Genomic DNA, 55,697 nt, shown 5'->3' with positions numbered 1-55,697 from the left:
ACCGGCGTCGCGGTGGTCGACCTGAGCACCGGCATGTACGCCACCTCCGCGGTGCTGGCCGCGCTGTATCAGCGCCAGGCAAGCGGCACGGGCGCGCACCTGGACATCGCGCTGCTCGACGTCGCCGTGGCGATGAATGCCAACCAGGCCGCCAACTACCTGGTCTCGGGCCAGAATCCGCAGCGCAGCGGCAACGCCCACCCCAACTGCGCGCCGTATGAAGTGTTCCGCTGCGCCGACGGCCACCTGATCCTGGCGATCGGCAACGACAGCCAGTTCGCCCGCTTCTGCGCCGTGGCCGGCATCGCGGCGCTGGCGCAGGACCCGCGCTACGCCACCAATTCGGCGCGCATCGAACACCTCGACGCCTTGCGCGCGCGGCTGACCGAACTCTTTCCCACCCGCACCCGCGCCGCCTGGACCGAGGCCTTCGATGCGGCCGGCGTGCCGTGGGGACCGATCCACACCATGGACGAAGTCTTCGCCCATCCGCAGGTACGGCACCGCCGGCTGATGCAGGTGGCCGAGCACCCCGTGATGGGCCGCGTGCCGATGGTGCGCAACCCGATGCTGGCCGGGCACGAGAGCCCGCCGGCGCCGCCGCCGCTGCTGGGCGAACACAGCCCCCAGCGCTGACCGTCCCGCCACGATATCTATAACCACTGACCCGGAGACATCCCGATGAAGCCCGCCCTTTTCGCCATGGCCCTGCTCGGCTTTGCCAGCAGCGCGCACGCCGCCTATCCCGAGCGGCCGATCAAGCTGATCGTGCCCTACGCCGCCGGCGGCACCACCGACATCATTGCCCGCATCGTCGGCACCCGCCTGGGCCCGGTGCTGGGCCAGCCGGTGGTGATCGAGAACCGCCCGGGCGCCGGCGGCGCGGTCGGCAGCGCCTACGCGGCCAAGCAGCCGCCCGACGGCTACACGCTGGTGATGGAGGTGGAAAGCTCGCACGCGGTCAACCCCAACGTCTACCTGAAGACCGCCTATGACCCGGTCAAGGACTTCGCGCCGATCAGCAACCTGGCCGACGTGCCCAACGTGCTGGTGGTCAATCCGGCTTTCCCGGCCACGGACCTGGCGTCGTTCATCAAGCAGCTCAAGGCCAGTCCCGGCAAGTATTCGTTCGGCTCGTCCGGCAACGGCGGCCTCAGCCACATGAACGGCGAGCTCTTCATGAACGCCACCGGCACGCGCATGCTGCACGTGCCGTACAAGGGCCTGGGCCCCGCGCTCAACGATGCGGTGGCCGGGCAGATCCAGGTGGTGTTCGACAATATCCCGTCGTCGTCCGGGCTGATCCAGGGCGGCCGCCTCAAGCCGCTGGCGGTGGCCGCGAAGCAGCGCCTGAAGGTGCTGCCCAACGTCCCCACCTATGCCGAGGCCGGCCTGCCGGCGATGAACAACCCGTCGTGGTTCGGGCTGGGCGCGCCCGCGGGCACGCCCGCCGCCATCCTCGACCAGCTCAACGACGCCGTGCGCCAGGTGCTGGCCGAGCCGGAGGTCGTCGCCGCCATCGAGAAACAGGGCGCGATCCCGGCACCGACCTCGCGCAAGGCCTTTGGCGACCTGATCCGTGGGCAGAACGCGCACTGGAAGCAGGTGGTCGAGGCCATCCACTTCACCAAGCTCCAGTAACACACGAGGACCGACATGAGCGCACTTCAGCAGGAACCGCACGCCGGCGTCGAGATCGACGCGCGCGGCATTGCCACCGTCACCATCCGCGAGGCGGGCTCGCTCAATATCCTGAGCACACCGGTGATCGCCTCGCTCACGCGCGCGATCGAAGCGCTGGCCGCCCAGGACGCGCTGCGCGTGCTGGTGCTGCGCGGCACCGGCGACAAGGGCTTTATCGGCGGTGCCGATATCAAGGAAATGGCCGCGCTCGACCGCGCCAGCGCCGAGGCCTTCATCAGCGGCCTGCGCCGGCTGTGCGATGCCGTGCGCCACCTGCCGGTGCCGGTGATCGCGCGCATGCCGGGCTGGTGCCTGGGCGGCGGGCTGGAACTTGCGCTGGCGTGCGACCTGCGCATCGCCGCCGACACCGCGCAGCTGGGCATGCCGGAAGTGAAGGTCGGCATCCCGTCGGTGATCCACGCCGCGCTGATGCCGCGCCTGATCGGCAATGCGCGCACCGCCTGGATGCTGCTGACGGGCGAGATCTCCGACGCGGCCGAGGCGTTGCAGTGGGGGCTGGTCAGCCGCGTGGTGCCGCTGGCCGAGCTTGATCTGGAAGTCGAGCGCGTGGCCGCGCTGCTGGCGGGCTTTGGCCCGGTCGCGGTGCGCCAGCAGAAGCGCCTGCTGCGCGAGTGGGAAGACGCGCCGCTGGAGGTCTCGATCGGCAACAGCGTGACCGAGTTCGGCAGCGCCTTCGACACCGGCGAGCCGCAGCAGCACATGGCCACTTTCCTGAACCGCAAGCGCTGAAGCGGACAGGCGCTACCGCGCCGTGGCGGCCACGGCGCCGCCTTCGCGCGTGGCCACCACGCGCGGATCGTTGAGCAGGAACTGCGCGAAGGCCTCGGCAAACGCGGGCAGCTTGCCGTCGGCGCGCACGATCAGGTTCAGTTCGCGCAAGGCCCACGGCTCGGCCAGCCGCACCCCGGCCACGCGCGCTTCGCGCAGCGCCTGCGCCGCCACGCTGCGCGGCACCAGCGCCACGCCGACGCCGGCTTCGGCCAGCGACAGCACCGCATCGAAGCTGTGCGCATGCAGGCGCACGTTGGGGCCCTTGCCCGCGCGCTGCGCCATCTCCCGCAGAAACAGGAAGTTGCTGCTGGTGCGGCTCATGCAGACAAAGTCGAACGCCAGCGCCGCGCCAAAGCGCACCTCGGGCTCGCGCGCGAGCGGGTGGTCCGACGCCATCACCAGGATCAATTCGTCGCGCGCGTAGCGCACCGAGCGCACGCCGGCTGCATCGTCGCCGGTATGGAAATCTCCCGCCAGGATGCCGACATCGGCCTCATGCGCCGCTACCGCGGCCAGGATAGCCTGGCTGGCGCGCTCCTCCAGGTCGATGTTCACATCCGGGTTGGCCAGCAGAAAGCGGCTCACGCTGGGAATGATGAAGCCGTTGAGCGAGCTGCTGTTGGCCAGCAGCCGGATATTGCCCTTCAGCCCGGCGGAGAAGCGCCCGACCTCGCCATGCATGCGCTCAACGCCCAGCAGCAGTTCGCGCACATGGACCAGCAGGGTTTCGCCGGCCGGCGTCAGCTCCATGCCGCGCGCGCTGCGCACGAACAACGGCGTGCCCATGGCGTGCTCGAGATTCTTCAGCCGGTAGCTCGCCGCCGACGCGGTGATGTGGGTGGCCGATGCGCCGCCCGACAGGCTTTGCGCATCGGCAATGGCCTGGAACAGGCGCAGGTCGGTCAGTTCGTAACGCAAGGCAACTCCGTTTGGGCCGCGGCAGTCGAAACGGTTGGCGATGGGCGGCGGTATAGCGGGCCATTCTAGTGCACCGCCCCGGCCGCCCTCCCGCGCCCCTCGCGTATTCGATGTGGACGTCGTCCATTTTCTTTGCTAAGGTATTGTGGACGGCGTACACAAAGCGTGTGCGTCATTGCCGAGATCCCCGCGGCCCTACAGTCCCACAGGCCGCCCCTTCACAGGAGGTGTCATGCAAGTCCAGCCCTATCTGTTTTTCGAAGGCCGTTGCGATGAAGCGGTCGAGTTCTACAAGCAGACCCTTGGCGCCAAGGTCAACGCCCGCATGACCTTCGCCGACAACCCCGACGCCGGCAAGGGTGGCGAAGGCTGCCAGCCCGGCGCGGGCGCGCAGGACAAGGTCATGCACCTGGAATTCCAGGTCGGCGACAGCATCATCCTGGCCTCCGACGGGCAGTGCTCGAACCAGCCCGCCTTCCAGGGCTTCGGCCTGGCGATCACCTTTCCCGACAAGGCCGGGGTCGAGAAGGCCTTCAACGGCCTGAAGGAAGGCGGCCAGGTGCTGATGCCGCTGGACAAGACCTTCTTCGCCGAGCAGTTCGGCATGGTGGCCGACCGTTTCGGCATCATGTGGATGCTGCTGACCGCGCCCAAGTAAGCCAGGGACGCAGTTTTCCGGCCGGCGGCGCGCCCACTGGGCGATTGGGGCCCAGCGATGGGTTTACAATGCGCGCCGCCCGCCGGAGAAACCTAGCCATGGAAGATCGCATCAACGAACTCGAAATCAAGCTCGCCTTCCAGGAAGACCTGCTCGATACCCTGAACAGCACCGTGGCACGCCAGCAGCAGCAGATCGACCTGCTGCAGGAGCAGTTCCGCGCGCTGTACCAGCAGGTGCGCAGCGCCGCCACCACCGCGGCCGAAGCCGACCCCCTGCAGGAAATCCCGCCGCACTACTGAACCGGCACCCCGGCCGATGTGACGGAACGCGACCCCCGGCCACGCGGTCTGACAGGCTGATCCCACTTACCGCGCCACCCCATGGCGCGCCCGATCCGCCACATGCGCCTGACGCCTTCCCTGCTCCTTGCCGCCGCCTGCATCGCCGGCTCCGCTCCCGCCCTGGCCGGCTACAACATCTGGACCGGCGAATATTCCCTGACCCGCCAGGAACTGCAGACCGAACTGGACAAGCGCTTTCCCGCGACGCTGCGCTACGCCGAAGTCGTCAGCGTCCAGCTCAGCCATCCGCGGCTGGTGCTGGATGAAGCCAGCAACCGCATCACCACCCATGTCGACGCACGCCTGACCAATGCCCTGCTGCCGTCGCCTCCCGTCGACGGCAAGCTCGCCCTGAACAGCGGCGTCCGCTATGACCCGGCCAGGCGCGCGGTGCTGCTCGACAACCCCACCGTGCAACAGGTCGAAGTCGCCGGCATGGGACCCTATCGCGAACAGCTCAACGCCATCGGCGCCGTGGTCGCGCAGCAGCTGCTGAAAGACTATCCGATCTATACCTTCAAGCCGGAGGAGCTGCGCGTGGGCGGCAAGGACGTGGAACCGGGGGCGATCACGGTGGGCAAGGATGAGGTGCGGGTCGAGGTGAAGCAGCGGTAGGCGCGGCCTTCGGACAGCGCCCGCCCCGCTGCCCCGCTACGGCGTCCCGCCGCCGCATCACCCCCTGGTGCCCCGGAACACCAACCCCAACCCCGCCAGCACCGCCCCCATCCCCGCCAGCGCGAGCGCCGTCATGCGGTTCCCCAGCAGCAGGTAATCGAGCGCCGCGGTGCCTGCCGGCACCAGGTAGAACAGGCTGGTCACGTTGACCAGGTTGCCGGCGTGGATCAGGCGGTAGAACAGCAGCGTCGCGCCGATCGAAATTCCCAACGCCAGCCACAGCAGCGGCGCGGCGAACGCCAGCGACGCTTCGAAGGCGAAGGGCTGGAACGGCAGGCACAGCAGGCAGGCTACGAGGCTTACGCCGTACTGCAGCGGCAGCACTTCGGCGGGTGCGCGCGGGCTGCGCTTCTGCAGGATGGCGCCGACCGTCATGCTGGCCAGCGAAGCCAGCGCGCACAGTACGCCCGCAGGCGACAGCCGGGCCAGCAGCAGGCTGTCGGCGACGACCATGGCCAGCCCGGCGAACGCCAGCGCCAGGCCGCCGAGGCGCGCGGCGCTGGCGCGGCGCTCAGTCAGCAGCAGCGTCAGCATCGGCTGCGCGCCCAGCACCGTGGCCAGCACGCCGGGCGTCATGCCGTGGTCCAGCGCCAGAAAGTAAAAGACCGCGTAGCCGCCGATCAGCAGCAGTCCCGCGCCGGCCGTGTGCAGCCGCTCGCCGCGCGGGGGCAGCAGGCGCCTGCGCGCCAGGCCGAGCGCGCCCAGCACGGCGCAGACCAGCGCGAAGCGCAAGGTCAGCAGGGCGAACGGGGTGGCGTGGTCGAGCGCCAGCCGTGCGGCGATGGCGCCGCTGCTCCATAGCAGCACGAACAGCGGCGTGGCCCAAAGGGCGGAGGAGGTGGTGCGCGTGGCGAGCGTGTCGTGCGCGGCATGGTGCGCGGCGTAGCGCGCCGCGCAATCTTCTTGGTTGGTCATGGCTTGTCATCTGTCGTCAGCTTGGCGGGCTCCGGCGACGCGCATCGGCATGCGGCCACGTCACGGCGGCAGCGCGCACGGGCGTGCGGCTGCCGTGCGCGCGGGCGCACGAAGGCGGGATTACCGGAGACGAGAAGGGCTGGGGCGCGTGCCCGTCAGCCGCGCGGCGGCGGCGGGTGTGCACCGCCCGGGAACGGCGGCGGCGCGACAGATGTGAACGCAGGCTGGCGACGCGGGCACGGCAACGCGCGGCCCGGAGGCGCGGCGATGACGGGGCGTTGGCGGTCTGCGGTCATGGTGGAAAGCGGAAGCCTTGAAGAAAGATCGACCGGCGTCGATCAGAGTGGTGTGGCGATGCTATGCCTGCATGGCGCTCGCGTCAACGGGATCCTGCGGCGCCCTGCTCCAGCCGCGACACCAGGGCCTGCAGCGCCGGCGCGCAGCCGGCCTCGACCTTCAGCGCCAGCATGGCGTCGGCACGCGTGGTGCCCAGGTTGAGCGCGGCCACCGGCTTGTCCATCTGGCCGGCCCAGACGCAGAAGCGGTAGCCGGAATAGACCATCAGCGACGATCCCACTACCAGCATCGCATCCGCGGCCGCCAGCGCCGCGCGCGCCGCGTCGACGCGCGCGCGCGGCACGGATTCGCCGAAGAACACCACATCCGGCTTGAGGATGCCGCCGCAGTGGCCGCAATCGGGCACCTGGAACTGCGCGAACAGCGGCGATTCGAAATGCACGTCGCCATCGGCGGCGGGCGGCGCGATCACGTCGCGCAGCGCGGCGTTGCGGGACACCAGCCAGTCCTGCAGGCCGGCGCGGTCGTGGCTGGCGCCGCAGTCCAGGCAGATGGCGCTGGCCAGGCTGCCGTGCAGTTCGATCACGCCCTGGCTGCCGGCGCGCTGGTGCAGGCCGTCGACATTCTGCGTGACCAGCGCCGTCATCCGGCCCTGCTCACCGAGCCGCGCCAGCGCGTGGTGGGCATCGTTGGGCCGCGCCTGCCCCGCCAGCGGCCAGCCGAGCATGCTGCGCGCCCAGTAGCGCTGGCGCCCGGCGTGCGAGCCGAGAAAGGCCTGCAGCGTGATAGGAGGCGAGCGTTGCCACTGGCCACGCGCGTCGCGGTAGCCGGGAATGCCGGAATCGGTGCTGATGCCGGCGCCGGTCAGCACGAACAGGCGCGGGTGGCGCTGCACGAAATCGAACAGCGCCGCCCCGGCTGCCGGCGATGGCTGCGATGGCTGCAATGGCTGCATCGTCAGGGCGCTCAATGCGCCGGATCCTCGGCATGCCGGGCGGCCTGGCGCGCTTCCCACGCCCGCAGCGCCTCGCGGTAGCGGTCCATCTCCTGGTAGTAGTAATCGAAGATGCAGGGATCGCAGCCCGAGCCGCAGCACTCGCCGTCGGCGGGCCGCTCCGGCGGCTCCGGGCGGGGATCGTCAGGGGTAAGCGTGGAACCAGCGAGGGGGACTACAGGGGGCACTTGAGACACTTGCGGATGGGGCGCGCGGCGCCATGGCAGACCAGCCCCCAGTATATTCCGGCACGCCCGCCGCTGCCCCGCGGCCCTGGCAGCGCCGAAAGCCGATCTGAACGCTTCCGAACCGCGTGTTGAATTGTTTCGGGGGGCGGTGCGCACAGGGGCCTGCACGCCACGTTTTGCCGGAAGATAGCCGGACTTGCCGCCCCGGCAACCGGCCACGCAGCGGACTGCGACCCCGATCGAGCCATGAAGGCAGCCCCACACCGACGCCTGCGCCACGCCAGCACGAAGCGCCTGCTCGCCGCCATCGCGCTGGCTGCCGGCGCGGCGACGGCCACGGCGGCCACGGCGGCCACGGCGGCCACGGCGGCCACGGCGGCCACGACGGCCGCGGAGCGCCCGGCACCCGGCCAGGACGCCGGCGCCGCCACTACCCCCGCAGGTCCCGCAGGCCCCGCCCAGGCCCAGCCTGCCGCGGCGGGCCGCCCGCGCATCTGCCTGGTGCTGTCGGGTGGAGGCGCGCGCGGCGCCGCGCATATCGGCGTGCTCAAGGTGCTGGAGGCGATGCGCATCCCGGTCGATTGCATCGCCGGCACCAGCATGGGCTCGCTGGTCGGCGGCGCCTACGCCACCGGAATGGGTCCGGCGGAGATGGAACGGCTGGTCGCGGGCCTGAGCACCGACAAGCTCTTCAAGGAACGGCCGCCGCGCCAGGACCTGACCATCCGCCGCAAGCAGGACGACTACACCAACCTCCTCACGCCCGAGATCGGCGTGCAGGCGAGCGGCCTGCTGCTGCCCAAGGGCGCGGTTTCCGGCGTGCAGCTCGAGACGGTGCTGCGTCAGCTGGCCAGGACGCCGGGCTTCCGCGATTTCGACCGATTGCCGATCCCCTACCGCGCCGTGGCGACGGACCTGGTGGCGGGCACGCCGGTGGTGTTCAGCCAGGGCGAGCTGGCCAACGTGATGCGTGCCAGCATGTCGGTGCCGGGCGCGGTGGCGCCAGCGGAATACGAGGGCCGGCTGCTGGTCGACGGCGGGCTGACCGACAACCTGCCGGTCGGCGTGGCGCGCAGCATGGGCGCCGATATCGTCATCGCGGTGAACCTGGGCACGCCGCTGATGAAGCGCGAGGCGCTGACCTCGGTCATCGGCGTGACCGGCCAGATGCTCAACATCCTGACCGAGCAGAACGTGCGCGCGTCGCTGGCCGCGCTGCGGCCCACCGACGTGCTGATCGAGCCCGCGCTGGGCGACTTCTCCGCAACCGACTTCGACCACCTGCCGACCACCATCCCGATCGGCGAGGCCGCCGCGCGCAAGGTCGCCGACCGCCTCGCGCCGCTGGCGTTGCCGCCGGCGCAGTATGCCGAGCTGCGCGCGGCCCAGCAGGCGGTGCAGCCGCCCGACCCCCGCCCCGTCGACGAGATCCGGCTGGCGCCGCTGCATCGCGTCAATCCGGACTATGCCACCGCGGTGATGCAGACCCGGCCGGGCGAGCCGATCGACCAGACCGCGCTGGACCAGGACATGCGCCGCCTGTTCGGCACCGGCGACTTCGAACACGTCAACTACGGCATCCTGGAAGAGCCGGGCCGGCGCGTGCTGACGGTCAATGCGGTGGAAAAATCGTGGGGCCCCGACTACCTGCGTTTCGGGCTGGGCCTGAGTTCGGATTTCCGCGGCGACGCGTACTTCAACCTGGTCGGCAGCTACCGGCGCACCTGGCTCAATGCGCTGGGGGCGGAATGGCGCACCGACGTGCAGGTGGGGCAGACCTCGGCGCTGAGCAGCGAGTTCTACCAGCCGCTGGATACGCGCCAGTTCTTCTTCATCGCGCCGCGCATCGAGCTGGAGCGGCGCCCGGTCAATGTGTTCCAGGGCAGCACGCGCATCGCCACCTACGACGTGCGCCGCTTTGACCTCGCCCTCGACGTCGGCAGCCAGTTCACCAAGTACGGCGAGTTGCGGGTCGGAGTGCAGACCGGCTCGGAGCATGCCACCCTCAGCACCGGCCCGGCGTCGCTGTCGCCGGGTCCAGGCAGTATCCGGCGCGGGGCCATCACCGGCCGGCTCTTCTTCGACCAGCTCGACAGCGTGGACTTCCCGCGCTTCGGCTATGCGGGCGGGCTGCGGATCTACGCCTCGCAACCCGGGCTCGGCGCTGACCGCGCCTATGTCAAGGCGCAGGCCGACGGCACCTATGCCCACTCGTTCGGCGACCACACCCTGTCGTTCGGCTTCAAGGTCGGCGGCAATCCCGGCGGCAAACCGCTGCCGAACTACGACCTGTTCCAGTGGGGCGGCTTCCTGCAGCAGTCCGGCTACGCCACCGGGCAGCTGATGGGCGGCAACCTGCAGTTCGCGCGGCTGGTGTACTACAACAAGCTGGCGCGGCAAACCCTGCTGCAAGGGGTCTACGCCGGCTTCTCGCTGGAGGCGGGCCGCGTGGGCAACCCGCTGGTGCCGGGCAGCCCCACCGGGCTGCTCAAGTCCGGCTCGCTGTTCCTGGCGCTCGACAGCCCGCTCGGGCCGCTGTACCTGGCCTATGGCCGCGCGGCGGCCGGCGTGTTCAGCTTCTACCTGTACCTGGGCAAACCGTTCTGACGCGGCGCGGCAATGTGCGTCTGCCGTACCCCACCAAAGTTGTATGTAATGTCTTAATTCAAATGTCTATACTTTTTCCTGTCACCAAGACCCCCTCTTGAATGACACCTTCCCCGGTCGCCGCTTCCCCAGCGGCGACTTTTTTATGGGCGCCTGGCCGACGATGGCGTGCCTATAATCCCTGCCTTGGGCTGCACTTGCGGCCGCCTCCGCGCCAGCTTCCGCGCGCACTCTTCATGCAGATCGACTTCCAGCATTTCACGCCGTGGCTTTCGCTCGCCGGCGGGCTTGTCATCGGCCTCGCGGCGGCGCTGATGATCCTCGGCCTGGGCCGCATCGCCGGCATCAGCGGCATCGTCGGCGGCCTGCTGCGGTTGCCGCAAGGCGACACCGCATGGCGCGCCGCCTTTGTCATCGGGCTGCTGCTGTCGCCATGGCTGGCCACCGCGTTCGATGCCATGCCCGCGGCACGCATCGACGCGGGCTGGACCGAGGTGCTGGTGGCGGGGCTGCTGGTCGGCGTGGGCACGCGCTACGCCGGCGGCTGCACCAGCGGCCACGGCGTATGCGGTTTGTCGCGCGGTTCGGTGCGTTCGCTCGCGGCCACCGTGACCTTCATGGCGGCCGGCTTCGTGACGGTGCTGGTGCAGCGCCACGTGCTGGGAGGCTGAACCATGGGCACGCTGCTGGCGTTGCTGGCCGGACTGGTGTTCGGCATTGGCCTGATCCTCTCCGGCATGGCCAACCCGGCCAAGGTGCTGGGCTTTCTCGACCTCGCGGGAACGTGGGACCCGTCGCTTGCCTTCGTCATGGCAGGGGCGATCCTGGTCGGCGTGGCGGCATTTGCGCTGGCACGCCGGCGCCGGCGCTCGTGGCTGGGGCTGGCCGCGGTCACGCCGCGCCTGTTGCTGGGCAGCGCCGCCTTCGGCATCGGCTGGGGCCTGGCCGGCTTTTGCCCTGGCCCGGCACTGGTCGCCTTGGGTGCGGGCTATGCCAAGGCTTGGGGCTTTGTGGCCGCGATGCTGGCGGGCATGGCGCTGTTCGAAGTGGCTGAAGCTCTGGCCAGGCGCCGCCGATGACGCAGCGCAGCATGCAAGCAGTACTGGCCCGCAGCGCCTGAGCGGTTTAACATTGCGCGATTATCGAACGACCGTAGACCACCCCCAGCCTCCCATGGATGTCCTCCGCCCCATCGGTCTTGGCCATGCCCAGGCCGACACCGTCCGCGTTGCCCGGCCCCAGGCCGACCTGCTCGCCAGCTTTGCCGGCGATCCCAATTTCATGCTGTCGCTGGCGCGCGGGCTGACCGTGCTGGAAGCGTTTTCCGAGCGCAAGCGCCCGCTGACGATCTCGCAGGTGGCACAGCGGACCCAGCTCTCGCGCGCGTCGGTGCGGCGCTGCCTGTACACGCTGGAGCAGCTGGGCTATGTCAGCCAGCAGGACGGGCAGTTCGCGCTGCGCCCGCGCGTGCTGCACCTGGGGCACGCGTATTTCTCGTCGACCTCGCTGGTGTCGCTGGCGCAGCCGATCCTGGACAACCTGAGCGCGCGCATCCACGAGACCTGCACGCTGGCGATCCTGGACGGCACCGACATCCTGTACCTGGTGCGCTCCGAAGTGCAGCGCGTGCTGAACTATTCGCTCGGCATGGGCAGCCGCCTGCCGGCCTACTGCACCTCCAACGGCCGGCTGCTGCTGGCGCACCAGCCCGCCACGGTGCTGGACGGCTTCTTCGAGCATGCGGAGCTGCGCCCGCGCACGCTGCAGACCAAGGTTTCGCGGCAGGAACTGGAAGCCTGCTTCGAGCGCGCCCGCGAAGTGGACTATGTGATCGTCGACGAAGAGCTGGAGCCGGGCCTGCGCGCCATGGCGGTGCCGGTGCGCTCGGCCTCGGGCATCGTGCTGGCGGGGCTGAGCGTGAGCGTGCGCGCCGCGCGCGTCTCCGAAGCGGACATGATCACGCGGCTGCTGGCGCCGATGCGCGAGGCCGCCGCCGCGATCGGACGGATGGTCGGGTCCTGATCCTGCCGCTAGCCGGCCGTCGGCCTTACCGGCCCGCGTGCCCGCGCAGCCGCGCGGGACTGAGCATGGCGGCGGTCACGCCGTGGTCGGCGATATGCGCCGGCAGCGGCCGGCCCTGCGCCAGCGCGGCGCAGGCCTCTCCCATCGCCGCCGAGGTCTGGATGCCATAGCCGCCTTGCGCCGCCACCCAGAAAAATCCTTCCGCCTCGGGATCGAACCCGCCCACCAGGTCGCCGTCGGCAACAAACGAGCGCAGTCCGGCCCAGGTCCGCGCGGGGCGGCGGATCGTCAGCGTGGTAGCGGCCTCGATCTGGTGGATGCCCATGGCGATATCCAGTTCCTCGGGCTGCACGTCGTGCGGCGGCACCGGGTCGGCGTTGGCCGGCGAACCGAGCAGCATGCCGGCATCGGGCTTGACGTACCAGGTCTCGTCGAAGCCGTAGAACATCGGCCAGCGCGCGACCTCGATCCCGTCCGGCGGGGCAAAGACAAAGGCCGAACGCCGGCACGGCTGCAGCCCCACCGGCGCCACGCCCGCGCGCGCCGCGACCACGTCGCACCACGCGCCCGCCGCGTTGACCAGTACCGGCGCGCGGTAGATGTCGGGCCCGGCATGGACGTGCCACAGGCCGTCGCGCCGCTCGATCGCCCCGGCCTCGGCGCCGCAGGCGATCACGCCGCCGTGATGGCGCACGCCGCGCAGGTAGCCCTGGTGCAACGCATGCACGTCCATGTCGGCGGCATCGGGCTCCAGCACCGCGCCCAGCACCAGTTCCGGCCGCAGCACCGGCACCAGCGCGCATGCGCCGGCCCGGTCCAGCCGCTGCGCCCGTGCGCCCATCGCGGCCAGCACCTGCCAGTGCGCGTCGAGCTGATCCTGCTCGCCCGGGCGCGCCAGCATCATGGCGCCGCGCGGCGACAGCACGGGATGGTCGGCAAACCCCGCGGGCGGGGCATCGAGGAAGGCGCGGCTGGCCATGGTCAGGCCGCGCACCTGCGGCGTGCCGTAGCTTTCCAGGTAGAGCGCGGCCGAGCGGCCGGTGGCGTGGTAGCCCGGCTGCGCCTCGCGCTCGAGCACGATCACGCTGCCCGCGCGCGCCAGCCAGTACGCCACCGAGGCTCCGGCGATGCCGGCGCCGATGACGAGGTAGTCAGCCGAAAACTGCTTGCCACCGGCCGGAGCCGGATCGCTGTGGACCATTGCCGTGCGCCTCCCGTGTCATGCGAACTGGCGGGCAATTTAGCGTAAACCGGGCGGCGAGCGGCGGGGTGCGCGCCGATCCGAGGCGGCGTCAGCCGCGGTGCGCCAGTTCGAGCGCGAACACCAGCCGCTGCAGGAAGTTCTCCATGCGCCCGTCCGGATTGACGAAGGCGCAGCCGAAGTGGTGGATGGCGCTGTCGTCGTGGCCCACCAGCCAGTGGCCGACCACCTGCATGTCCACCTCCAGCTTGCCCAGGTCGCGGAAGTCCAGCCGGCACTTCGCCACCGTGGTGCCGACCGGCAGGTGGTCGGCGGTGACGGTCTTTGAGCGCAGGCCCACGCCGGACAGCGACAGGTCGGCGATATCGAGGCCCAGCACGGTCTTGTCCGGCATCGGCATCTCGCAGCGGTAGCCCTTGGTCACCAGCGTGCGCGCGCGGAAATGGCGGCGACGCTGGAAGTGATAGAGCTTTTCCGGAAACTCGACGACGAAGGCGGGACCGTCTTCATAGCGCGTGGCCGCCGGCTGGCCGACCACGAAGTTGACCGGCACGCCGCGCAGCAGCCCGGAGAACGCGTTCTCTTCGGAGGTCATCAGCGACATCCGTTCGGGCTCGGCATTGCACCAGTCAAAGACGAAGGTGCGGTTGACCGGGTCGACATGCAGGATCGAGGTAACGAACTGGTGCGCGCTGCGGGTGCGCACGCTCAACATGCACTTCTGCCACGCCAGGTCGCGCAGCACCGTGCCGATCTGCGAGTTGTGGGTCAGGCGATAGCGGTCGTCCGCCGGCTCGGCTTCGGTGTCGTGATCGGCGGGCCCGGGGGCGTCGTGCTGGTTCATAGGTTCACGCAACATCTGGAGGGGCTGAGAGCGACGGCCTGTCGCAGCCGCGGACCAGCCGGAGCCCGTCGGCGGCACCGGCCTGCCGGCCGCGCGCCGCATGTTAAGCGCCTGCACCATTGGCCGGCAAGACCGATGATCTCACTTCGGCAAATCTGTGGCAGAACTTGAGCACAGACTTCCGGGGGGTAGCGCTGGCGTGGCTTTCAGGCCGTGGCCTGCGCGCACTCGCGCAGCCATGCGAGCAGCGCCAGCCGGCGCGTGTCGTGCTCGAACGGCGCGGGCGACAGCAGGTGATAGGCTGAGCCGTCGGCCGCAAAGCCGAACGGCGCGGCCAGCCGGCCGTCGGCGATCTCGTCGGCGGCCATCAGCTGCGACGCCATGGCCCAGCCCAGTCCCGCCGCCGCGGCCTGCAGGCTCAGATAGAAGTGCTCGTACCAGGCGTCGCCGTCCAGGCGCAAACGGCCCGCGTCATCGGGGCACGCCGCCTGCCAGCGCTGCCAGGCCTCGGGCCGCGTGCGCGTATGCAACCGCACCGGCGCCACCGCTGCACCCTCGGCGGCCTGAGGCCGGCACACCGGGCCCACGCGTTCCTGCACCACCTCGCGCGCATGCCAGCGCGCATCGAAGGCAAAGTCATTGCGCCGCAGCGCCAGGTCGGCGCCGCTGCGCGCAAAGTCGATCGGTCCGCCCGCCGCCATCAGGTGCAGCGCAATGTCGGGATGGCGCGCGGCAAAGCGCGGCAGCCGCGGGATCAGCCAGCGCATGGCGATGGTCGGCTCGCACGACAGCACCAGGGCCCGCCCCGCCGGCTGTGTGCGGATGCGCGCGGCCGCGGCGGCCAGTCCCTCCATCGACTGCGTCGCCGCCGCAAACAGCGAGCGCCCCGCCTCGGTCAGGAAAACGCCGCGGTTGCGCCGCTCGAACAGCGCCACGCCGAGCGTGTCTTCCAGCTGGCGGATCTGCCGGCTGACCGCGCCGTGGGTCAGGTGCAGCTCCTCCGCCGCGCGGGCAAAGCTCTCATGGCGCGCCGCGGCCTCGAAGAATCGGATCCATCCCAGCCAGTGCATCGGTCAGTTTTTCTCATGGAATCGCGCGAGTATATATCGGTTGTGGGGGCGCTTTGCGGCACGCAGAATTGGGTACGCTTTGATCCCCACGAACGGGGATCGGCCAGAAAACTCAACATAATCTGACGCAACATGCCCCCTCTCGCCGAAACCCTGGCGGTCGCCGCGGTGACCATGCTGGCCGTGATCAGCCCCGGCCCGGACTTCGCCATGGTCACCCGCAACAGCTACCTGTACGGCCGCCGCGCCGGCCTGCTCAGTGCGCTCGGCATCGCCCTGGGCGTGCAGGTGCATGTGCTCTATACGATGTTCGGGGTGTCTCTGCTGATGGCACACGCGCATGGCGTGCTGACGGTAGTGAAGGCGCTGGGCGCGGCCTACCTGGTCTGGATCGGCCTGCAGACGCTGCGCAAGCGCGACACGCTGGCGGTAGACCTGGACGGCGGCCGCGCGCTGGCCCCGCTGGCAGCGCTGCGCATGGGCTTGCTGACCAATGCGTTGAACCCGAAGACCACGCTGTTTGTCGTCAGCACTTACACGCAGGTGGTGAACGCCCACACTCCGGTTCCGGTGCAGTGGGTCTATGGCGGGTTCATGTCGGTGGCGCACCTGGCGTGGTTCAGCGTGGTGGCGTGGGTGTTCACCGCGCCGGCGCTGCGCGCGGCCATGCTGCGCCGCCAGCGACTGCTCGACCGCGCCATCGGCTCGGCCCTGTGCGGACTGGGCGTGGCGCTGGGCTTCAGCAACCTGGCGTAGGGCCCGGCGCCGCCAGCTGCCAGGCTTGGCGCAGCAGGTGTTGCGGGCCCTGCGGACCGAGCTGGCTTTCGAACAACACCAGCCGTGCGACGCGCCAGGGCGCGCTGGCCAGCGTGCGGTGGGCATCGAGCCAGGCCCGCAGCGCGCTCTCGGGCACGGTCGGCTTGCAGCGGGCCAGGGTCACGTGAGGATGGAAGCGCCGCCGCTCCGGCGGGAAGCCGGCGGCGTGCGCCAGTGCCTGCCCCACCTCGGCGTACAAGGCGCGCAGCGCGTCCAGTCCGGGGCCGGGCGCGAGGCCGGCCCACAGCACCGAGCCCGGGCCGCTGCGGAAGCGTCCGGTGCCATACGCCTGCAGCGTGAACGCGGGGGTGCGCAGCATCGCGAGCGCGGCACCGAGCTTTTCGACGGCCTGTGCCGCCTCGCCCAGGCCTTCGCCGAGGAAGTGCAGGGTCAGGTGGACCTGCGCGGGCGTCGCGGCGCGTACGCCAGGCGCGGCTGGCAGCGCCGACAACAGCCCCACCGCCTGTGCGGGCGGCACTTCCACCGCGATGAACAGGCGTGCCATCGCCGCGCGGCCGGTCTCAGCCCGTGGCGGCGCCGATGCCCTCGCGCCGCAGCAGGGCGCGCTTGCGCTCGATGCCGCCGGCATAGCCGGTCAGCGCGCCGGCGCTGCCCAGCACGCGATGGCAGGGCACGATCACCGACAGCGGGTTGCGGCCGACCGCGCCGCCTACCGCGCGCGCATGCGTGGGCGGCAGCCCGAGCGTGCGCGCCAGTTCGCCGTACGAAGCGGTGGCGCCGCACGGAATTTCCAGCAGCGCCTGCCACACCCGCTGCTGGAACGGGCTGCCGGCAAAGCGCACCGGCACGGTAAAGGTGTCGCGGCGGCCGGCGAAATACTCGGCCAGCTCGGCGGCGGCGCGGTCCAGCACCGCGGCGTCGGCGGCAGGCACGTCACGGCTGTCGGCAATGCCGGCGGGATGGTACTTCTGCCCCGCGAAGAAGAGGCCGGTCAGGTGCCCGTCGCGCGCGCGCAGCAGCACGGTGCCCAGCGGGCTGTCGATATGGCGATAGCTGGTCATGGGGAGGTCTCCGGTTGCGCCGCGGCCGGCGGCGTGTCCTTCATCGCTTCGTAGCGATGCCACAGGTGGATCGCGGCGTAGGCCCGCCACGGCGCCCATTGCACGGTGCGTTCGTGCATGGCGCGCACGGTGCTGACGCCCAGCACCTTGCGCAGCGCATAGTCGGTGCCAGGGAAGGCATCCGGCCACCCCAGCGCGCGCATGGCGACATATTGCGCGGTCCAGTCGCCGATGCCGTCGATCTCGCGCAGCGCCGCCACCGCCTGCTCCGGCGCCGCATGCGGGTCGAGCACCAGCGTGCCGTCGGCCACGCGGCGGGACAGCGCCTGCAGCGTGCGAGCCTTGCCTGGCGACACGCCGGCCTCGCGCAGCGCAGCCTCGGGCAATGCCGCCAGCGCGGCCGCGCTCGGGAAGGTATGGCGCAGGCCGTCGGGCGGTGCGCCGTCCAGCGCCTGCCCCGCGCGCTGCGCCAGCGCGGCCAGGATGCGCCGCGCCTGCACCACCGAAATCACCTGCCCGACCACGGCGCGCACCGCGATCTCGAAGCCATCGACGCAGCCCGGCAGGCGCACGCCGGGCATCGCCTCGGCCAGTTCGCCCAGATGGCGGTCCACCACGTCGGGGCGGCAGCCCAGGTCGCACAGCCGGCGCACCTTGCCCAGCGCTTGCGGAATCACGTGCGCCAGCGACGCCGACAGCGTCACGCGCAGCACCAGCCGGCGCGGCACATGCTCGATGCGCACCCAGCCGAGGTGGGCGCTGCCGCCGGCTTCGACGCGCAGGGTGCGCAGGTAGGCGCCGTCCCGGATGGCCTCGATGCCGTCGACCGCGCGCGTGCCGAGAAAGCGCAGCCATGCGTCCCACGCGAACGGCGGGCGGTAGCCCAGCTCGAACACCAGCCGGTCGGCCACACCCTCGGCGGCACGCCGGCGCAACGCCAGCGGCGTCAGGCCGTAGCGGGTCTTCAGCACATCGTTGAAGCGGCGCACGCTGCCGAAGCCTGCCGCCAGCGCCACGTCCGTCACCGGCAGCGCGGTGTCGGCCAGCAACCGCTTGGCCAGCAGCAGCCGCTGGGTCTGCGCGTACTCCAGCACCGACACGCCGAACTGCGCGTCGAACAGCCGCCGCAGGTGGCGCTCGGTCACGCCGATGCGCGCCGCCAGCGCGGCCACGCTGCCGTCGGCCATAAAGCCTTCGTCGATCAGCGTGGCGGCGGCCTGCGCCAGCCGGCCGGAAATATCGGCCAGGCCATGCCCCGGCGCCAGTTCCGGGCGGCAGCGCAGGCACGGGCGGAAGCCATGCTTCTCCGCCGCGGCGGCGCTTTCATAGAACGAGCAGTTCTCGCGCTTGGGGGTGCGTACCGCGCACACGGGGCGGCAATACACGCCGGTCGACGACACGCCCACGAAGAAGCGTCCGTCGAAGCGGCGGTCGTGCGAGGCCACGGCCTTGTAGCAGGTATCGGGATCGAGGTTCATGACGGCATGCTACCGCCAGATGCCGGCGCGCATCCGCTGGTTTCGGACATTTCCCTCTGGCGCGCGGGGATGGGTTGGGGCACAGTTGGCCTGCCCTTACTCTTCCCGTCGGAGACTTCATGCGCCGCACCGCCCTGCACCTGTCACTGCTTGCCACGCTGGCCTGCCCCATGGCGCTGGCGCAGCCCTCGGCAGCGCCCGTGCAGGCGACACAGGTGGCGTCGGTCGAAGGCATTACCGAACACCGCCTGCCCAACGGCCTGCGCATCGTGCTGGCACCCGATGCCGCCAAGCCCACCACCACCGTCAACATCACCTACCTGGTCGGCAGCCGCCACGAAAACTACGGCGAAACCGGCATGGCGCACCTGCTCGAGCACCTGCTGTTCAAGGGCACGCCGTCGCTGCCGGGCAAGACCATCCCGGGCGAGTTCGCCCGGCGCGGCATGAGCGTGAACGGCACCACCGCGCAGGACCGCACCAACTACTTCGAGACCTTCACCGCCAGCGACGACAACCTCGACTGGGCGCTGCGCATGGAGGCCGACCGCATGGTCAACAGCGTGATCGCGCGCGCCGACCTCGACAGCGAGATGACGGTGGTGCGCAACGAGATGGAAATGGGCGAGAACAGCCCCGGGCGCATGCTGATGCAGCAGACCATGGCCGCCGCCTACCGCTGGCACAACTACGGCAAGGCCCCGATCGGCGCGCGCAGCGACGTCGAGAACGTCAGCCTCGACAACCTGCGCGCGTTCTACCGCCGCTATTACCAGCCCGACAACGCGGTGCTGGTGGTGGCGGGCAAGTTCGATCCCGCCGCCACGCTGGCGCGCATCGCGCGCTATTTCGGGCCGATTCCGCGCCCGCAGCGCGTGCTGCCGCCCGAGCCCACCGTCGAGCCCGCACAGGAAGGTGCGCGCGAGCTGGTGGTGATGCGCCCGGGCGACACCCGCCTGGTGGCCGCGCAATACCATGTCAGCCCCGGCGCGCACCCCGACACCACCGCGCTGGCGCTGTTGACCATCATCCTTGGCGACACTCCCGGTGGCCGGCTGTACAAGGCGCTGGTGGAGCGCGGACAGGCTACCTCGATCGGCAGCGCGTTCTATGCGATGAAGGACCCCGGCGCGCTGCTGTTCATGGCGCAGGCGTCGAAAGACCAGCCGCTCGCGGCCGCCCGCGCCGGCCTGATCACGCAGATCGAGGGCTTTGCCGAGGCACCCGTGACCGAGGCCGAGCTGGAGCGCGCGCGGGTGCGCATGCGCAACGCCTACGAGCAGTACATGAACGACCCCGGCGCGCTCGGGATTGCTCTGTCCGAGGCCATCGCCAAGGGCGACTGGCGCCTGTTCTTCCTGGCGCGCGACCGCATCGAAACCACCACGCTGGCCGACGTGCAGCGCGTGGCGCTGAACTACTTCCAGGCTTCGAACCGCACCCTTGGCGTGTTCCTGCCGGCCGAGCAACCGCAGCGCGCGCAAGTGCCGGCGGTGCCCGACATCACCGCCATGGTCAATGGCTACCAGGGCCGGCCGGCGCTGGCCGCGGTGGCGGCATTCGATCCCAGTCCCGCCAATATCGAGGCCCATACCACGCGCCAGACGCTCGCCAACGGCATGCAGCTGGCGCTGCTGCCCAAGCCCGCGCGCGGGGAAGTGGTGCACGGCGTGCTGGTGCTGCGCATGGGCGATGCGCAGAGCCTGCAGGGGCTGACCACGGTGGGCGCGCTCACCGCGGCGATGCTCCGCCGCGGCAGCGCCGGCATGGACCGCCAGCAGATCGCCGACCGCATCGAGGCGCTGCGCGCGCGCGTGGGCATCGCGGGCGGTTCGGAGCAGGTGACGGTCAGCTTCGAGACCCGCCGCGCGCACCTGCCCGAGGTACTGTCGCTGTTGCGCGACCTGCTGCGCGCGCCCACCTTCCCCGAAGCCGAGTTCGAGACCCTGCGCCAGACCAGCATCGCCGAGCTTGAAAGCGTGCAGCGCGAACCCGGCGTGCTGGCCGCCAATGCGCTCGGCCGGCACGGCGACCCCTACCCCGCCGGCGACCCGCGCCATGCGCGCACCATCGCCGAGAATATTGCCGACCTGCGCTCGGCCACGCTGGCGCAGGTGCGCGACTTCCATGCCCGCTTCTACGGCACGGGGCATGCGCAGCTGAGCCTGGTCGGCGACTTCGATGGCGCCGCTGCCGCGGCGCACGCGGCCGCGTTGTTTGGCGACTGGACCGCGCCGCAGCCGTATGCGCGCGTCGACCGTCCGTTCGTGCCGATCGCGCCCGCCGAGTTCACGCTGTCAACGCCCGGCAAGGCCAACGCCGTGTACCTGGCCACCGCCCCGATCGACCTGACCAACGATGCGCCCGACTATGCGCTGATGATGATTGCCAACCGCGTGCTGGGCGGCGCCAGCCTGCGCAGCCGGCTGGCGGACCGGCTGCGCCAGCGCGAAGGCATGAGCTATGGTGCGAGCAGCTGGGTGCAGGTGGGCGCGCTGGACCGCGCCGGCCGCTTCGGCGTGCGCGCGCAATATGCGCCGCAGAGCCTGGCGCGGGTGCAGCGCGCCGTCAGCGAGGAACTGGAGCGGCTGGTGCGCGAGGGCATTACCGCCCAGGAACTGGCCGAGGCCGTCAGCGGCCTGCTGCAGCAGGGCATGGTCAGCCGCAGCAACGACGCCGCACTGGCCGGCGCGCTGGCCAGCCAGCTCTACCTGGGCCGCACCATGGCCTTTACCGCGGAACTCGAACAACGCTTGCGCGACGCTACCCCTGAGACCGTCAACGCCGCCATCCGCCGCTACATGCAGCCGGGCACGCTGTCACGCGCCTATGCCGGCGACTTCGCCGGCGCGGCGGCGCAGGGCGGTGCAACCGGCCAGGCAGCCGGCACGCCCGCCGGCACGGCGACCGGCTCCAGCGCCGGCGGCAACGCAGGCGGCAACGACGGCGGCAACGAAGGCGGCGGCAGGCCGCCCGCGCGCCTCTGACATGCGCCTGACATAGATCTGCAACCATACTCGCCGGGCGGTGGCGCCATCCGCAAGCGCGGGCAACGCGGCGCCAGGCCCTTGCCCCGACCCCGGGTTGACTGTATATTCGTACAGTATAAGTCGATACAAGAGGTGTGGATGTCAATCGTGCGAGCTGGCAGCAAGGCAGAAGCGCTCAGGCTTCTGGCCTCGGAAGGCGTGCTGGCGCTTGAGCTGGACTACGAAACCGGATGGCAGGACGCCGTCGAACTCGGCAGGCTCGGAGAAAAGCGCGGTATCAAGGTGCAATATCGCGGACAAGAAAGCATCGCAGTCCGTTCCCGCGAAGCCCTGATCGAAGGGCTGGCCAAACCCAAGGCCACATTCCGTCAACGCAATCTCTATTGCCAGTTCGATCTCGGCACGCTGGCGGACCATGAATTGCTCGACCTCGAAGCCAAGGCCACGCGGCTCGGGGACTACATTCTCGCCGGCCACCTGCTGCGCGAGGTCGATGGCGTGTGGCCGCAATAGCGGCGTAAACGCGCCTGCGTTCACCAGAAAATAAAGAAGCCGCCCCTGCAGGCGGCTTCCGTTACGTTGCGCCGGTCACGCCGGTCACGCCAATCACGCGGATCAATGCCAGACCCGCGTCGCGTTGGCCCAGCGCGCGGCGCATGACTGTGCCACCGGCGCGTCGATGATGTCCCTGGCGGCATCGTCGGACGGTGCCGCCCCGGCGGCCTCCAGCGCGGTGCGCCACAGCACCGCCGACACCAGCGTCTTGCACTGGCGGCGCTCGCCATGCGCCAGCGCCAGCAGGCGCTCGTAGCCGTCGATCACGATCAGGCGGTCGCCATGGCGCGGCTGCAGCGTCAGCGTGAACAGGTGGTCGCACTCGCACTGCATGCGGCCGCCGCTGACCGCCACCACGATGGCGCCGGGCAAAGCGATGCCGCTGCCCTGCACCTCGGTGCGCAGCCGCGCCAGGTGCGTCTGCACGCGCGGGTCCGGGGTGCCGCCGACGCTGGCCGCCATCTGTGCCGGCAGCGCGCAGAGCGCCATCAGCTCGGCCGGCGATACCGCCAGCGTGTACGCCTGCAGCGTGGGGCGATAAGTCGCCACCACCGCGCGCAGCCGGTGCGGCGCGCCGTCATCATGTCCTGCCTGCGGCGCACCGTCGCGCCCGCGGTACTGCATCGTGTCCATGTCGACTCCTGCCACGCGGGCCGTTGGGGGTCAGTCGCGCAGCAGATGCTTGGCGATGATCATCTGCTGGATCTGCGTGGTGCCTTCGTACAGGCGCAGCAGGCGCACATCGCGGTAGAAGCGTTCGGCCTTGTATTCGGCGATATAGCCGGCGCCGCCGTGGATCTGCACCGCGCGGTCGGCGACGCGACCGACCATCTCGGTACAGAACATCTTGGTGCAAGAGGCCAGCATGCTGACTTCCGGATCGCTCTTGCCGGCGGGCTTGGCGTCGTAGCGCTGGGCGCAGTCGCGCACCATCGACAGGCCCGCGTAGAGCTCGGCCTGGCTGTCGGCCAGCATCGCCTGGATCAGCTGGAAGTCGCCAATCGGGCGGCCGAACTGCTTGCGCTCCCTGGCATACGCCACGGCATCGGTGATCAGCCGGTGCGCCATGCCGCAGGCCAGCGCCGACAGGTGCAGGCGGCCACGGTCCAGCACCTTCATGGCAGTCTTGAAGCCCACCCCCGGCACGCCGCCGATGATGTTGGCGGCCGGCACGCGCACGTTCTCCAGCACCACGTCGCAGGTCTTGGTGCCGCGCTGGCCCATCTTCTTGTCAGGCTTGCCCAGCGAGATGCCCGGGGTATCGGCCGGCACGATGAAGGACGAGATGCCGCCGGCGCCCGGGCCGCCGGTGCGCGCCATCAGCGTAAAGGCGCCCGCGCGCGGCGCGTTGGTGATGAAGCGCTTGGTGCCGTTGATGACATAGTGGTCGCCGTCCAGCTCCGCTTTGGTCTGCAGCGAGGCCGCATCGGAACCGGCGTTGGGCTCGGTCAGCGCGAACGAGATAATCATCTCGCCGCTGGCGATGCGCGGCAGGTATTGCTGCTTCTGTTCCTCGGTGCCATCCATCAGGATGCCCTGCGAACCGATGCCGACGTTGGTGCCGAAAACCGAGCGGAAAGCGAACGCGGTATGGCCGAGGTCATAGACCACATCGCATTCCTGCGACATCGACAGGCCGATGCCGCCGTAGTTCTCGGGGATGGAGATGCCGAACAGCCCCATCTCCTTCATGTCGGCGACGATGTCGGCGGGCACGTCGTCGGTTTCCTCCAGCGTGTCTTCGGCGGGCTTCAGGCGTTCGTCGATGAAGCGCTGCACCGAGGCGCGCAGCAGGGCAAAGGATTCTTGGTCTAGGGCCATGGTGATTCTCCGGGTCAAGCCAGTACGTCAGTCTGGCCGCCTATGGTACGCCGGTGACGCGATTTGACAATCCATTGGATCTTGGACAGAAGCGTCAGCAAAATTTGACAATCGGCCGCCCCCGGCGCCTCAGGTGACTGACAGCAAGCCGGCCATGCCGATGCCCAGCGCCGCCAGCGCATCGCCCGCAATCAGCCCCCCGCCCAGCAGCGACGCGGTGTTCATGTCGCGCGGCAAGCCTTGCCGGCGCGCCCCGGCGGCACCGAGCGCAGCCCCGGCGCTGGCCAGCACGCCGCCCGCCGCCATCCAGGCCGCGGCCGCCAGGTTGACGAAGCCGCCGAACGACGACGCATAGGGCGAAGGCAGGATCACGGCATCCAGCACGAAATCCGCCGCCTGGCCGGCTCGGCCGGAACGCGCAAGGCGCTGCCACGCGGGATGGCCGAGGATGGCGCGGCGCAACAGCGCCGTGGCCAGCCCGATCACCAGCCCCGCCGCGACCGCAAGATACTGGCCGGCCCGGTCCTGCGACAGGCCATGGAGCACGCCCACGATCTTGTAGGTCATGGCCGATGTCCAGCGCGCCGGCTGCTGGTCGGCCGGCAGGCTGGTCTGGTCCAGCGCCAGCACCGGATAGGCCTGCAGGAACAGCCGCGCCATCGCCACCGCGACCAGTGCGCCGACCACGATACCCGCCACCTGGTAGCCGAACTGCACCATGCGGTCGCTGCCCAGGCGCCAGCCGGTGGAGCGGTCCTGCTGCATGTCGCTGGCCTCGGCGGTGGCCACCAGCAGCACCGTGGCGGCGATCAGGCCAACCTGCGGCGCGCGCAGGCCGGCCGCCGCCATCAGGATCACCGACAGCACGAACGCCGACGAAATCGGGTTCTGGTCGACCATGCCGACCGAGATGCCGTTGACCAGCGCGAACACCAGCGCCAGCAGCACGGCAATCAGCTGGAACGCCAGCGGCTGCCCGAACCACATCACGCCCGCCGCCACCGTGGCCACACCCCAGAGCAGCGCCCAGGCCGCCACCCAGCCCATGCCCGGCCCGCGTCGCGGTGCATCCGGTTGCGGCTGGCGCCGTGCCCGCCAGCGCCGGCACGCCTGCACCAGCAACTGCGCCAGGTCGACCACGGCCGCGCCCATGATCATGCCCAGCGCCACCAGGAACGTGGCCTTGCGGTACGGCTCGCCCGGCGCGAGCCAGCCGGCGTCGATGAACCACGGGGTCATGGCCCAGCCGGCCAGCCCGCCAACCAGCGCCGCAACGCCCACGCGTGCGCCCACGATCATGCCGGCGCCGAAGGTGGCCGCGGACAGGTCCAGCGCGGCCAGCCACGGCACGCGCCCCGCCCCCAGCCCGCTGGCCAGGCCCAGCGCGATGCCGCCGCCAAGGCGCGCCACCGAGCGTCGCAACAGCGCCGGATCGGTCAGCGCACGCAGGATGTTGGCCACCGCCAGGCCCGACGGAAAGGTCAGCTGCATGCGGTCCACCAGCAACGGCGTGTACAGCATGCCCACGCCCACGCCGAACATGCCGATGCACAGCAGGTACAGCACCAGTTGCCACAGCGGCGGCTGTGCCATGCCCAGCCACGCCATCGCCTGCAGCACCACCGCCATGCCGCCCATGCCCGCCACCGACGCCGCCGCGGTCTGGATGTAGTTGGCGCCATGGCGGCCGGACGCGCCATAGCCGGCCGTCACCACCGAGCCCAGGATGCCCGCCAGCACCTGCCCGCCAACAAAGAAACCCAGCGAAAAATTCATGTATGCCGCGGCCACGCCACCCAGCGGCCCCAGCACCAGCATGCCGGCCGCGCCCAGCATCAGGTGGTATTGCCAGCTGCCGGGCGATGGCAGCCAGGCCACGCGCGGCGCGGCGTCGGAGGGCAAGACGGGCATGGCAGGGTGCCTTGAGCGGAACAGTGTTCCTGTTGCGAAGCATAGGCGAAGGGGCGGGCCGCGGCCGTTGCGCGGGTTTGCGCTATCGCAGTGCCGGTATTGGGCGGACGGGTTTACACTAGTTTCGCGCGCAACTATCTGGCCGATATAGTTGCGCCCACAACCACCTACACAGACCCATCGCCCGTCATGCCAGACCTCCCCGCACCTCACCTGCCGGTGCCGCCCGCACCACCGCCCGATTCGCCCCGCCCCTGGCCGCAACGCATCCCGGTGCTGATCGCCGGCGGCGGCCCGGTCGGCCTGACGCTGGCCGCGCTGCTGGCGCGCCAGGGCATCGCCACGCTGGTGGTGGAAGCCGACGACGGCTACTGCGCCGGCAGCCGCGCGATCTGCATGGCGCGGCGCTCGCTGGAGATCCTGGGCTGGGCGGGCGCCGACCGGGCCACCGTCGCAACCGGCCTGCCGTGGGTCGGCGGGCGCAGCTACCACCGCGACACGCAGGTGCTGCACTTCCACATGCCGAGCGAGCCGGGCGAGCGCTTTGCGCCGATGGTCAATATCCAGCAGTACTACCTGGAGGCCTTCGCCCACGAAGCCGCGCTGCGCGGCGCGTCGCCTGCCGAGGTACGCTTCGGCGCGCGCCTGCGGACGCTGCGCCAGCACGCCGGCGGCGTGGTCGCCGAGATCGAGACCGGCGATGGCGCGGTGGAGGTCGATGCGCAATGGCTGGTGGCATGCGACGGCGGACGCAGCACGGTGCGCGAGCAACTCGGCCTGCGCATGGAAGGCACGCAGTACGAAGGGCGCTACGTGATCGTCGATATCGTGCAGAAAACCCGGCGCGAGGTGGAGCGGCTGGCCTGGTTCGACCCGCCTTCCAATCCCGGCTCGACCCTGCTGATGCACCGGCAGCCCGACGATGTCTGGCGCATCGACTACCAGATCCGCGACGACGAAGACCCCGACGAGGCGGTCAGGCCCGAGAACGTGCTGCCGCGCGTGCAGAGCCACCTCGACATGATCGGCGAAACCGAGCCGTGGCGGCCGCTGTGGATCTCGATGTACAACGCCAAGTGCCTGACCCTGCAGGACTACCGCCACGGCCGCGTCCTGTTCGCCGGCGACGCCGCGCACCTGGTGCCGATCTTTGGCGTGCGCGGGCTCAATTCGGGGCTGGACGATGCCGGCAACCTGGCGTGGAAGCTGGCCTGGGTGCTGCGCGGCCAGGCTGGCGACAGCCTGCTCGACACCTACTCGGCCGAACGCGTGCACGCCACGCGCCAGAACCTTGCCTACGGCGCCAAGAGCACCGAGTTCATGGCGCCGCCCGACTTCGCCTTCAAGCTGATGCGCGAGGCCACGCTGCGGCTGGCGCCATCCGAGCCGGCAGTGCGTTCGCTGATCAATCCGCGGCAGTCGGCGCCGATTGCCTATGTCGATTCGGCGCTGAACGGTCCCAGCGACTTCGGCACCGACTGCCCGGGCGCCGCGCCCGGCTTGCCCGCGCCGGAACTGCGCGTGGACGGGCCGGACGGCATCCGGCATCTGACGCAATGCTTCGGGCAGCGCTTCACGCTGCTCTGGTTCGGGCATGCCGCCGACCGATCGGCGCTGCCCGAGCCGCTTGCCGCGCTCGCGCGCGAACATCCACAAGTCCTGCACGCGTATCAAGTGGTCAGCGGCGCCCCGGCCGGCGCCACCGCGCTGGCCGACGTCGACGGCCAGGCCCACGCCCGCTATGGTGCCAACCCCGGCACGCTGTATCTCATCCGCCCCGATGGCTATGTGCTGGCACGCTGGCGCGAACCGTCATGCGACGCCGTGCGCGCCACCCTCGCCCCCCTGCTGCAAACCGGAGCCCGCCATGCAAGCTGAAGACCTCGACCAGGCCTATACCCGACTGTGCGAAGCCATGGGCCGCACCGGCGAAGCGCGCGCGCCGCTGCTGCTGGCGATGGTGTGCCTGGGCCTGATGAGCCGGCAGCAAGCGCTGGCGCCGGTGCTGGCGCTGATCGACGAAGCCGAGGCACGCAGCCGGCAAGAGGCCGCCGGGGGCTCTACAATGCCGACGCCCGAAACCGAAACGCCATGAAGCCACTGCCACGCCTCGAACAGTTCCTGACCTACCGCCTGCACCAGGTCAACAAGCTCAGCGACAAGGACAGCGCCGCCGCCTACCTGGAGCAGTGCGGGCTGCTGCTCAGCGAGGGGCGCTGCCTGGCGGCGATCGGCGCCTTCGCGCCGCTGTCGGTCAACGCCCTGGCGCAGCGCGCCAACCTGACCAAGGGCCAGGCCAGCCGCTCGGCGCAGGCGCTGGTGGCGCGCGGGCTGGTCAGCAAGGAAGCCAGCGCGGCCGACGGGCGCGGCGTGGTGCTGTCGCTGACCGCGCGGGGCAAGCCGCTGTACCGGCAGGCAATCGCCATGATCGCCCGGCGCAATGAAGAGATCTTCGGCTGCCTGAGCGACGCCGAACAGGCGCTGCTGGGCAGCCTGCTCGACCGGCTGGTGGCGCACGCCGGCCAGCAGGACGGGGAAAGCCCCGACGACGACACCGACGCCTGAGCGCTCAGCGGCGCAGGTGGTCCACCTGCGCGCGGGCGCCATCGCGGCGCGCGGCCTCCGCCATCTCGTTGCTGACCACGGTTTGTCCGATCGGCGCCAGCGCAATGCCGGCCAGCTTCAGGTGCTGGATCGCGAACGGGATACCGATGATGGTGACGAAGTTGGCCACCGCCGCCATGACGTGGCCGATGGCCAGCCACACGCCGGCAAAGACAAACCACAACACATTGCCCACCAGCCCGAGCGCGCCGGTGCCGACATCGTCGCGCCCGGTCAGTTCGCGCCGGCTGATGGCCTGCTTGCCGAACGGAAAAAAGGTGAAGCTGCCGATCACGAAGCAGGCCTTGCCCCAGGGGATGCCGATGATCGAGATAAAGGCGAGCAGCCCTGCCAGCCACCAGGCGAGGCCCATCACCACGCCGCCAAGGATGAACCAGAGGAAGTTGCCGATCGCGCGCATGCTGTCGTTTCACCAGTGAGGGGAGGAACACGCATGATACGCAATGGCGTCGTGCCGGCATGGTGCCAGACGGCCCGAGCCGCAAAAGCGTACCCGTTTCTGCGTGCTGCGGCGGGGTCTGGCAAGGCCGGGCCCGAGCACCTTCGAGGCCCGCGATTACGCGGCATATCTCTGCACAACAAGCGCGCTCAAAGGCGTGGCTGACTCGGCCCGCGGGCGCAAAGCGTACCCATTTCTGCGTACGGTGGCTGTCGCATTCGGCAAGGCCTGCCTGGGCTAAACCCGAAACACCACCCTGACCCGCAACCCGGGCCCCGCATCCTCCAGCACCACCCGCGCGCCATGCGACTGCGCGATCTCGGCGACGATGGCGAGCCCCAGTCCGCTGCCGCCGCTCGGCGCATCGGCCACGCGATAGAAGCGGTCGAACACGCGCGCGCGCTCCTCGGCGGGGATGCCCGGGCCGTTGTCGCTGACCACCAGTTCCACGCTACGCGCGTCGGCACCGCGCCGCACCGCCACATCGATGCGGCCGCCGGCGGGGATGTATGCGAGCGCGTTGTCCAGCAGGTTGGTCAGCAGGATGCGCAACGCATCGGCGTCGCCGCGTACCACGACGGGGGCGGCGTCGGCGCTGCCGTCCAGTCCCAGGTCGATGTCGCGATCGAGCGCGGCCTGGGCCATCTCGGCGACCACGGCCGCGGCCAGTTGATGCAGTTCCACCGGTTCGTGCGTGGGCACGGCCGCGCCCGGTTCCTGCCGAGCCAGCGTCAGCAGCTGGGTCACCAGGTGGGTCAGCCGCTCCAGCCCCTGGCGCAGCTTGGCGATGGCTTCGTCGCGCGCGGCGCCGTCGTCGGCGCGTTCGACCAGTTGTGCCTGCAGCTGCAGCGCGGTCAGCGGCGTGCGCAACGCGTGCGCGGCATCGGCGACGAAGGCGCGCTGGGTGTCGATGGCATGCGAGAGCCGCGCCAGCAGCTGGTTCAGCGCCGCGCTCAGCGGCGCGATCTCGTCGGGCATCGGGCGCACCGCCAGCGGCGCCAGCGTGTTGGCGTCGCGCGCGCGCACTTCGGTGGCGATCTCGCGCAGCGGGCGCAGGCCGCGCCCCACCGCCATCCACACCAGCCAGCCCAGCAGCGGCAGCAACAGCAGCAGCGGCGCCACGGTGCGCAGCGCCATGCGCGCGGCCAGCGTGCGGCGCGCGCTCATCGGCTGCGCGATCTGCACCACGGCGGGCCCCAGCTGCATGCTGTACAGCCGCCATTCGCCCTGCTGCGTGGTCACGTTGGAGAACCCCAGCTCGGCGCGCGCGGGCAGGGCCGGGTGCGAGTGCGACAAATAAAGGCTGCGCCCGGAGCCATCCCAGATATGGATCACCACATCCTCGTCGGCATGCGCGAGGTCGCCGGGCGCGCCGACGAAGGGCGGCGCCACCGGGTTGGGGAACTGGCTCGGCAGCGCCGCGGCCATCTGCTTCATCTGGTAGTCGAACAGCGCATTGGCCTCCTGCCGCGCCTGCCCGTAGATCAGCGCGGTGGCGATGGCGATGCCGGCTACCAGGCCGGCCGCCAGCCAGGCCAGCAGCGTTCGCTGGATCGAGCGCATCAGCCGGCCTCCCCGTCGCCATCCGCGGCCGCTTCGCTGTCCAGGCGCGGCACCACATAGCCCACGCCGCGGATATTGCGGATCAGCGCCGCGCCGAACTTCTTGCGCAGCGCGTGGATGTAGACCTCGACGGTATTGCTGCCGACCTCGTCGTCCCAGCCATAGAGCCGCTCCTGCAGTTGCGGCACCGACCACACCTTGCCCGGGCGCGCCATCAGCGCCGACAGCAGCGCGAACTCGCGCGCCGACAGCCGCACCGGCTCGCCGCGGCAGGTGGCTTCGCGCGTGGCGGGGTTGAGCACGATGTCGCCGTAGGTGACCAGCGGTTCGGCGCGCCCGGCGGCGCGGCGTGCCAGCGCGTGCATGCGCGCGGCCAGCTCCTGCAGGTCGAAGGGCTTGACCAGGTAATCATCGGCGCCGGCATTGAGCCCGGCGACACGGTCGGCAACGGCGTCGCGCGCGGTCAGGATCAGCACCGGCGTGGGCACGCCGCGCGCGCGCAGCGCGCGCAGCACCTCCAGGCCGGGGCGGCGCGGCAGCCCCAGGTCGAGCAGGATCAGGTCGTAGCACGCCTGGCCGTTCGCCGCGGTGCTGGCCGCGGCCAGGCCCGCCTCGCCGTCGCGCACCCAATCCACGGCAAAGCCTTCCTGGCGCAGCGCCAGCTTGACGCTCTCGCCGATCATGGCGTCGTCTTCGACCAGCAGCACGCGCATGGCTAGTCGTTCCCGCCCGCGCCGCCGAGGCGTTCGGCCAGCGCCTGCGCCAGCCCTGCCAACGCCGGATGGCTGGCGGTGATGACATGGACCGGCACCGCCTCGAGCCAGCCGCGCATGCGGCCCTTGGCGACAAAGCGCTCGGCGAACACCGAGTCCTGCAGCGCCGGCACGAAGCGCGGCAGGATGCCGCCGCCCAGGTAGACCCCGCCGCGCGCGCCGATGACCAGCGCGACATCGGCGGCGACCGAGCCCAGCAGCCCGAAGAACACCGCCATGGCGCGCTGGCACAGCGGGTCGTTGCGCTCGAACGCGCCCGCGGTGACCTGCGCCGGCTGCAGCGGCGCGAGCAAGAGCGTACCCGTTTCTGCGGCCAGTGCGGCATGGATATGCGACAGGCCGCTGCCGCTCAGGAGCCGCTCGGCCGAGACCCGGCCGACCTTGCCATGAGCCGCGCGCCACGCAATCCATTCGTCGTCGGTGTCGGGCATCAGCTCGATATGGCCGCCTTCGCCGGCCAGCGCCACGGCATGTCCGCCCGGCGCCGGCACCAGTCCGGAAACGCCCAGGCCGGTGCCGGGCCCGATCAGCGCCAGCGGCGCGGTGCGCACCGCGGTGCCGGCGCGCACCTGCGCCAGGCCCTCGGCGGGCAGGTGCGGCAGGGCCAGCGCCAGCGCGGTGAAGTCGTTGATGGCCACCAGCGTCTGCAGCCCCAGCGCGCGCCGCATGCCGTCGATCGAGAAGGTCCAGTTGTGGTTGGTCAGCCGGACCTGGTCGCCGGTCACCGGATTGGCCAGGCCGATCGCGGCGTGGCGCGGCGTGGCCTGGCCCGCGCCGGCCAGGCCGTCGAGGTACTGGCGCAGCGCCGCTTCCAGCGACGGGAAATCCGCCACCTTCAGCGCCGTCACCGGCCCGATCCGCAGGGGCGCGGTCTCCAGCGCAAAGCGCACGTTGGTGCCGCCTACATCGCCGAGCAGGCGCGGGAAGTCAGCGGAGAAGGATGCGGTAGTGGCCATGGCAGCGGATCTCGTTCCTCGCGCAAAGGTGGGGCAAGTGGGGCGGTCAGGTCTTGAACACGTCAAACCCGTGCCGGTGGCGCGACAGCACCAGGCTCACCGGCAACGACGGCGTGGGGGCCTGCAGCGCGCGCTCCAGCACCGCGGCCTTGGCCGCGCCGGAGACGGACAGGAACACGCGCTCGGCGGCCAGCAGCGCGGCCAGGTTCAGCGTGATGCGCGCATGCGGCGCCACCGACGGATGGGTGATGACGTAGCCCGGCTGCGGCTCGCTCAGCGCGCCCTGCAGTTCGGGCGCATCCGGGAACAGCGAGGCGGTATGGCCGTCCTCGCCCATGCCAAGCACCACCACGTCGGGCTGGCGGAATGCGGCGTTGGCGCGCGCCACCGCCTGCGCGGGCGCGGCGGCGTCCTGTGCGTCGGCAATCAGCGGCACGAAGGCGGCGCTGGCCGCGGCCTCGCGCAGCAGGTGGTCGCGTACCAGTGCGGCGTTGCTGTCGGCGTGGTCGGGTGGCACCACGCGTTCGTCGACCAGCGTGATGGTCACCGCGTCCCAGCGCACGTGCCGGTGGCGCAGCCGCTCGAACATCGCCACCGGCGAGCGTCCGCCCGAGACCGCCAGCACGGCCCAGCCCTTGACGCGCACGGCGAGCTCCAGCGCATTGCCGATCGAGATTGCCAGGGCCTCGGCCTGGTCCATCGGCGTGGGATGTTCAAACAGGCGCATGGCGACTTCCTTTGCAGTGATGCGAGCCCATGGCTCAAGCTTCCTCGTGCCACAGGCCGCCGTCGCGCGACATCAGCGCCGACGACGCCGCCGGCCCCCAGGTGCCGGCGGTATAGGGCTTGGGCGGGACCGTGCTGGCTTCCCAGGTATCGATGATCGGCTCGACCCAGCGCCACGCCTGCACCTGCTCGTCGCGGCGCACGAACAGGCCCAGCCGGCCGCGGATCACGTCCAGCAGCAGCCGTTCATAGGCGCCGGCGCGGCGCACCTTGAACGAGTTGGCGAAGTCCAGGTCGAGCGAGGTGGGCGTCAGTTCCAGCGTATCGCCGGGCTGCTTGACCAGGCAGTACAGGCGGATGCTTTCCTCGGGCTGGAGCTGGATCACCAGCCGGTTCTGCGGCGACTGCGTCAGCGGCCGCGGGAAGATCGCGTGCGGCACGTCGCGGAAGTGGATCACGATCTCGGCCACGCGCGACTGCATGCGCTTGCCGGTGCGCAGGTAGAACGGCACCCCTTCCCAGCGCCAGTTGGCGATCTCGGCCTTGATCGCGACAAAGGTCTCGGTACGGCTGTCCGCCGCGATGCCTTCTTCCTCCAGGTAGCCGGGCACCGGCTTGCCGCCGATCGCGCCGGAGCGGTACTGGCCGCGCACGGTCTTCTCGGCCACGTCCTGCGGCGTGATCGGCCTGAGCGCTTTCAGGATCTTGATCTTCTCGTCGCGGATGGCGTCTTCGCTGAGGCTGGCCGGGGGCTCCATCGCCACCATGCACAGCAGCTGCAGCAGGTGGTTCTGCACCATGTCGCGCAGCGCGCCGGTGCGGTCGTAGAAGTCGCCGCGCGTTTCCACGCCCAGTTCTTCGGCGATGGTGATCTGCACGTCCTGCACCCACTCGCGGCGCCACAGCGGCTCGAACAGCGCGTTGCCGAAGCGGATCGCCATCAGGTTCTGCACCGACTCCTTGCCCAGGTAATGGTCGATGCGGTAGATCTGCTCTTCGGCAAAGAATTTCGCCACCGCGGAGTTGATGGCCTCGTTCGATTCCAGGTCATGGCCCAGCGGCTTTTCCAGCACGATGCGCACGTTGGGCGCGTGGCGCGTGTTCAGGCCGGTGCGCGCCAGCTGCTCGCAGATCGACACGAACAGGTGCGGCGCGGTGGCGAGATAGCACACCACCACCTCGGGCTTGCGCGACAGCAGCTGCTCGGCCAGCGCATCGAAATGCGCCGGCACGCGTGCATCGGCCTGCACGTAGAGGATGCGTGCGCAGAACCTGTCCCATGACTCGGGCGGCGCATGGGCCAGCGCGGGCCGCACGCTCTGTTCCAGCGAGGCGATGTAGTCCGCGCTCGACATCGGCTGGCTGCCGGTGGCGAGAATGCGTGCGGCCGGATGCAGCAGCCCCGCGTGGTGCGCATCGAACAGGGACGGCAACAGCTTGCGCCGCGCCAGGTCGCCGGTGCCGCCGAACAGCACCATGTCGAAATCAGGCATGCTCACCCTGCGCTCCTTGAGGATTCGAGTTGTCGCGGCCGGCGCGCGATGGCCGGCCGGGTAGCGGCCAGTTTACGTGAGTCGCTACGGCTTGGCGAGGCAAGCGTACCCGTTTCTGCGTGGTTCGCGTTGGCCGCGGGCCGGCCACCGACCGCCCTGCGCCGTGCAGGGCCCGGCAAAGTGCGCTAGGCTGAAAGCTCCCCCGCAGGAGAACCCCATGCCACGTCATCCAGTGCTCGAGCGGGTCACCGCCCGCATCGTCTCCCGCAGCACCGCCTCGCGCCAGGCGTATCTTGACCGCACCCGCGCCATGGCCGGGCAGAAGGTCGAACGCGCGCAGCTTTCCTGTACCAACCTCGCCCACGCGGTGGCCGCCATGCCGGACGCCGCCAAGATCCGGCTGAAGGCCGACGAGCGGCCCAACCTGGCCATCGTCTCGGCCTACAACGACATGCTGTCCGCGCACCAGCCCCTGGCGGCGTTTCCGCAATGGCTCAAGGAAGCCGCGCTCGAAGCCGGCGGCACCGCGCAGTTTGCCGGCGGCACGCCGGCGATGTGCGACGGCGTCACGCAGGGCCAGGACGGCATGGACCTGTCGCTGTTCTCGCGCGACGTGATCGCGCTGGCCACGGCGGTGGCGCTGTCGCACCAGATGTTCGATGGCGCGCTGTACCTGGGCGTGTGCGACAAGATCGTGCCCGGCCTGGTGATGGGCGCGCTGTCCTTCGGCCACCTGCCCGCGGTGTTCGTGCCCGGCGGGCCGATGACCACCGGCATCAGCAACGACGAGAAGGCGCACACGCGGCAGCTCTACGCCGAAGGCAAGATCGGCCGCAAGGAGCTGCTCGAGGCCGAAACCCGTTCCTACCACGGCCCCGGCACCTGCACCTTCTACGGCACCGCCAACTCCAACCAGATGCTGATGGAGATGATGGGCCTGCATCTGCCGGGCACGGCCTTCGTCAATCCCAACACGCCGCTGCGCGAAGCGCTCACGCGCGAGGCCGCGCGCCAGGCGCTGAGGCTGGTGCACGGCGGCGAGCGCTATACGCCGGTGGCCGAGGTGCTGGACGAGCGCGCCTTCGTCAACGGCATCGTCGGGCTGCTGGCCACCGGCGGCTCGACCAACCATACGCTGCACCTGATCGCGATGGCGCGCGTGGCCGGCATCGTGCTGAGCTGGGACGATTTCGACGAACTGTCGGCGGTGGTGCCGCTGCTGGCGCGCGTGTACCCGAACGGCAAGGCCGACGTGAACCAGTTCCAGGCCGCCGGCGGGCTGGCGGTGGTGATCCGCGGCCTGCTCGCACTCGGCCTGCTGCACGACGATGTCACGACCATCGTCGGCCGCGGCCTGCAGGACTACACGCGCGAGCCCGTGCTGCGCGACGGCCAGCTGACGTGGATCGATGGCCCGGCCGCGCCGCTCGATGACAGCATCGTGCGCGCCGCCGACGCGCCCTTTGCCCCGGACGGCGGCATCAAACTGCTCGACGGCAGGCTCGGCCGCGCGGTGATCAAGACCTCCGCGGTCAAGCCCGAGCACCGGGTGGTGCAGGCGCCGGCGATCGTGTTCGAGCATCAGGACGATGTGCTGCACGCCTTCAAGCGCGGCGAGCTGGAGCGCGACTTCGTTGCGGTGCTGCCGTGGCAGGGCCCCGCCTCGTGCGGCATGCCGGAGCTGCACAAGCTCACGCCCACGCTGACGGTGCTCCAGGACCGCGGCTTCCACGTGGCGCTGGTCACCGACGGACGCATGTCGGGCGCATCGGGCAAGGTCCCGGCTGCCATCCATGTCTGCCCGGAAGCGCTGCGCGGCGGCGCGATCGCGCGCGTGCGCAGCGGCGACATGATGCGCGTCGACGCGACCGCGGGCACGCTCGACGTGCTGGTGCCCGACAACGAATGGCAGGCGCGCACGCCGGCGCGCCCGGACCTGAGCGCCAATCGCCATGGCGTCGGCCGCGACCTGTTCGCGACCTTCCGCCGCCAGGTCAGCACGGCCGAAAGCGGCGCCTGCACGCTGTTCTCGGAAGAGGGCGAGGCGCAGGGCGCGCGCGGCTAGCCCGGTTGCCGCGCGGGCTGGCGCGTCGGCTGGTGCGACGGCCCGGCCGGCCGCGGCGCGGCCGACGGCGCGCTGTCGGCCACCTTCACCACGCCCGGCACCGACGCCGCGCCCGGCACGTGCAGCTCCTGGATCGGCACCGCCAGCTTGCTGCCGGCTTGCTCGAGCACCTGCTTGATGCGCTCGTAGAAGGCGAAGCGCACGTTCCAGTAATCGTCGTTCGAGGTCCAGTAGCGCACGTTCAGCGTAATGCCCTGCTGGGTGTAGTTGACCACCATGGTTTCGGCGGCGGGCTCGGCCAGCAGCCGCGGCTCGCGCGCCAGCATCGCCCGCAGTGCTTCCAGGCTGCGCTGCACGTCGCTGTCGAAGGTCACCGTGGCCTCGATGTCGGCGCGCCGCGTCGCGTTCTCGCTGTAGTTGGTGATGGCGCTGCCCCACAGCTTGCCGTTGGGCACGCGCAGGCAGACGCCATCGAAGGTGGTCAGCTCGGTCATGAAGAGCCCGGTCTCGCGCACGGTGCCGGCCACGCCCTGCGCGTCGATGTACTGGCCCACGCGAAACGGGCGCAGCAGCACCAGCATGATGCCGGCGGCAATGTTCTGCAGCGTGCCCTGCAGCGCCAGCCCGATCGCCAGGCCGGCGGCGCCCAGCATGGCGATGATGCTGGCGGTCTGCACGCCGAACTGCGACAGCACCAGCACGATGGTCAGCACGCGCACCATCCACTGCAGCGCATTGGCCAGTAGCGGGCGCATGGTGGCATCGACATGGGTGCGGCTGAGCGCGCCCCGTGCCGCGGTGCCAACGCGGCCCGACAGCCACCAGCCGATCATCAGGATCAGGATGGCCGCCAGGCAGTTCATGCCCTGGTTGATGGCGAAGCGGACCAGATAGGACCAGCCCGCCTCAAGCTGGTCGGCATCGATAAAGTTGAGATCCATGGGAGCGGCTCCGTTTGCGGTTGTTGTCAGGGTTGTCGACGGTGCTGGCCTCGGGGCGGCGATGCGTACCCGTTTCTGCGTGCCGTGGCAATGCTCGGGAGGATTTGCCGGAACCCTGAACAGAGGTTCGCGTTTGACAAATTAATGCGTATTGAATGCACGATGTCAGACGATCACCGACAAAGCCGAAAACACGGCACATAGGAGGGGACAAACGAAGCGGGAGGGGGTTCCCGGGACCTGGCGCAAAATCCAAGAGGCGTGGGCGCCAGGCCTTGCGCTGCAACGGCTGGCGCCGGATTGCCCGGAACCGCGTAAGAGCTACGCGCCCGCGCGCCAGGCGCCGGGTGTCACGCCGAAGGCGGCCTGGAAACGCCGGCTCAGGTGGCTGGCCGAGGCAAACCCGGCGCGGGCGGCGACTTCATGCAGCGGGCGGCGCGGATCGGCCAGCAGCCGTTGCGCGCGCTCGAGGCGGGTCAGCAACACCCACGCATGCGGCGGCATGCCGAACGACACCCGGAACATGCGCGCGAAGTGGAATTCCGACAACCCCACCATGGCCGCCAGTTCGCCCAGCGTCGGGTTGCTTTCGGGATGGCTTTCGATCCAGTCGCGCACGGTCCGCCGCGCCTGCGCCGACAAGCCACCGCGCCAGTCGGTCGGGGCGGCGCGGCCGGCGTGGGTCAGTACCAGGTGGCTGACCGCCTCGTGCGCCAGCGCATTGCCGGCCATGCGGGCCTCGGGCAACTGCCAGTCCAGCGCTGCAAGCTGCTGGCTCACGGCATGCAGACGCGGATCGTCGGCAAAGGTCAGGTCGCGCAAGGCCACCGAGCGCGGTTCGCGGTCGAGCAGGCGCACGCAGTGCCAGGCCAGGGTTTCGGGACGGAAATACAGATGCAGGAAGCGCTGCGGGCCGCCGACATGCCAGCGCGACTCATGGTCGGCCGGCAACAGGCACAGCCTGCCCGGGGCGCCCTTGTTGCCGGGCTGGTCGCGGCGGTAGGTGGCGTGGCCGCCCTGCAGGTAGACCGACATGGTGTGGTGACCGGGCCGCGCATAGCCGGTGCTGTCGTTCCGGTTGCGCCACAGCGCCACGCCCAGGCCGTCGCCCAGCGCCGCGGCGCGCTCCAGCGAAGCGCGCGAGCCGCTGAGCGCGGCGAACACCGCGTGGCGCTGGAGCGGATCGGTCGGCAAGGTCATGTGGCGCAAGGCGTGGTGGGCTGCGGGCAGCGATGATCGGCACGACTTTCAGCGACGAAAGTCGGCGCGCGAGGCATCACTATACCGCCGGCAGCACCACCGCCGCGCACGCAGAATCGGGTACGCCCGGCTGTCGCCATGCCGCCCTGCACGTCGATTCACGCGGGCTGTTCATGCAGCTTGTCGCGCGCCGCCAGCGCCGGGAACAAGCGCATCCACACCGCCACCACCAGCAGCGTGCCGACACCGCCCAGGACCACCGCGCCCACCGGGCCGAACAGCGCGGCGGTGACGCCTGACTCGAACTCGCCCAACTGGTTGGAAGCGCCGATGAACACCGAATTGACGGCGCCGACGCGCCCGCGCATGTCGTCGGGCGTATCGAGCTGGACCAGCGTGGAGCGCACCACCACGCTGATCATGTCGGAAGCGCCCAGCACCACCAGTGCCGCCATCGACAGCGGCAGCCAGGTCGAGACCCCGAACACCACCGTGGCGACGCCGAACACCGCCACCGCGGCGAACATCACGCGTCCGGCGCGCCGGTTCAGCGGATGGCGCGCCAGCCACAGCGCCATCGCCAGCGCACCGATGGCCGGGGACGAGCGCAGCAGTCCCAGCCCCCACGGTCCGGTATGCAGGATGTCGCGCGCGTAGATCGGCAACAGCGCCGCGGCGCCGCCCAGCAGCACCGCGACCATATCCAGCGAGATCGCGCCCAGCAGCACCGGGCGGCCGCGGATATAGGCGAAACCGGCAAAGACGGTGCGCACGCTGACCGGCGCGGTCAGCCGCTGCGCCGCCTGGCGCAGCGTGATGCCGCCCACCAGCACCGCGGCGATGGCAAACAGGGTCGCGCTCAGCGTGTACACCACGCCCGGGCCCGCCACATAGGCAAAGCCGCCGATGGCCGGGCCGATGATGATGGCGGCCTGCCCCGCCGAACTGGCCAGCGCCACCGCGCGCGGCAACTGGCGCGGCGTGACGACGCTGGGCAACAACGCCTGCAGCGTCGGGTTCTCGAACGCGCGCGTGGCGCCGATCAGCGCGACGAAAACAAAGATGTGATGGCTGTCGATCCAGCCGCCCAGGCTGGCGGCGGCCATGCCGGCGGCCAGCAGCGCCTCGATCGACTGGCAGGTGCGCACGATGCGGCGCCGGTCGAAGCGGTCCGCCACGTGGCCCGACATCAGGATCAGCGCCACCGACGGCAGGAACTGCACCAGCCCGACCATGCCCAGCATCAGCGGGTCGCGCGTCAGGTCGTACATCTGCCAGCCCACCGCCACGGTAAAGATCTGGTAGCCGATGGTGGTGCAGAGCCGCGCGAACCAATAGCGGCGAAAGACGGAATCACGGAAGACGCTGTCCGGCTCGGCGGCCGGAACGGTGGCAGGGGAAGACATGGATGGGGCAGGAAGGGGGGCGGAGCTTGCGCACGGGAAGCGGGTTCGCCATGCGCAAAGGGCAGATTCTAAAGCGTGTACTTAATTGCTGCATGCAGATGCCGACGCATGCACACGCAATCCTCGAAATGTGCGGAATCGAGCGCGAATTTTGCTTTCTTGTCCGCACAATGATGCAGAGGCGCGACACCGGGGTGTAGCGGGATGCTGCTCTACTCGCCTTTGAGAATCACTCGCATTTATAATCGCCGCCCATTGGCGCGACCGTCCGGACCACCGCTTCCGGCACAGCGGGACGCGCCGCTCTCCCAGGAACCTCACCTTGCAGCCCGCTTTCCGCCTGACCGGGGGTGCCATCGGCGCCGCCCTGCTGTTTGCCCAGCTCGCCGCCCTGCCGGCCAACGCCGCGGAACCGGCTTCCGCCACTTCCACCGCCAATCCCGAAGCCACGCTGAACCCGGTCACCGTGGTCGGCAACTGGCTGGAAAACGCCAACGAGGCCAAGGTGCTGGAGCACCCGGGCGCGCGTACCATCGTCGACCGCGAGACCTTCGCTGAAGCCGGCGCCAATAATGTGCGGGAAGTGCTGCGCCGCATTCCGGGCGTGCAAGTGCAGGAGAACAACGGCACCGGCGGCAGCGACGTCTCGCTGAACGTGGGCGTGCGCGGGCTGGCTTCGCGGCTGTCGCCGCGCTCGACCATCCTGATGGATGGGGTCCCGCTGGCGGTGGCACCCTACGGCCAGCCGCAATTGTCGATGGCGCCGCTGTCGCTGGGCAACCTCGAGACCATCGACGTGGTGCGCGGCGCGGGCTCGGTGCGCTACGGCCCGCAGAACGTGGGCGGCATCATCAACTTCGTGACGCGCCCGATCCCCACCACCTTCGCCGCGGATGCCTCGATCTCGACCGACATCTACAGCCACGGCGGCAACGTCAAGACCAACCCGACCGCATTCATCGGCGGCACCAACGAGCAGGGGCTGGGCGGCGCGCTGCTGTACTCGGGCATCCACGGCAACGGCTACCGCGCCAGCAACGACCACGTCAATATCGACGACCTGCTGCTCAAGGGCGCGTACCGGATCTCGAAGACCGACTCGCTGAGCGCCGCGTTCCACTACTACGAAGGCACGGCCGGCATGCCCGGCGGCCTGACGCCGGCGCAGTATGCCGCCGACCCATTCCAGTCGGTGCGTCCCTACGACAACTTCAGCGGACGGCGCCACGACTTCAGCCTGAAATACAGCCACAACGACGCGGACCGCAAGTTCGAGGTGCTGACGTACTACACCGACAGCTTCCGCGGCAGCAATATCGAGCAGGAAGGCAGCGGCGCGCAGGCCGGCCGGCGCCGCCTGACCGCGGCGCCGCGCAACTACCACACCTTTGCGATCGAGCCGCGCTACTCGCAGCTGTTCCGCGGCGAAAGCATGAGCCATGAAGTCAGCGTCGGCTACCGCTTCCTGCGCGAAGCCAGCGACGAGCAGGCATCGCGCACCGCGTACTACGTGCCGGGTTCGGTCGATGCCACCACCCTGCCCTCGCCGGTCTACCAGTGGCGCACCGGCGGCACCACCGCCAACGCGGTCTATATCGACGACACCATCAACGTCGGCAACTGGACCATCACGCCGGGCCTGCGCTATGAGTTTATCCGCTCGAACGTGACCGACCGCTTTACCAATGTGCGCCGCGACGTGTCGTCCAACGAGCCGCTGCCGTCGCTGGCGGTGATGTACCACGTCAGCGACCAGTGGAAACTGTTCGCCAACGCCGGCGTCTCGTTCGGTCCGCTGCAGTATTTCCAGATCGCGCAGACCACCAATGGCCTGACGCCGGAGAAGGCCAAGACCTACGAGATCGGCACGCACTTCAACGCCAATGGCTGGGGCGGCGAGCTAACGCTGTTCAACATCGACTTCGACGACGAGCTGCAGCTGCGCGGCGGCACCGGCGGTGCGCCGGATGCATGGACCAACCTCGGCGCCACCACCCATCGCGGCGTGGAATCGTCGCTGCGCTATGACTTCGGGGCGCTCGACAAGTCGCTGATGGGCCTGTCGGCCTACGCCACCTATACCTACACCGAAGCGACCTACAACCAGGGCAACTTCGCCGGGCGCGACCTGCCGTTCTATTCGCGCCATGTGGCCACGGTGGGCATGCGCTACGCGCGCAACCGCTGGTCGTTCAATGTTGATGGCTTTGCGCAGTCCAAGCAGCATTCGCCGGGCGACCCGAGCAATTCGACCACCTACCAGACCGCGGAAAGCGCCAACGGCGCGCTGGGCGATATCCCGGGCTATGCGCTGATGAACCTGCGCGTGGGCTATGACTTCGGCAAGGCGGCGCAGAACCTGAAGGTGGCGGTGGGCGTGAAGAACGTATTCGACAAGCGCTATTTCACGCGCTCGACCGACAACAATGCCGGCAAGTATGTGGGCATGCCGCGGACGTTCTATATCCAGGCGTCGCTGGCGTATTGAGGCGACATCAGGCTGACGGGGCGCCCCCCTTCTGATAGCAAAACGGCTCGCAACTGCGAGCCGTTTTGCTTTTGGAGCTTTGGTGCGCGCTCAGACGATCTCGCGCGTCTCCAGGAACTGCAGCTCCGGGAACCGTTCCTGCGTCAGCCGCAGGTTGACCATGCTCGGCGCCAGGTAGACATGGTCGCCGGCACCGTCCAGCGCCACGTTGTGCCCGGCCTTGGCAATCAGCTTCTCGATCTCCGCCGGCGTGCCCTTGAGCCAGCGCGCGGTGGCGCATTCATGCGATTCGAAGATGGCGTCGACGCCGTACTCATGCTCGAGCCGGTGCGCCACCACGTCGAACTGCAGGATGCCCACGGCACCCAGCACCAGGTCGTTGGAGGCGAGCGGGCGGAACATCTGCGTGGCGCCTTCTTCGGCCAGCTGCTGCAAGCCCTTCTGCAGCTGCTTGACCTTGAGCGGGTTGTTCAGGCGCGCGCGGCGGAAGAATTCCGGCGCGAACGACGGGATGCCGGTGAACTTGAGCGGCTCGCCCTCGGTAAAGACATCGCCCAGACGGATGGTGCCGTGGTTGGGCACGCCGATGATGTCGCCGGCGTAGGCCTCTTCGGTGGTGTTGCGGTCCTGCGCCATGAAGGTGATGGCGTTGTTGATCGCCACGGTCTTGCCCGCCGACACGTGCAGCAGCTTCATGCCGCGCTCGAAGCGGCCCGAGCACACCCGCACGAAGGCAATGCGGTCGCGGTGGCGCGGATCCATATTGGCCTGGATCTTGAACACGAAGCCGGTGAACTTCGGCTCCTGCGGCTCGACCACGCGCGAATCCGTATTGCGCGCCAGCGGCGGCGGCGACAGCTCGCACAGCGCATCCAGCAGCGACTGCACGCCGAAGTTGTTGATGGCAGAGCCGAAGTACACGGGCGTCTGCTTGCCGTTGAGGAAGGCCTCCTTGTCGAAGGTGTGCGAGGCCCCGCGCACCAGCTCGATCTCGATGCGCAGTTCTTCGGCCTGGCTGCCGAGCATGCGGTCCAGCTCCGGATTGTCCAGGCCGTCCAGGATCGCCGACGTGCCCTTGTCGCCGTGCGGGTCGAACAGCTGCACCTTGTCGTCGATCAGGTGGTACACGCCGCGGAAGGCCTTGCCCATGCCGATCGGCCACGTCATCGGCGCGCACTGGATCTGCAGCACGTCCTCGATTTCATCGAGCAGTTCGATCGGCGAGCGGCCTTCGCGGTCGAGCTTGTTGATGAAGGTCAGGATGGGGGTGTCGCGCAGCCGGCAGACGTTCAGCAGCTTGATGGTCTGCGCTTCGACGCCGTTGACCGAGTCGATCACCATCACCGCCGAGTCCACCGCTGTCAGCGTGCGGTAGGTGTCTTCGGAGAAGTCCTCGTGGCCCGGGGTGTCGAGCAGGTTGACGATGTTCTCCTGCGCCTTGCCATCCGCGCTGTCGCGGCGATACGGGAACTGCATCACCGACGACGTCACCGAAATGCCGCGCTGCTTTTCCAGCTCCATCCAGTCCGAGGTGGCATGGCGGTCGGCCTTGCGCGCACGCACTTCGCCCGCGACCTGGATCGCGCCGCCGAACCACAGCAGCTTTTCGGTCAGGGTGGTCTTGCCCGCGTCGGGGTGGGAGATGATGGCGAAGGTGCGACGACGCGCAATTTCAGGAACGAGCGAGCTCACGGCAGCGGAATCAGACTGGGAAATATTGGGATGGCCCGGCGGTGGCCGGAACCAGGGCCGGCAGCGCCGCGGGCGGCCGCAGGGCCGGGCCCTGCGGGCACGCGAAGGGAATGGGGCGTTATTTTACCGGTTTGGGCGCCGCTACGGGATTTGCGTTGCCGCCCGCCGGGCCCGCGCCCCGCTCCGGCGCTGCCGCTACCCGGCCAGCTTGTCCGCCGGCTTGCCCCGCAGGCTGCCGAACTGCAGCGCGTACTGGCGCGTCAGCTCGGCGCCGAAGAAAAAGATCTGTGCCGAGTAATACACCCACAGCATCAGCGCCACCACCGACCCGGCGGCGCCATAGGACGAGGCCACCGCGCTGTTGCCCAGGTACAGCCCGATCAGCCGCTTGCCGATCGAGAACAGCAGCGCGGTGATGACCGCGCCCATGGTGACGTCGCGCCAGGCGATACGCGCATTGGGCAGCATCTTGAAGATCACCGCGAACAGCGCGGTCACCACCGCGAACGAAAACAGCGAGGAGATGACTTCGGCCACCGGCGCAAACCACGATTGCGTCCACAGCTGGCCCCAGATGCGCTCCACCACCGCCAGCGCCGCATTGACGATCAACGACACCAGCAGCATGAAGGCCAGCACCAGCACCAGGCTGAACGACAACAGGCGCGTGCGCAGCAACTGGCGCCAGCCGGCAGTGTCGGGCACCGGCACGTGCCAGATGTCGTCCAGGCTGCTTTTGAGTTCGGCAAAGGCACTGGTGGCGCCGACGAACAGGATGCCGGTCGCGATCAGCGCCGCCATGCCGCTGCCGCCGGCGCGGTGCGTCGCGGCCAGGATGCCCTCGATGGCGGCGGCGCCCTGGTCGCCGACCAGCCCTTCGAGCTGCGCGAAGATCTCGCCGCGTGCCGCCTCGGCGCCGAAGAACAAACCGGCGATCGAGATCACCAGCACCAGGATCGGCGCCAGCGAGAACAGCATGTAGAAGGACAGCGCCGCGCCCTTGCTGGCGGCGCGGTGCGCGAACCACGACGTGATCGCGGCGGACACGACGCGCAGCGTGCGCGCCCCGGTATGGCGGTCGGGCAGCCAGTGCGGGCGGTGCCGGCGCGGCGGCGGCACGCCTTCGGCGGCAGACGAGGAGGAAGGTTCGGTCTTGTCAGTCACGGCCTGGTGCTGGCGCGATCCGGCGCGGGACCGCGGATGGATTGCGCCTGCCCGCGCGGCGGGCGCTGCGTTCATCATACTGCGCATCGCGCCGCTTGCCCAAGACGCGCCTGGCGCGGCGCGGCACAGGCGACCTGCTACAGTAAGACCAGGCATACCTGCCGGCGCATCCGTTGCCCGCGCGCCGGCGCAAGGAGGCACCCGTGACCTGCAACCTCCGCACACGTCCGGCGGCCGTGCTGGCAATCATCGCCGTGCTCGGCTGCGCCGGCTGCGAGCGCAGCCAGCCCGGCCCCAAGCCCATCTCCGGCACCGCCTCGGGCGCCGTGCCCTCGGCAGCGCCCGCTGCGACACCGTCCAGCCCTGCCAACCCCTCTGGCACCTCGGGCCAGCCCCGTTGACCGCGCGCGCCGCCCCCGGCGCGTACCCGTTTCTGCGTGGCCACGCACCGTAGCGTCATGGTGACGCGATGCATCGCGGTTACTCGCGTGCATGACTGATGTAAGGCCAGTTTCAACCGTGCAACGGCTGCGAGGCCGTGGCGCCACGCGTCGGGCGCACGGCAAGCCGCCGGCCAGTGCGCGCCGGCGGACGCCAGCGCCATGCCTGCGCCGCCACGGCGTCGGCGCAACGCGTTGCAGTGGCGCAACCAATTGGTCCAGCGCCGCCGCGCAGTGGCGCCCGGGTACTGCGATCTGTCTCGCAAAGCCGCGTGGCACAAGCGTTTGCGGCCCTTGGCACACTTGTCGCTCTGACTTGGCCAGGGCGCACAGTGCAGGCCTGCGCCAGTTCCGTCAAACCCGTCCTTGCGCGCTGGAGATCACCACATGCGTCACCCGCCTTCCCGCATGACGGCGCGCCGGCGCGCATACCGCCTGGCCGGTCCGCCGCCGTCAGAGATGGACCTGGTGTCGGCGCCGCTGCTGCCCTATCCGCGCGCGCGCGAGCAAGTCGCGCGCAGCGCGCACGGCATGGCTTGCGTGGCGATCCGCAGACCGGCGCAGGCCAGTCCGGCATGCCGCCGGCACGCGGGCAAGCGGCGCGCATGACGGCCCAGCACAACAGGCGGGCACGCGAGCCAGCGTAACCGCACGGATTAGTGTTCCGTCCCCCGGCGGGCACTTTTTTTCCACAGGGAGATGCCGACCATGAAAGCTGCAATGCTCGCCACGGCGCTGGCGATTGGCTCGGGCAGCGCGGCGGCGGCCAGCTACGCGTGGTTCGACCGCCCCGACGCCGACCACGCGAACAGCCACGCCGCGGTCAGTCATGACGTCTATGTGCGCGGCTTCGGCTGGGCCTGGGGGGAACTGCGGCTGGATCCGGACACGACGGGCAGCGAAGCGCTGGCGCCGCCCGCGCGGCATGCACGCGACGGCCAGCGCCGCCGCGACATCGTGCCGTGGCCTTCGCAGGATGCCTGCGAGCCGCCGCGGCGCGCGCGCGGCAAGATCAGCATGAACCTCGCCACCGCGCCCGCGCACGCGTCCGGCGGCGGGTTCGCGGGCGGGTTCGCGGACGGGAAGTGGGCCGCCAGGCCCCCGCGAGTGGTGCGCTGACGTGCCGGCCGGCACGGGGAAAGGTGGAACCGGCGAGCGGACGTCGCCGGTTCCCCTTTCCCGCTGGCGCCTGTGCTGGCCGTGTTACTGGCCGCGGTACTGGCCGTGCCGGCAACCGACACGCGACCGCAGCTGCTGAATGCCCCCTGACTGCCGCTATTCCCCTGCCGAGGCGTGGCTCTCCACACGGATGTTGTGCTTGTGCATGAGCCGGTAGAGGGTCACGCGCGACACGTTGAGCTCGCGCGCGGCCGGCACCACGTGAAAGCCGTGGCTGGCCATCACGGTACGGATCGCTTCACGCTCGGCCTCTTCGCGGATCGCATCGAGGGTCTTGCGCGGCAGCTCGGCGCCGTTGTGCAGCTGCAGGTCCTCGGCGGTGATCTTGCGGTTGTCGGTCATCACGATGGCGCGGCGCACGCGGTTGATCAGTTCGCGCACATTGCCCGGCCAGGCGTACTGCATCATCGCCTGTGTCGCGCACGCGGAGAACCCGCGGATGCGACGGTGCGCCTCGTGGCCATGCTCGGCCAGCACCGCATTGGCCAGCAGCAGGATGTCCTCGCCGCGCTCGCGCAGCGCCGGGATCGACAACGTCAGCACGCACAGCCGGTGGAACAGGTCCGAACGGAAACGCCCGTCGCCCTGCGCCGCGACCAGGTCCACGTGCGTGGCCGAGATGATGCGCAGGTTGAGCGGGATCGACTGGTGGCCGCCCAGCCGCGTGATCGTGCCCTGCTGCAGGAAGCGCAGCAGCGCCACCTGGCTTTCCAGCGGCAGGTCGCCGATTTCGTCAAGAAACAGCGTGCCGCCCTGGGCCTGCTCGATCCAGCCGATCTTGCGCTGGTTGGCGCCGGTAAACGCGCCCTTTTCATAGCCGAACAGCTCTGACTGCACCAGGTGCGAGGGAATGGCGCCGCAGTTGATGGCAATGAACGGGCCCTTGCGCCGGCTCGAGGCATCGTGGATCGCCTGCGCGGCCAGCTCCTTGCCGGTGCCGGACTCGCCCGAGATAAACACCGGCGCTTCGTTGTGCGCGACCTTGGCGAGCGAGCGGAACATCGCGCGCATCGCCGCACATTCACCGATCATGGTGCCGCGCGACGCGGTTTCCTGCGGGCGCGTGCCGTGCAGCGACGCCATGCCGCGCGCATGCCGCAGCGTGTACAGCAGCTCGGGCATCGCGAATGGCAGGCGCACGTAGTCGACGCAATAGTCGCGGATCATCCGCCGTACGCGCTCGTTGGCCAGCATCGCATCGGAGGTGATCGCCACCCAGGTGATATGCAGGTACTGCAGCGCCTGTTCCAGCTGCGTGAACTCGGCCTCGCTGTAGTCGGACTGCAGGTCGATCACGCCGGCAGTGGGCGGGCAGGCGCGCACCGCGCGCTCGGCGTCGCGCACTTGCGCGACGCGGCGGATTTCCCATTCCGTGCCGATCACGGACGGGTCGAAACCAAAATCTTCATGACGCGACACGACCACGAGCTGTGCAGTGCGTGGCGCCTTGCACAGTCGGTCCATCACGATCTCCCGGACGTTAGGCTTGTTCTTGGTGCCGGCACCCGTGGCCGCGGCAGCGGCGCGCGTCCGTGGCGGACGGTGGGGCTGAACTGGCTGCGGGCATGGGCCCGCGGTCGACGTCGGTGTCACGAGCTGGACAGACTGCGAGTAGCCTCGTCAGGCGTGGCGAGGTAATCCGCCCCTGCCTGAAGCTGTTCGCGGATGCGCCGCCGCACGGCCTCCTTCTCGCGCATCAACTCCACGCGAGGCGCCTGCGGCGACTGGCCGGAGTATTGGTAGTAGAGCGTCTTGTAGGTCAGCTGGCTGAGGATCCATTCCTGCAGCAGCGAGCGCTGGCGCGCCAGTTCCCCTTCGAGCAGCCGATGGCGACGCAGCAAGTTGGACACCGCCGCACGGGCGCTGTCGCTGAGTTCGCTGTCTTCGGCAAGCAGGGCGTCGATCTCCGCGGTGACAGCGTCGCTCGCGACCCGTTTGGCTGGCACTTCACCTGCGGCCTCCCCCACGGCAGCCCAGGCTGTACGCATAGATCGGATGGATCGGTTACTGGACTCCCTGACAGGCCCGATGACGGGTCGCCGGATCTCTCCTGCGGTCATGATTATCCCCGTTGAACAACATCCCCCGGCACTGCACGTCTACGTTTACCACTTTTCAGTCTTGGAATTTTCTTGCCTGCGTGGCGCGCATGTTGTCCGCACGCTCCCGGATTGTGGACGGCGCCGTCATTGATATTGACGGTCTCTGTCGCGAAAGCGCTGCCGTCCTGGCGCATTGCGCCGACGCGCTTCCGGCGTGGCTCCGGCACCGTGCCGCATACACCGGAGTCAAGAAGGGGCGCTTGCCGCGCCCCTCTTTGCCACGCCTATAGTTCAGTGCATTTGCGGCGGTTTGTCCAGCCCCGTGTGGGTGACTTACAGCCAATCTCATCCATTGGTATGAGCCCTCGCGCACACACGCGAAAGCGCTGGCAGCGGCACGCCGCAGCGCGCTTCTATGCGCTCCTGCGCGCGCCTACGACGCGGACATACTACGCAGAAACGGGTACGCTCCGACACCCCACCGCGGCAGGGACATGACTCTGCCGGAGCTCTGAAACGCTGCCGCGGCCTGCACGCAGAATCGGGTACGCTTCGCCAGCCCCGCCGCATCGGGCGCGCGCAGAAACGGGTACGCAGCGGCTTTGCGCGGACTGCGCTGCGTGCCATCACGGCAAAAAAAGGCGGCCCTGGGGCCGCCCTGCCGAAGAGACTTGTCGTTGCTCCGGCGCGTGCCGTTCAGTGCCCCGGAAGGTAATAGAACTTGAAGATGAACACGGCGGCAATGATCCACACCATCACCGGCACGCTGCGTGCGCGACCGGTCAGCAGCTTCAGCGCCGCATAGCTGATAAAGCCGAACGCCACGCCATTGGCGACCGAATAGGTAAATGGCATGCCCAGCGCCGTCATCACCGCGGGCACCACCTCGGTGACGTCGTTCCAGTCGATTTCCAGCAGCTCGCGCAACATCAGGCACGACACATACAGCAGCGCCGGCGCGGTGGCATAGGCCGGCACCGTTCCCGCCAGCGGCGCAATGAACAGCGCCGCGAGAAACAGCACGGCCACCGTCACTGCGGTCAGGCCGGTACGTCCGCCTGCCTGCACGCCCGAGGCGCTTTCGATATACGCGGTGGTGGACGACGTGCCCAGAAACGAGCCCGCCATGATGGCGGTGCTGTCGGCCATCAGCGCCTTGTTGAGCCGGTCCATCTTGCCGGCCTTGAGCAGGCCCGCGCGGTTGGCCACCCCCATCAGCGTGCCGGTCGCATCGAACAGCTCCACCAGGAAGAACACCAGCACCACGTTGATGATGCCGATCGACAAGGCCGCGGTGATGTCGAGCTTGAACAGCGTCGGGCTCAGCGACGGCGGCGCGGAAAAGACACCGTGGAAAGTGTTGCCGGCAAAGGCGAAACTCAGCAGCGTGGTGAGCAGGATGCCGATCAGGATGGCACCCTTCACACGCAGGTGGTCCAGCGCCACGATCACGAAGAAGCCGACGATCGCGAGCACCGCCGCAGGCTGGTGCAGGTCACCGATGGTCACCAGCGTGGCCGGGCTCGCGGTGACGATGCCGGCGTTCTTCAGCGCAACGATGGCCAGGAACAGGCCGATGCCCGCGGTGATGGCCACGCGAATCGAATGCGGGATGCCATTGACAATCATTTCGCGCACGCGGAACAGCGTCACCAGCAGGAACAGGCAGCCGGAGATAAAGACCGCGCCCAGCGCCGCTTCCCACGGGAAGCCCATGCCCTTGACCACCGTGTACGCAAAATACGCGTTCAGGCCCATGCCGGGCGCCATCGCGATCGGATAGTTGGCGTAGAAGCCCATGATCAGCGTGCCGATCGCCGCGGCCACGCAGGTGGCAACGAACACCGCGTCCTTCGGCATGCCCGCATCGCCAAGGATGGAGGGATTGACGAAGATGATGTACGCCATCGTCAGGAACGTGGTGATGCCGGCCAGGATCTCGGTACGGACATCGGTATGGTGCTCGCGCAGCCTGAATACCCGCTCGAGCAGCGACGGCGCGGCGTGGGGCGCTGCGGGGGTGGATGTGCCCGGCTTGGAAGCGGGATCCGGCATCGACATGAATGGTCTCCTGGTGTCTTATCGTGTCCGCGGCAACGGCAACCTGTGGGTCAGTACCGGTGACGGGTAGGGCTGGGCGTGGCGCCGCCCACGGCCGCCCTGGCGGCAAGCGTACTCTGTACCGCGCGGCCCGGCGCCGTCGCGGCGGGCACGAATAAGCAACATGCAAAAGGCGTGATGATCCCACGACGCGCACGCTGCGAGCCAGTCCCGGGACGCGCGCGGCCGGCAGGGGCATGGGGCCGTCCCCATCTTGACGCTGGCGGCAATCCCCCGTATAAACGCGCCTAGATTCAAGCGACGAGGCAACAGTTCATTCGTTAGCCACCGTCTGGTACTTCGGTTGTCCATGGTGTCCTTTCCTTGAGTTCCCCGTGTCGGATGACGTGTTCGTCATGCGATCTTTTTTGTCCTTTTTCTGGAAAGCAAATCATGCAAACCGGTATCGTCAAGTGGTTCAACGACGCCAAGGGCTTCGGCTTTATCAAGCCGGACGCGGGTGGTGACGACCTCTTCGCCCATTTCTCGGAAATCCGTGCTGACGGCTTCAAGTCGCTGCAGGAAAACCAGCGCGTGCAGTTCGAAGTCAAGAATGGCCCGAAGGGCCTGCAGGCCGCGAACATCACCCCGCTGTAAGCGTTGCCCCCGGCGCACCAGGTGTGCGCCGCACAGCGTAAGAACCCCGCCCCTGGCGGGGTTTTTGTTTTTTGTCGCAGCATCCCGGTGCTGCCTCGGGTTCCCCTTCCCCTCCTCCCACTTTTTTCCCGTCTTTTCACCCTCCTCGCCGTGATAAGACGCCGCGCGTTGCCCCGCGTCGCAGAAACGGGTACGCAATGCTGCAGCGCAGAGCGGCTGGTGCCTGGCCAGCGCACGCAGAAACGGGTACGGCCTGCCCCCTGAGCCTCACACCTTCTGCCGAATAGTCACGCAGAAACGGGTACGCATTGCCGGCCGCCCCGCCCTGCGCCTCCCTTGGGGCACGCAGAATTGGGTACGCGGCGAAAAATTTTTTTGTCCCGGTATGCGCTTCCCGCCGCCGTCCGCAGCCTGATCTATCCACATCCCATGCCCCGGCCGGTCACCGCAGAAACGGGTACGCCCCGTGTTGCGACGCAAAACCCGGCCTCTGGTGCCTCCCCATCCCCTCCGTTCGCAGAATCGGGTACGGCATTGCGCCGATTGGCCAGCATGCGCCTTCGCAGAATCGGGTACGCACCAACGAAACATCGCGGTGGTGCAAGTCACGGATGCCCGGAGGCCCCTCAAGGGAGTCGCAGAAATGGGTACGCGCCAGCGAAGCTCCGCCTCATCACGTATACGTCGAGTGTAAGTACTAGCTTTCTGTATGGTGGCCGTGTATAATGGAAACTTGGTTAAAGGTCCGCTCGCTTACGGGGCGGATTTGACGCAGAAACGGGTACGCCCTGCTGGGGCGCTTCATGTCCAGGTACGCAGAAACAGGTACGCTGGAGAGCGAAACCAGACACGAGATCCCGGTCGCAGAAATGGGTACGCCGCAGAAACAGGTACGCGGACACATCCAGATGCAGGCGATCTGAGGCCGGCGCAGAAACGGGTACGCTTTGGCAGGGGTTTTCGCAGAAATGGGTACGCAGGCGCGGTTCAAGGTGCAAGTTGTGCACTGGGGCGCGAACTTGTTTCTGCGTGGATAACCGCCTGGCAATGCAGTTATCCACCGTTTTTGGGCGGGAACCGGCGCTCCAGCGCGCCTGGCGGCCAAGGATCTCGCAGAATCGGGTACGCTTTGCGGGGTCTTGCCTGTGGAGAAGCCTGTGGGCGATGGCAGTTATCCCCGCAGAATCCGGTTCGCGCTGGCCGCAGATACAGGTTCGGGTGGTCGCAGATACGGGTTCGGCCCGTCGCTGAATCGGGTACGGATCGCCGCAGAATCGGGTTCGCGGGGCGGTGTTTTCCCCTTACGAATCAACGGGGTTGGCTTCACGTATACGGTTTACAAGTAGTTAACCCGTATCGGTATCGTTTACTGGTAGCTGATGGCTGGCGAACCGTGGACAACCCTGCCGGGTTGCCCACCGTCCGCCACCATGCGACCAGCCATTAGATCCTCCCGGCTGGCAAGAACCCCGCGGGCAATGCGGTCGCTTGTGTACCTGTTTCTGCGTGACAAGCTTTGCGGCTTCGAGTACAAAGGCGGGTAATCCGAAGCAAGCCACTATGCCCATCAAACGCTCCCCGGCCGCCACGGGGGATCGAAGCGTCCTCGACCTGGACGCCGAACCCTCCCGCATCATTGTTCCCGGCAACGAGAACAACCTGGTTCCGTCCGAGAAATTCCAGCGCCTGTTTGACGAAGCGCAGGCCATGGAGCGCGAAGACGCCTGGCAAAGCGGCGAGGTCGGCTTCCTCAGCCGCGCCAGCGTTCAGGTCACGCTGCCATATCGCGCGCCCAAGGGTGCGCCGCCGGTCTGGACCCGCACCAGCGGCAATATCTCGCTGATGATCCAGCCGGGCTATTTCACGCAGCAACGCTCCGAGCGCGCCGCCAACGGCCGCCAGAAGCTGGTGTCGGAAACGGTGTCGCTGGGATACCCGTATGGCTCCTATCCGCGCCTGATGCTGGCCTGGATCGGCAAGGAGATCATGGCGAAGAAGAAGCGCGGCGAATTCACCGGCACGGTGGAAGACCGGCGTATCTCGCTTGGCAATTCGCTGTCGGAGTTCATGTACAACCTCGGCATCCCGATGGCCACCGGGGGCAAGCGCGGCACCATGACGCTGGTACGCCAGCAGATGATCCGCCTGTTCTCGGCGACCATTGCCATCGTGCAGAACAAGTCGACGCCGAGCCAGAACCAGAATCCCAACCACGAGCCGCTGTCGATCGATCGCGTGGGCTACCTGCTGGCCGACCAGCTGTCGACCTGGTGGGATCCGATGCAGCCCGGCCAGGGCTCGATGTTCGAGAGCTTCGTGGTGCTGTCCGAGCCGTTCTTCAACGAGCTGGTCAACCGTCCGGTGCCGGTGGACATGCGTGCGCTGAAGGCGCTCAAGCAGTCGCCGTTCGCGCTCGACGTGTATTCGTGGCTGACTTACCGGTTTTTTACGATCCAGCGTCGTACCGAGATCCCCTGGGAAGCGCTGCAGATGCAGTTCGGCACGGAAACCGAAAGCGAACGCAAGTTCCGCGCGCTGTTCCGCAAGGCCCTGAAGGACGTGCTGGTGGTCTATCCCGGTGCCAAGGTGGACGCGGATTCGTCCAAGGCGCTGATCCTGCAGCCGTCGCGTACCAGCGTGCGCAAGCTGGGCTGACATCTGCCACGGGCAGGCAGGCCCGGATGCAAAAAAGGCAAGCGTGAAACGCTTGCCTTTTTTGTTGCCCGCCGCGAACGCGTCGCGGCGGGTGAGAGCTCAGCCGAGGCTGGATCAGGCCGGCTTGATTGCCGAAGCCTGCAGGCCCTTCGGGCCTTGCTTGACTTCAAACGTCACGCGCTGCCCGTCCTTCAGGGTCTTGAAGCCCGAGCCCTGGATTTCCGAGAAGTGCGCGAACAGGTCTGCACCACCGTCGTCCGGGGTAATGAAGCCAAAGCCCTTGGTCTCGTTGAACCACTTGACCGTACCGGTTGCCATAGGAATTTCCTTTTCGAAGCAAGTTCTTGTACACAACGCAAACAACCGTTCAAGCACGTTGAGTTCTCGTAGATACCGAACGGAAGCCGACGAGGTGACACGACTTGACTCGACTGTAGCGCGCATCATAACCACTTTGGATTACGGTGTCATGTGCGGCGTAATGCGCACTACAGATACTTTAGGCACATTGCGGTCCGATTTTCAAGCAATTTTACCGACTTGCATGATTTCCCCTGTTTTAAGGACAGTTCGGCGCCCGCGGTGTTGAAATACATTTTTTGTTAAATTGGAAAACGGTTGATACGTCACCTGGTTTTGGCTACAGTTGCGCCTTAAGAATCCACCGCGCTTTCAGCGCTGAAAGAGAGGTCGCAGTGCCAGCCAAAATCATTACGGTCTTCAACCAGAAAGGCGGTTGCGGCAAGACGACGGTCAGCATGCACCTTGCCGGCACACTGGGCTTGCGCGGCGCGCGCTCCATGCTGGTCGACATGGACGAGCAAGGGACCGCCACCCGATGGGCGGCGCAAGCCAGCGACGAGCGGCCGTTCCCCGCCTCGGTCATCGGGCTGGCGCCATCCGGCGGCGCCATGCACCGCGAGGTACGCAAATTCGTCCAGGATTACGACTACATCGTCGTGGATTGCCCCCCGGCGGTCCATTCGGCGGCGCCATCCAGCGCATTGCTGATTTCCGACCTCGCCATCATTCCCGTCGTGCCGTCCCCGCCGGACCTGTGGGCGGCAGTGGCCGCCAAGACGCTGGCCCAGCACGCGCAAGTACAGAATGAATCGCTGCTGATCCGGGTCATGGCTAATATGGTCCAGCGCCGGGTGTCGATTGCCCGCCAGGCGATTGAAATCCTTGGCGATGATGGCGACGTCCCGCTGTTGAATTCGATGATCGGCTCGCGTTCGGCGTTCCGCGAATGCCAGGCGATCGGCTGCACCGTCCACGGCGTGGCAGGCGCCCGCGAGGCGGTGCAGGAGGTCGACATGATGGTCGATGAAGTGTTGTCTTTGATTGAGCAA

At 69.0% G+C, this 55,697-nt stretch carries 52 protein-coding genes (2 of these 52 running past the window's edge); 24 read left to right on the top strand and 28 right to left on the bottom strand.

The window, feature by feature from the left end; all coding sequences use genetic code 11:
* The 3 genes in view from GA0116996_RS19770 to GA0116996_RS19760 are tightly spaced (at most 45 nt apart) and all read left to right on the top strand, a layout consistent with a single transcriptional unit that may run on beyond the window.
* Positions 1–636, top strand: partial view of a CaiB/BaiF CoA transferase family protein gene (locus GA0116996_RS19770; RefSeq protein ID WP_092315008.1) — the 3' portion only. The gene continues 528 nt to the left of window position 1, outside the view; only the last 636 of its 1,164 coding nucleotides appear in the window; its start codon lies beyond the left edge, outside the window; the stop codon is at positions 634–636.
* Between the two features lie 45 nt (positions 637–681).
* Complete coding sequence (locus tag GA0116996_RS19765; protein WP_092315006.1) at positions 682–1,641, top strand: Bug family tripartite tricarboxylate transporter substrate binding protein; 960 nt, start codon at positions 682–684, stop codon at positions 1,639–1,641.
* Between the two features lie 15 nt (positions 1,642–1,656).
* The gene (locus GA0116996_RS19760) at positions 1,657–2,433 is read left to right on the top strand and encodes an enoyl-CoA hydratase (protein WP_092315004.1); all 777 of its coding nucleotides are present in this window, start codon (positions 1,657–1,659) and stop codon (positions 2,431–2,433) included.
* A 12-nt stretch (positions 2,434–2,445) separates the two neighbouring features.
* Here GA0116996_RS19760 and GA0116996_RS19755 read toward each other — a convergent pair whose 3' ends face one another.
* Positions 2,446–3,393 (bottom strand): LysR family transcriptional regulator, encoded by a 948-nt coding sequence (locus tag GA0116996_RS19755; protein ID WP_092315002.1) that lies wholly within the window; start codon positions 3,391–3,393, stop codon positions 2,446–2,448.
* 232 nt (positions 3,394–3,625) lie between these two features.
* On the opposite strand from GA0116996_RS19755, the gene GA0116996_RS19750 reads away from it, so the two are divergent.
* From GA0116996_RS19750 to GA0116996_RS19740, 3 genes are all read left to right on the top strand, one after another.
* Positions 3,626–4,051 (top strand): VOC family protein, encoded by a 426-nt coding sequence (locus GA0116996_RS19750; protein WP_012357054.1) that lies wholly within the window; start codon positions 3,626–3,628, stop codon positions 4,049–4,051.
* Positions 4,052–4,149: 98 nt separating this feature from the next.
* Positions 4,150–4,353 carry a SlyX family protein gene (locus tag GA0116996_RS19745; RefSeq protein ID WP_092315000.1) on the top strand — a complete coding sequence of 68 codons (204 nt, stop codon included), beginning with the start codon at positions 4,150–4,152 and terminating at the stop codon, positions 4,351–4,353.
* 102 nt (positions 4,354–4,455) lie between these two features.
* Complete coding sequence (locus tag GA0116996_RS19740; protein WP_092315120.1) at positions 4,456–5,010, top strand: DUF1439 domain-containing protein; 555 nt, start codon at positions 4,456–4,458, stop codon at positions 5,008–5,010.
* A gap of 57 nt (positions 5,011–5,067) precedes the next feature.
* Here the strand turns inward: GA0116996_RS19740 and GA0116996_RS19735 are convergent, their stop codons facing one another.
* From GA0116996_RS19735 to GA0116996_RS19725, 3 genes are all read right to left on the bottom strand, one after another.
* The gene (locus GA0116996_RS19735) at positions 5,068–5,985 is read right to left on the bottom strand and encodes a DMT family transporter (RefSeq protein WP_092314998.1); all 918 of its coding nucleotides are present in this window, start codon (positions 5,983–5,985) and stop codon (positions 5,068–5,070) included.
* Positions 5,986–6,364: 379 nt separating this feature from the next.
* Positions 6,365–7,237: an NAD-dependent protein deacetylase gene (locus tag GA0116996_RS19730; RefSeq protein WP_092314996.1), complete on the bottom strand. Its 873-nt coding sequence runs from the start codon at positions 7,235–7,237 to the stop codon at positions 6,365–6,367.
* A gap of 11 nt (positions 7,238–7,248) precedes the next feature.
* Positions 7,249–7,464 carry an oxidoreductase-like domain-containing protein gene (locus GA0116996_RS19725; protein WP_092314994.1) on the bottom strand — a complete coding sequence of 72 codons (216 nt, stop codon included), beginning with the start codon at positions 7,462–7,464 and terminating at the stop codon, positions 7,249–7,251.
* A gap of 246 nt (positions 7,465–7,710) precedes the next feature.
* Between GA0116996_RS19725 and GA0116996_RS19720 the strand changes: the two genes are divergently transcribed.
* The 4 genes from GA0116996_RS19720 to GA0116996_RS19705 all read left to right on the top strand — a co-directional run bounded on the left by GA0116996_RS19720 (position 7,711) and on the right by GA0116996_RS19705 (position 12,093).
* The gene (locus tag GA0116996_RS19720) at positions 7,711–10,071 is read left to right on the top strand and encodes a patatin-like phospholipase family protein (protein ID WP_092314992.1); all 2,361 of its coding nucleotides are present in this window, start codon (positions 7,711–7,713) and stop codon (positions 10,069–10,071) included.
* Positions 10,072–10,307: 236 nt separating this feature from the next.
* Positions 10,308–10,742 carry a YeeE/YedE family protein gene (locus tag GA0116996_RS19715; RefSeq protein ID WP_092314990.1) on the top strand — a complete coding sequence of 145 codons (435 nt, stop codon included), beginning with the start codon at positions 10,308–10,310 and terminating at the stop codon, positions 10,740–10,742.
* Between the two features lie 3 nt (positions 10,743–10,745).
* Complete coding sequence (locus GA0116996_RS19710; protein WP_092314988.1) at positions 10,746–11,150, top strand: DUF6691 family protein; 405 nt, start codon at positions 10,746–10,748, stop codon at positions 11,148–11,150.
* 94 nt (positions 11,151–11,244) lie between these two features.
* Positions 11,245–12,093, top strand: coding sequence for an IclR family transcriptional regulator domain-containing protein (locus GA0116996_RS19705; RefSeq protein WP_092314986.1), 849 nt, complete (start codon positions 11,245–11,247; stop codon positions 12,091–12,093).
* A gap of 25 nt (positions 12,094–12,118) precedes the next feature.
* On the opposite strand, the gene GA0116996_RS19700 is transcribed toward GA0116996_RS19705, so the two are convergent.
* From GA0116996_RS19700 to GA0116996_RS19690, 3 genes are all read right to left on the bottom strand, one after another.
* A complete protein-coding gene (locus tag GA0116996_RS19700) occupies positions 12,119–13,294 on the bottom strand; it encodes an NAD(P)/FAD-dependent oxidoreductase (RefSeq protein WP_092314984.1) in 1,176 nt (391 codons plus the stop codon).
* A 91-nt stretch (positions 13,295–13,385) separates the two neighbouring features.
* Positions 13,386–14,138, bottom strand: a complete 753-nt coding sequence (locus GA0116996_RS19695; RefSeq protein WP_243419705.1) for a flagellar brake protein — start codon at positions 14,136–14,138, stop codon at positions 13,386–13,388.
* A gap of 206 nt (positions 14,139–14,344) precedes the next feature.
* Entirely contained in the window at positions 14,345–15,208 is an 864-nt protein-coding gene (locus GA0116996_RS19690) for a LysR substrate-binding domain-containing protein (RefSeq protein ID WP_092314980.1), read from the bottom strand.
* Between the two features lie 132 nt (positions 15,209–15,340).
* Between GA0116996_RS19690 and GA0116996_RS19685 the strand changes: the two genes are divergently transcribed.
* Positions 15,341–15,964: a LysE family transporter gene (locus GA0116996_RS19685; RefSeq protein WP_092314978.1), complete on the top strand. Its 624-nt coding sequence runs from the start codon at positions 15,341–15,343 to the stop codon at positions 15,962–15,964.
* Here the strand turns inward: GA0116996_RS19685 and thpR are convergent.
* From thpR to GA0116996_RS19670, 3 genes are read right to left on the bottom strand one after another with little or no spacing between them, the layout of a single operon-like run.
* Positions 15,948–16,529, bottom strand: a complete 582-nt coding sequence (thpR, locus tag GA0116996_RS19680) for an RNA 2',3'-cyclic phosphodiesterase (protein ID WP_092314976.1) — start codon at positions 16,527–16,529, stop codon at positions 15,948–15,950. The genes GA0116996_RS19685 and thpR overlap by 17 nt on opposite strands.
* A 16-nt stretch (positions 16,530–16,545) precedes the next feature.
* Positions 16,546–17,046: a methylated-DNA--[protein]-cysteine S-methyltransferase gene (locus GA0116996_RS19675; RefSeq protein WP_092314974.1), complete on the bottom strand. Its 501-nt coding sequence runs from the start codon at positions 17,044–17,046 to the stop codon at positions 16,546–16,548.
* A complete protein-coding gene (locus GA0116996_RS19670; RefSeq protein ID WP_092314972.1) occupies positions 17,043–18,524 on the bottom strand; it encodes an AlkA N-terminal domain-containing protein in 1,482 nt (493 codons plus the stop codon). Before GA0116996_RS19670 ends, GA0116996_RS19675 begins: the two co-directional genes overlap by 4 nt.
* Positions 18,525–18,643: 119 nt before the next feature.
* On the opposite strand from GA0116996_RS19670, the gene GA0116996_RS19665 reads away from it, so the two are divergent.
* The gene (locus tag GA0116996_RS19665; protein WP_092314970.1) at positions 18,644–21,511 is read left to right on the top strand and encodes a M16 family metallopeptidase; all 2,868 of its coding nucleotides are present in this window, start codon (positions 18,644–18,646) and stop codon (positions 21,509–21,511) included.
* 141 nt (positions 21,512–21,652) lie between these two features.
* The gene (locus GA0116996_RS19660; protein WP_012357073.1) at positions 21,653–22,027 is read left to right on the top strand and encodes a hypothetical protein; all 375 of its coding nucleotides are present in this window, start codon (positions 21,653–21,655) and stop codon (positions 22,025–22,027) included.
* Positions 22,028–22,129: 102 nt separating this feature from the next.
* On the opposite strand, the gene GA0116996_RS19655 is transcribed toward GA0116996_RS19660, so the two are convergent.
* From GA0116996_RS19655 to GA0116996_RS19645, 3 genes are all read right to left on the bottom strand, one after another.
* Positions 22,130–22,702 (bottom strand): hypothetical protein, encoded by a 573-nt coding sequence (locus tag GA0116996_RS19655; RefSeq protein WP_092314968.1) that lies wholly within the window; start codon positions 22,700–22,702, stop codon positions 22,130–22,132.
* A gap of 30 nt (positions 22,703–22,732) precedes the next feature.
* On the bottom strand, positions 22,733–23,890 hold the full coding sequence (locus GA0116996_RS19650) for an acyl-CoA dehydrogenase family protein (protein WP_092314966.1): 1,158 nt from the start codon (positions 23,888–23,890) through the stop codon (positions 22,733–22,735).
* A 129-nt stretch (positions 23,891–24,019) separates the two neighbouring features.
* Positions 24,020–25,801: an OPT/YSL family transporter gene (locus tag GA0116996_RS19645; protein ID WP_092314964.1), complete on the bottom strand. Its 1,782-nt coding sequence runs from the start codon at positions 25,799–25,801 to the stop codon at positions 24,020–24,022.
* A gap of 189 nt (positions 25,802–25,990) precedes the next feature.
* Between GA0116996_RS19645 and GA0116996_RS19640 the strand changes: the two genes are divergently transcribed.
* Genes GA0116996_RS19640 through GA0116996_RS19630 form a run of 3 tightly spaced genes read left to right on the top strand, consistent with a single transcriptional unit; the run spans position 25,991 to position 28,366 of the window.
* On the top strand, positions 25,991–27,679 hold the full coding sequence (locus GA0116996_RS19640) for an FAD-dependent oxidoreductase (protein WP_092314962.1): 1,689 nt from the start codon (positions 25,991–25,993) through the stop codon (positions 27,677–27,679).
* Positions 27,669–27,896: a hypothetical protein gene (locus GA0116996_RS19635; protein ID WP_092314960.1), complete on the top strand. Its 228-nt coding sequence runs from the start codon at positions 27,669–27,671 to the stop codon at positions 27,894–27,896. The genes GA0116996_RS19640 and GA0116996_RS19635 overlap by 11 nt, the downstream gene beginning before the upstream one ends.
* A complete protein-coding gene (locus GA0116996_RS19630; protein ID WP_092314958.1) occupies positions 27,893–28,366 on the top strand; it encodes a MarR family winged helix-turn-helix transcriptional regulator in 474 nt (157 codons plus the stop codon). Before GA0116996_RS19635 ends, GA0116996_RS19630 begins: the two co-directional genes overlap by 4 nt.
* 4 nt (positions 28,367–28,370) lie before the next feature.
* Here GA0116996_RS19630 and GA0116996_RS19625 read toward each other — a convergent pair whose 3' ends face one another.
* The 6 genes from GA0116996_RS19625 to zwf form a co-directional block, all read right to left on the bottom strand.
* Positions 28,371–28,826 (bottom strand): YccF domain-containing protein, encoded by a 456-nt coding sequence (locus tag GA0116996_RS19625; protein WP_092314956.1) that lies wholly within the window; start codon positions 28,824–28,826, stop codon positions 28,371–28,373.
* A gap of 276 nt (positions 28,827–29,102) precedes the next feature.
* Positions 29,103–30,428 (bottom strand): ATP-binding protein, encoded by a 1,326-nt coding sequence (locus tag GA0116996_RS19620; RefSeq protein WP_092314954.1) that lies wholly within the window; start codon positions 30,426–30,428, stop codon positions 29,103–29,105.
* Entirely contained in the window at positions 30,428–31,141 is a 714-nt protein-coding gene (locus GA0116996_RS19615) for a response regulator (RefSeq protein WP_092314952.1), read from the bottom strand. Before GA0116996_RS19615 ends, GA0116996_RS19620 begins: the two co-directional genes overlap by 1 nt.
* Before the next feature lie 2 nt (positions 31,142–31,143).
* Positions 31,144–32,157, bottom strand: coding sequence for a glucokinase (glk, locus tag GA0116996_RS19610; protein ID WP_092314950.1), 1,014 nt, complete (start codon positions 32,155–32,157; stop codon positions 31,144–31,146).
* A 46-nt stretch (positions 32,158–32,203) separates the two neighbouring features.
* Positions 32,204–32,884, bottom strand: a complete 681-nt coding sequence (pgl, locus tag GA0116996_RS19605) for a 6-phosphogluconolactonase (protein ID WP_092314948.1) — start codon at positions 32,882–32,884, stop codon at positions 32,204–32,206.
* 34 nt (positions 32,885–32,918) lie between these two features.
* Complete coding sequence (gene zwf, locus GA0116996_RS19600) at positions 32,919–34,376, bottom strand: glucose-6-phosphate dehydrogenase (RefSeq protein ID WP_092314946.1); 1,458 nt, start codon at positions 34,374–34,376, stop codon at positions 32,919–32,921.
* 217 nt (positions 34,377–34,593) lie between these two features.
* On the opposite strand from zwf, the gene edd reads away from it, so the two are divergent.
* Positions 34,594–36,441 (top strand): phosphogluconate dehydratase, encoded by a 1,848-nt coding sequence (gene edd / locus GA0116996_RS19595; RefSeq protein WP_092314944.1) that lies wholly within the window; start codon positions 34,594–34,596, stop codon positions 36,439–36,441.
* Here the strand turns inward: edd and GA0116996_RS19590 are convergent.
* From GA0116996_RS19590 to GA0116996_RS19580, 3 genes are all read right to left on the bottom strand, one after another.
* Entirely contained in the window at positions 36,438–37,382 is a 945-nt protein-coding gene (locus GA0116996_RS19590; protein WP_092314942.1) for a mechanosensitive ion channel family protein, read from the bottom strand. The genes edd and GA0116996_RS19590 overlap by 4 nt on opposite strands.
* A 321-nt stretch (positions 37,383–37,703) precedes the next feature.
* The gene (locus tag GA0116996_RS19585) at positions 37,704–38,582 is read right to left on the bottom strand and encodes a helix-turn-helix domain-containing protein (protein WP_092314940.1); all 879 of its coding nucleotides are present in this window, start codon (positions 38,580–38,582) and stop codon (positions 37,704–37,706) included.
* Positions 38,583–38,740: 158 nt separating this feature from the next.
* Positions 38,741–39,988 (bottom strand): MFS transporter, encoded by a 1,248-nt coding sequence (locus GA0116996_RS19580; protein ID WP_092314938.1) that lies wholly within the window; start codon positions 39,986–39,988, stop codon positions 38,741–38,743.
* A gap of 322 nt (positions 39,989–40,310) precedes the next feature.
* Here GA0116996_RS19580 and GA0116996_RS19570 point away from each other — a divergent pair, with 322 nt between their 5' ends.
* Entirely contained in the window at positions 40,311–42,476 is a 2,166-nt protein-coding gene (locus GA0116996_RS19570) for a TonB-dependent receptor family protein (protein WP_092314934.1), read from the top strand.
* Positions 42,477–42,566: 90 nt separating this feature from the next.
* Here the strand turns inward: GA0116996_RS19570 and GA0116996_RS19565 are convergent, their stop codons facing one another.
* On the bottom strand, positions 42,567–44,168 hold the full coding sequence (locus tag GA0116996_RS19565; protein ID WP_092314932.1) for a peptide chain release factor 3: 1,602 nt from the start codon (positions 44,166–44,168) through the stop codon (positions 42,567–42,569).
* A 195-nt stretch (positions 44,169–44,363) separates the two neighbouring features.
* On the bottom strand, positions 44,364–45,419 hold the full coding sequence (locus GA0116996_RS19560) for a YihY/virulence factor BrkB family protein (protein WP_375790482.1): 1,056 nt from the start codon (positions 45,417–45,419) through the stop codon (positions 44,364–44,366).
* 116 nt (positions 45,420–45,535) lie between these two features.
* On the opposite strand from GA0116996_RS19560, the gene GA0116996_RS19555 reads away from it, so the two are divergent.
* The 3 genes from GA0116996_RS19555 to GA0116996_RS19545 all read left to right on the top strand — a co-directional run bounded on the left by GA0116996_RS19555 (position 45,536) and on the right by GA0116996_RS19545 (position 46,891).
* Positions 45,536–45,733, top strand: a complete 198-nt coding sequence (locus tag GA0116996_RS19555; protein WP_243419707.1) for a hypothetical protein — start codon at positions 45,536–45,538, stop codon at positions 45,731–45,733.
* Positions 45,734–46,159: 426 nt separating this feature from the next.
* Positions 46,160–46,381 carry a hypothetical protein gene (locus GA0116996_RS19550; RefSeq protein WP_243419708.1) on the top strand — a complete coding sequence of 74 codons (222 nt, stop codon included), beginning with the start codon at positions 46,160–46,162 and terminating at the stop codon, positions 46,379–46,381.
* 99 nt (positions 46,382–46,480) lie between these two features.
* Entirely contained in the window at positions 46,481–46,891 is a 411-nt protein-coding gene (locus GA0116996_RS19545) for a hypothetical protein (protein WP_243419709.1), read from the top strand.
* 156 nt (positions 46,892–47,047) lie between these two features.
* On the opposite strand, the gene GA0116996_RS19540 is transcribed toward GA0116996_RS19545, so the two are convergent.
* The 3 genes from GA0116996_RS19540 to GA0116996_RS19530 form a co-directional block, all read right to left on the bottom strand.
* On the bottom strand, positions 47,048–48,415 hold the full coding sequence (locus GA0116996_RS19540) for a sigma-54 dependent transcriptional regulator (RefSeq protein ID WP_092314924.1): 1,368 nt from the start codon (positions 48,413–48,415) through the stop codon (positions 47,048–47,050).
* A 125-nt stretch (positions 48,416–48,540) separates the two neighbouring features.
* On the bottom strand, positions 48,541–49,011 hold the full coding sequence (locus GA0116996_RS19535) for a hypothetical protein (protein ID WP_092314922.1): 471 nt from the start codon (positions 49,009–49,011) through the stop codon (positions 48,541–48,543).
* Positions 49,012–49,689: 678 nt separating this feature from the next.
* Positions 49,690–51,054, bottom strand: coding sequence for an NCS2 family permease (locus GA0116996_RS19530; RefSeq protein WP_092314920.1), 1,365 nt, complete (start codon positions 51,052–51,054; stop codon positions 49,690–49,692).
* A gap of 432 nt (positions 51,055–51,486) precedes the next feature.
* Here GA0116996_RS19530 and GA0116996_RS19525 point away from each other — a divergent pair, with 432 nt between their 5' ends.
* Together GA0116996_RS19525 and GA0116996_RS19520 are read left to right on the top strand one after the other, a co-directional pair.
* Positions 51,487–51,690 (top strand): cold-shock protein, encoded by a 204-nt coding sequence (locus tag GA0116996_RS19525; protein ID WP_010811149.1) that lies wholly within the window; start codon positions 51,487–51,489, stop codon positions 51,688–51,690.
* Positions 51,691–53,250: 1,560 nt separating this feature from the next.
* The gene (locus GA0116996_RS19520) at positions 53,251–54,345 is read left to right on the top strand and encodes a replication protein RepA (RefSeq protein WP_012354866.1); all 1,095 of its coding nucleotides are present in this window, start codon (positions 53,251–53,253) and stop codon (positions 54,343–54,345) included.
* A gap of 114 nt (positions 54,346–54,459) precedes the next feature.
* On the opposite strand, the gene GA0116996_RS19515 is transcribed toward GA0116996_RS19520, so the two are convergent.
* Positions 54,460–54,663 (bottom strand): cold-shock protein, encoded by a 204-nt coding sequence (locus tag GA0116996_RS19515; RefSeq protein WP_006159056.1) that lies wholly within the window; start codon positions 54,661–54,663, stop codon positions 54,460–54,462.
* A 377-nt stretch (positions 54,664–55,040) separates the two neighbouring features.
* Between GA0116996_RS19515 and GA0116996_RS19510 the strand changes: the two genes are divergently transcribed.
* Positions 55,041–55,697 carry the 5' portion of an AAA family ATPase gene (locus tag GA0116996_RS19510; RefSeq protein WP_012354867.1) on the top strand. 3 nt of this gene lie beyond the right edge of the window, so only the first 657 of its 660 coding nucleotides appear in the window; its start codon is at positions 55,041–55,043; its stop codon lies off the right edge, out of view.

Source organism: Cupriavidus alkaliphilus, from assembly GCF_900094595.1.
Taxonomy (GTDB): domain Bacteria; phylum Pseudomonadota; class Gammaproteobacteria; order Burkholderiales; family Burkholderiaceae; genus Cupriavidus; species Cupriavidus alkaliphilus.
Note: the sequence above shows the minus strand (reverse complement) of the source record. Positions and strands in the feature narration are given on the sequence as shown.

What these genes read in the sequence shown, in the direction of transcription:
- GA0116996_RS19765 (WP_092315006.1), top strand. Translation starts at nt 682, where the DNA reads ATGAAGCCCGCCCTTTTCGCCATGGCCCTGCTCGGCTTTGCCAGCAGC.
- GA0116996_RS19760 (WP_092315004.1), top strand. Translation starts at nt 1,657, where the DNA reads ATGAGCGCACTTCAGCAGGAACCGCACGCCGGCGTCGAGATCGACGCG.
- GA0116996_RS19750 (WP_012357054.1), top strand. Translation starts at nt 3,626, where the DNA reads ATGCAAGTCCAGCCCTATCTGTTTTTCGAAGGCCGTTGCGATGAAGCG.
- GA0116996_RS19745 (WP_092315000.1), top strand. Translation starts at nt 4,150, where the DNA reads ATGGAAGATCGCATCAACGAACTCGAAATCAAGCTCGCCTTCCAGGAA.
- GA0116996_RS19740 (WP_092315120.1), top strand. Translation starts at nt 4,456, where the DNA reads ATGCGCCTGACGCCTTCCCTGCTCCTTGCCGCCGCCTGCATCGCCGGC.
- GA0116996_RS19735 (WP_092314998.1), bottom strand. Translation starts at nt 5,985, where the DNA reads ATGACCAACCAAGAAGATTGCGCGGCGCGCTACGCCGCGCACCATGCC.
- GA0116996_RS19730 (WP_092314996.1), bottom strand. Translation starts at nt 7,237, where the DNA reads ATGCAGCCATTGCAGCCATCGCAGCCATCGCCGGCAGCCGGGGCGGCG.
- GA0116996_RS19720 (WP_092314992.1), top strand. Translation starts at nt 7,711, where the DNA reads ATGAAGGCAGCCCCACACCGACGCCTGCGCCACGCCAGCACGAAGCGC.
- GA0116996_RS19715 (WP_092314990.1), top strand. Translation starts at nt 10,308, where the DNA reads ATGCAGATCGACTTCCAGCATTTCACGCCGTGGCTTTCGCTCGCCGGC.
- GA0116996_RS19710 (WP_092314988.1), top strand. Translation starts at nt 10,746, where the DNA reads ATGGGCACGCTGCTGGCGTTGCTGGCCGGACTGGTGTTCGGCATTGGC.
- GA0116996_RS19705 (WP_092314986.1), top strand. Translation starts at nt 11,245, where the DNA reads ATGGATGTCCTCCGCCCCATCGGTCTTGGCCATGCCCAGGCCGACACC.
- GA0116996_RS19700 (WP_092314984.1), bottom strand. Translation starts at nt 13,294, where the DNA reads ATGGTCCACAGCGATCCGGCTCCGGCCGGTGGCAAGCAGTTTTCGGCT.
- GA0116996_RS19695 (WP_243419705.1), bottom strand. Translation starts at nt 14,138, where the DNA reads ATGAACCAGCACGACGCCCCCGGGCCCGCCGATCACGACACCGAAGCC.
- GA0116996_RS19690 (WP_092314980.1), bottom strand. Translation starts at nt 15,208, where the DNA reads ATGCACTGGCTGGGATGGATCCGATTCTTCGAGGCCGCGGCGCGCCAT.
- GA0116996_RS19685 (WP_092314978.1), top strand. Translation starts at nt 15,341, where the DNA reads ATGCCCCCTCTCGCCGAAACCCTGGCGGTCGCCGCGGTGACCATGCTG.
- thpR (WP_092314976.1), bottom strand. Translation starts at nt 16,529, where the DNA reads ATGGCACGCCTGTTCATCGCGGTGGAAGTGCCGCCCGCACAGGCGGTG.
- GA0116996_RS19675 (WP_092314974.1), bottom strand. Translation starts at nt 17,046, where the DNA reads ATGACCAGCTATCGCCATATCGACAGCCCGCTGGGCACCGTGCTGCTG.
- GA0116996_RS19670 (WP_092314972.1), bottom strand. Translation starts at nt 18,524, where the DNA reads ATGAACCTCGATCCCGATACCTGCTACAAGGCCGTGGCCTCGCACGAC.
- GA0116996_RS19665 (WP_092314970.1), top strand. Translation starts at nt 18,644, where the DNA reads ATGCGCCGCACCGCCCTGCACCTGTCACTGCTTGCCACGCTGGCCTGC.
- GA0116996_RS19660 (WP_012357073.1), top strand. Translation starts at nt 21,653, where the DNA reads ATGTCAATCGTGCGAGCTGGCAGCAAGGCAGAAGCGCTCAGGCTTCTG.
- GA0116996_RS19655 (WP_092314968.1), bottom strand. Translation starts at nt 22,702, where the DNA reads ATGGACACGATGCAGTACCGCGGGCGCGACGGTGCGCCGCAGGCAGGA.
- GA0116996_RS19650 (WP_092314966.1), bottom strand. Translation starts at nt 23,890, where the DNA reads ATGGCCCTAGACCAAGAATCCTTTGCCCTGCTGCGCGCCTCGGTGCAG.
- GA0116996_RS19645 (WP_092314964.1), bottom strand. Translation starts at nt 25,801, where the DNA reads ATGCCCGTCTTGCCCTCCGACGCCGCGCCGCGCGTGGCCTGGCTGCCA.
- GA0116996_RS19640 (WP_092314962.1), top strand. Translation starts at nt 25,991, where the DNA reads ATGCCAGACCTCCCCGCACCTCACCTGCCGGTGCCGCCCGCACCACCG.
- GA0116996_RS19635 (WP_092314960.1), top strand. Translation starts at nt 27,669, where the DNA reads ATGCAAGCTGAAGACCTCGACCAGGCCTATACCCGACTGTGCGAAGCC.
- GA0116996_RS19630 (WP_092314958.1), top strand. Translation starts at nt 27,893, where the DNA reads ATGAAGCCACTGCCACGCCTCGAACAGTTCCTGACCTACCGCCTGCAC.
- GA0116996_RS19625 (WP_092314956.1), bottom strand. Translation starts at nt 28,826, where the DNA reads ATGCGCGCGATCGGCAACTTCCTCTGGTTCATCCTTGGCGGCGTGGTG.
- GA0116996_RS19620 (WP_092314954.1), bottom strand. Translation starts at nt 30,428, where the DNA reads ATGCGCTCGATCCAGCGAACGCTGCTGGCCTGGCTGGCGGCCGGCCTG.
- GA0116996_RS19615 (WP_092314952.1), bottom strand. Translation starts at nt 31,141, where the DNA reads ATGCGCGTGCTGCTGGTCGAAGACGACGCCATGATCGGCGAGAGCGTC.
- glk (WP_092314950.1), bottom strand. Translation starts at nt 32,157, where the DNA reads ATGGCCACTACCGCATCCTTCTCCGCTGACTTCCCGCGCCTGCTCGGC.
- pgl (WP_092314948.1), bottom strand. Translation starts at nt 32,884, where the DNA reads ATGCGCCTGTTTGAACATCCCACGCCGATGGACCAGGCCGAGGCCCTG.
- zwf (WP_092314946.1), bottom strand. Translation starts at nt 34,376, where the DNA reads ATGCCTGATTTCGACATGGTGCTGTTCGGCGGCACCGGCGACCTGGCG.
- edd (WP_092314944.1), top strand. Translation starts at nt 34,594, where the DNA reads ATGCCACGTCATCCAGTGCTCGAGCGGGTCACCGCCCGCATCGTCTCC.
- GA0116996_RS19590 (WP_092314942.1), bottom strand. Translation starts at nt 37,382, where the DNA reads ATGGATCTCAACTTTATCGATGCCGACCAGCTTGAGGCGGGCTGGTCC.
- GA0116996_RS19585 (WP_092314940.1), bottom strand. Translation starts at nt 38,582, where the DNA reads ATGACCTTGCCGACCGATCCGCTCCAGCGCCACGCGGTGTTCGCCGCG.
- GA0116996_RS19580 (WP_092314938.1), bottom strand. Translation starts at nt 39,988, where the DNA reads ATGTCTTCCCCTGCCACCGTTCCGGCCGCCGAGCCGGACAGCGTCTTC.
- GA0116996_RS19560 (WP_375790482.1), bottom strand. Translation starts at nt 45,419, where the DNA reads ATGCGCAGTATGATGAACGCAGCGCCCGCCGCGCGGGCAGGCGCAATC.
- GA0116996_RS19550 (WP_243419708.1), top strand. Translation starts at nt 46,160, where the DNA reads ATGCGTCACCCGCCTTCCCGCATGACGGCGCGCCGGCGCGCATACCGC.
- GA0116996_RS19545 (WP_243419709.1), top strand. Translation starts at nt 46,481, where the DNA reads ATGAAAGCTGCAATGCTCGCCACGGCGCTGGCGATTGGCTCGGGCAGC.
- GA0116996_RS19540 (WP_092314924.1), bottom strand. Translation starts at nt 48,415, where the DNA reads ATGGACCGACTGTGCAAGGCGCCACGCACTGCACAGCTCGTGGTCGTG.
- GA0116996_RS19535 (WP_092314922.1), bottom strand. Translation starts at nt 49,011, where the DNA reads ATGACCGCAGGAGAGATCCGGCGACCCGTCATCGGGCCTGTCAGGGAG.
- GA0116996_RS19530 (WP_092314920.1), bottom strand. Translation starts at nt 51,054, where the DNA reads ATGTCGATGCCGGATCCCGCTTCCAAGCCGGGCACATCCACCCCCGCA.
- GA0116996_RS19525 (WP_010811149.1), top strand. Translation starts at nt 51,487, where the DNA reads ATGCAAACCGGTATCGTCAAGTGGTTCAACGACGCCAAGGGCTTCGGC.
- GA0116996_RS19520 (WP_012354866.1), top strand. Translation starts at nt 53,251, where the DNA reads ATGCCCATCAAACGCTCCCCGGCCGCCACGGGGGATCGAAGCGTCCTC.
- GA0116996_RS19515 (WP_006159056.1), bottom strand. Translation starts at nt 54,663, where the DNA reads ATGGCAACCGGTACGGTCAAGTGGTTCAACGAGACCAAGGGCTTTGGC.